A 57,671-nucleotide genomic window follows, 5' to 3' on the forward strand; every position below is an offset into this window, starting at 1 on the left:
TGAATATGATACAGCCTGTCGTCCTTGAGGTGCAGATGGTTCGCTAAAATGTTGGAGAAGCCGAGCTTGTCATCGAATTCCCTGAAAAGGAATTCGCCGGTGTCGGCAGACAGATCGCCGCCGTCATCCGTGAGTTTGATCTGACGATTGAAATCTAGTGTGAAATGCGGTAAAGTAGCCATTAGAAGAACCCTTTCTTTTGGTTGTTGGTTGGTACTTTCAACCTTATCAGAAACGGGTTCTTTTTTCATTTTTTGAGTGAATGGCGCTTTGACAGTGAAACCGATCATATCAGCCTTCACAGTCTATTAGTGATTTTGTATGAATAATTCAGGTGATAAATTAAACTGCGAGAGAAATTTTCGCAGTTTTTTCATATTCCGGACAATTTCAATATGAAAATCGAGTTTACAAAGTCCTATTATTAAGGTATGATATTGCAGTCTTTATTTTAAAATAGGAGAAATTATCAATGAGCAGACACAAAAACATATTGAATAATATCGAATCAATCGGTAATAAACTCCCGCATCCGGTGACGATATTCCTGATTTTCACGTTGCTTGTCATCGGGCTTTCCCACATCTTGTACATGTTGGATGTGAGCGTCAGCTTTACCGGCGTGAACAGTGAAACGGGCAATCGTGAAGAGATGGATGTCAGTGCCGTCAGTCTGTTGACCGGAGACGGCATCGCATATATTTTCACCTCCGTCACAGAAAACTTCACATCATTCGTGGCACTTGGGCCTGTGCTCGTCGCCATGCTTGGTGTCGGGGTGGCTGAGAAAAGCGGCTACATCAGTGCGTTGATGACGAACAGCGTGACGAAGGCGCCGAAAAAATTTGTTACGCCGATTGTCGTTTTCATGGGTGTGATGAGTAACGTTGCGGCGTCTGTCGGCTATGTGGTGCTCGTACCTCTGGGTGCGATCATATTCCTCGGGTTCAGACGCCATCCGCTGGCAGGACTTGCAGCGGCATTTGCGGGTGTCGCCGGCGGATATTCCGCCAATCTGCTGATCGGTACGAACGATCCGTTGCTTGCCGGAATCACGACTGAATCTGCGGCGATACTGGACGCCAACTATATCGTCAACGCGACGGATAACTGGTATTTCATGGTCGCTTCAACATTCCTTGTCGTTGTACTTGGTACGCTGATCACAGATAAGATCGTTGAGCCGCGTCTCGGCAAGTACGAAGGATTCAATGAATTCAGAGATACTGAAAACGGCATTGATGCCACACAGAAGAAGGCGCTGAAGTATGCGAACATTTCAGCACTGCTCACAGTGGTTGGGATTTTAGGACTTGTTGCGTGGCCCGGTGCACCGCTGCTTGGTGAAGATAACAATATCATCGGTTCGCCGTTCATATCTTCCATCATATTCATCATGATGCTGGTCTTTCTGATACCGGGAATCATCTATGGCGCTGTAGTCGGAAAGGTTAAAAATGACAAAGACATCGTCGGATTGATGGACGGCTCCATCGCGACGATGGCGGGGTTCATTGTTTTAATATTTTTCGCTGCGCAGTTTGTCGCATTCTTCAATTATTCAAACTTGGGAACAATCATTGCGGTGAGCGGGGCGGAGATGCTTGAAGCCTTGAATATCAACAGTTACGTGATCCTGGTCCTATTCATTTTCATCGCTGCCTTCATCAACCTGTTCATTGCGGCTGATTCGGCCAAGTGGGCGATTATGGCACCGATTTTTGTGCCCATGTTCATGCAGCTCGGCATTGCGCCGGAAATTTCACAGATTGCATACAGGGTGGGGGATTCATCAACGAATATCATCTCGCCGCTCATGCCGTTTTTCCCACTAGTCGTCGCATTTACACAGCGTTACGGCAAAGAGTACGGCATCGGCACGGTCATTTCACTGATGCTGCCTTATTCGGTCATCTTCCTCATCAGCTGGAGCCTGCTGTTTGTTGTATGGCTGCTGCTCGGCATACCGGTCGGCCCGGGCACATCAATTTCATATTAATGCGTAAGAACCGTGGGAATAAACCTCCGCGGTTCTTTTTATTCTCCCGAATTGCCAATTCAAAAAATATTTAAATTTTAGCGAATAATTAGAAAATTTTATTGGTAATAACCATTTGTTGTGGTAAAGTGTTAAATATAATATGTAAAGGCTTTCTATTATAATTATGGAAAGTTCTGTATATATAAAAATTATATAGGGGGAAAACAAATGAGAAAATATTTAATGCTCTCATTAATGGGTGTACTGATTTTAGTGCTCGCGGCATGTGCAGATGATTCTGATGTCGATGAGCAGGCTGCAGAAGATGGTGGGGACGATGACGCTGCAACTGAAGAATCGGCATCCGGCGACATTATCGTTGCAATGCAGGATGATGCTGTATCATTGGATCCGCACGGCAGTAACGACTCTGCATCTTCACAGGTCCGCCAGAACATTTACGAAAGTCTGGTATCGCAGGATACTGACATGGAACTGGTTCCAGGACTTGCTGATGAGTGGGAAGCAGTTGAGGAAGATGTCTGGAACTTCAAATTAAGAGAAGGAACGACATTCCACAGCGGTGAAGAATTTACTGCAGAAGATGTTAAAGCAACACTTGAAAGAGTAGGCGACGAAGCGGTAGCTTCCGAAGTGGCATTCCTATTCGAAATGATTACAGAAGTTGAAGTCGTAGGGGATTACGAAGTCGACATTCATACTGAGTATCCATTCGCACCGCTGCCAAGCCACCTTGCGCATAACACAGGCGGTATCATGAGTAAGTCTTTAATTGATGAAGACTACCAGAATGCGTTGGATGAAGCAGGCGTCGACATGACAGCTGATGAGTATTATGAACTCCGCGCTGAGGGCGGCGATGAGTACGAAGACGTGATGGACCAGATTTCTGAACACGTCGGAAACGTCATCGCTTCAAATCCGGATGGTACGGACCACGGTATGCTTGAAGAACGTAATCCGGGTCAGGACACTGTTCTTACGAAGTTTGAAGACTTCCAGGGCGGCGAAAGAAACTTTGATTCAATCACATTCCGTGTAGTGCCTGAAACGAGCGCAAGACTTGCTGAGCTTGAAACAGGCGGCATCCAGGTTGCACATAACATTGACGCTTCAAACGCAGACCGTGTTTCAGAAGGTGAAAACACTGAGCTGATCGAGCAGGAATCACTGCGTACAGATTACTTAGGTTTCAACGTTGAAAAAGAACCGTTTGATGATGAGAAAGTAAGACAGGCAATTGCTCATGCAATTGATAGAGAAGCAATTGTTGAAGGTGTGTATGAAGGAATGGGTATTTCTGCAACGCATCCGATTCCGCCGGATGTCTGGGGCTACGATGACAGCCTGGAAGGTCAGCAGTTTGATATGGAAAGAGCAAAAGAACTACTTGCTGAAAGTGATCATCCTGACGGATTTTCAGCTGAACTATGGGTGAGAGACGACCAGATGATTGTTGATACGGCACTGTACATCCAGGAAAGCTTAGGCGAACTGGGTATTGATTTATCAGTTGAACGTATGGAGTGGGGCGCGTTCCTCGACAGAACAGGCCAGGGCGACCAGGAAATGTACCTGCTTGGCTGGACGACTGTAACAGCAGATGCTGACTATGGTCTATATGCACTTCACCATTCAGACAACTTCGGTGCAGTCGGTAACCGTTCATTCTTTGGAAATGATGAATTGGATGAAGCGCTGGATAACGGTAGAACCGAATCTGATGAAGATGCCCGTGCAGAGGCTTATTCAACTGCACAGCAGATCATCACTGAAGAAGCACCAATCGCACCAATCGTACATTCTAACTTCTCAATCGGTGTAGATACTTCACAGGTTGAAGGCGTTGAACTCGATGCACTTGGTGATGTACGTCTTGAAAATGTAACGTTCAAAGAATAATACAGTAAAAAGTTTCATTATAATAGTAACCCGCAGCTTAGGATTTGATAAAAGTCTGACTGCGGGTTTTATTATAAATTAAAAAGTACAGGTGGGGTCGGTGTGAAGAGTGATGCACATTTATATGCAAAAATTACGAATGAGATCAGACATCAAATTGACAGCGGCAAATATCTGAGCGGTGACAAACTGCCTCCGGAAAGAAAGCTCTGTGAAGAATTCGGGGTCAGCCGCATTACAATCAGACAGGCATTGGAAAAATTGGAAGACTTGAATATTATCGCAAGAAAGCAGGGCAAAGGCACCTATATACTGCCTTTTGAATATGGAAAGCTGCCGGAGATTTTCTCCCAGTTTACAAATGAAATCGAAGAAGCAGGGGAACGCCCGGGAACGAAAATGCTCGAGATAGTACGCATGGATGCGGATATATATCTGAACCAGAAGATGGGCTTGGCAGTCGATATACCGATTTATAAACTTTCGAGATTAAGGATGGCGGACGAGAGACCTTTATTATTAGAATATAGTTTTATACCTTATAAAGTCGCGCCTGACCTCGACCGGTTCAATTTCGGCAAACTGTCATTATATCAAGTGTTGGAACAGAACTACTCGGTCAAAATCGACCAGGCATTTGAAACGCTGAACCCAATTTCTCTGAATAAAAAAGACGCATCGCTGCTTGAAAGAAGAGAAGGCGACATTGCGATGAATCTGGAGAGGTTCGCCTACGCAAATGAACAGGTCGTCGAATTCACCAGCAGTCTTGTGGTCGATGATAAATATAAATATACGGTGGACCTGATATGATTATTATAATTTAGTGCAGAAAATTTTAAATTGACAGGAAACAGCGTTGACAATGTCTGTCTATATTGTAATAATTGGCTTTGACTATTAAAATGTAAGAATTTTAAAATTAATATTTTAGGAGGTGTGTTTTATTGACGAATATACATTTGAAACAAGACATGAGCAGTAAAGATCTGGCAATTTTAAACAGTGAAATGGATACAGCTAAGAAAAATAAAGGCGTTGCCTTTGTTTTATGGTTCTTCACAGGAATCTTTGGCGGTCATAGGTTCTATTCTGGTGACATGGGTATAGCTATCGGTATGCTGTCGTTTACAATTCTTAATTTCCTATTCTTAGGCTGGCTCACTTTGGGTGTTACATTTTTCATATTGAGCCTCTGGGTACTAATTGACGCGTTTTTCTTAAGTGGAAGAATTGATCAAGCAAACTTGCAAATAGAAAGAAAAATCATTACAAATTTAGGGTTAGGTTCACCAAGAACTAATAATTAGTCATTAGAATGATTGTTGAGTTTGATACATATTAATATTTCAAAACAGCAAGATACATACTAATAATTATATATGATCAAGATGACAGACGCCTTCAAAAGCCACAGATTAACAGATCTGCTGTTGAAGGCGTCTTTTATTATTAATGAAGTAAATTGATCAGCAGTCTACAAAGAATGTCTTTCACGCAGAATCTATTGTGACTGGGAGTCCTTTTATATTGCCCTGGAAGCACACCAGCTTTCGAGGCTTTTTTTATTGAGGAAATATGAGAGTTACACTTTAGTTTTCATAAGTATTTATAATTTGTGAAATTATTAGTAAACTCTATATGTTACCATCATTTATTGTGTTAAAGTTAGTGTTCAGATTATGAAATGATTCTATTATGCAGGAGGAAACGGAATGAAAAAATACATAATGTCTTTATTCCCGGTGCTGTTTATTTTATTATTGGCCGCATGTTCTGATGATTCGAATGTCGATGAACAGGCTGCAGGCGGAGATAATGATGGTGCATCTGAGGAATCAAATTCAGGAGACCTGGTCATCGCCATGCAGGATGATGTCGTTTCACTGGACCCCCACGGCAGTAATGATACGGCGTCGGCCCAGGTCAGGATGAATATATATGAAACCCTTGTAAATCAGAGCGCTGATATGGAACTGGAATCCGGTCTCGCTGAGGAATGGGAAGCAGTGGACGAGGGTGTCTGGAACTTCAAGTTAAGAGAAGATACAACATTTCACAGCGGTGAGGAGTTTACGGCAGAAGATGTGAAGGCAACGCTTGAAAGAGTGAGAGATGAAGCAGTTGCTTCTGAAGCGGCATTCCTTTTTGAAATGATTGAGAAAGTTGAGATTGTCGGTGACTACGAAGTCAACATCCATACTGAATATCCCTTCGCACCGTTGCCGAGCCATCTGGCACATAATACCGGCGGTATTATAAGTAAGTCGTTGATCGATAAGGATTATCAGTCCGCTTTGGATGAAGCCGGCCTTGATATGACTGCGGAGGAATATTACGAACTGAGAGCGTCTGAAGGTCAGGAATATGAAAGCGTCAAGGAAGATATTTCAGAACATCTCGGTTCTGTTATAGGATCAGAATCCGACGGAACGAACCATCTGGTACTGGAAAACCGCACGCCGGGACAGGAAACTGTACTTAGGAAGTTTGAAAACTTCCAGGGCGGTGAAAGAAATTTCGACGAAGTGACATTCAGAGTCATTCCTGAGTCGGGTGCAAGATTGGCAGAACTTGAAACCGGCGGCGTCCAGGTTGTCCGTGATGTGGACTCTGCGAATGCCGACCGTGTGACAGACGGAGAGAATACCGAGCTGATTGAACAAGAGTCGCTCCGCACAGATTATTTGGGCTTCAATGTTGAAAAAGAGCCGTTCGATGATGTCAAAGTCAGACAGGCAATTTCAATGGCCATCGACAGGGAGGCAATTCTTGAAGGTGTGTATGACGGTATGGGACAGACGGCATCACATCCGATTGCTCCTGACGTCTGGGGTTACGATGAATCTTTGACCGGCCAGGAATATAATCTGGAAAAAGCAAAAGAGCTGATGGCAGAAAGTGATCATCCTGATGGATTCAGCACTGAGTTATGGGTCAGGGACGACCAGATGAATGTGGACACTGCACTTTATATCCAGGAAAGTCTGGCTGAGCTTGATATTGATGTAGAAGTTGAACAGCTTGAGTGGGGGACGTTCCTCGAAAGCACAGCCCAGGGCAATCAGGAAATGTTCCTGATGGGCTGGACGACAGTAACGGCAGATGCCGATAATGGATTATATGCGCTGTATCATTCAGATAATTTTGGTTCAACAGGAAACCGTTCGTTCTACGCCAATGAAGAACTGGACGCGGCATTGGTCAACGGAAGAAACGAAGCAGATGAAATAACACGTGCAGATGCATATTCAAAAGCACAGGAAATCATTATTGAACAAGCGCCGACCGCATCAATTGTACATTCAAACTTCTCAATCGGTGTAGATTCTTCAAAAGTTGAAGGTGTCGAAATGGACCCGATCGGTATCGTGCGTTTAGAGAATGTTTCATTTAAATAATTGATTAATAATAAACGCCTGGCGGAAAATAAAATCCGTCAGGCGTTTATTTGTACAGAATCGTATCAGATGAATATGTAAAGCAGATGATTTATTCTATAATAAAGGCGATTTAAACATCATTAAGGAGATGTCGTATGATCAAAGAAGTCATTGAACAACTGGTTGAACAACAGTCAACAAAAAATATCTCTTACGTAATCGAACATGAAGATGAAGTGATCCAACATCAGGAAAATAAAATCTACCGCTCGGCAAGTGTCATCAAAATTCCGCTCTGTCTGGCAGCATTGAAGAAGGCGCATGAATCCGGAAGAAATGACCTCATTCTGGTCAAGGATAAGGTGGACGGTTCGGGTGTCCTTTATTCGCTGAATGATGTGGAAGTTCTTCCTGTGAAAGACGTCGTCGTGCTTGCGATGATCGTGTCGGATAACACCGCTTCAAACATGCTGATGGATTATGTCGGTTTTGACCAGCTTGCAGAAGCATTCAAGGAGTGGGGCATTGATGATTCGGCGCTGAAACGCCATTTCATGGACATGTCCGGTGACACATCGAAAATGTATAACGTTGCGACCGCCAAGGACATGATGACAGCACTCAATCTTGTATATGAAGAGAATGAATTCATACCGGAAGAAGTCAGGCAGAATATGCAGCAGCATATGAGAGATTCCCAGTTCAACGACCGCATCGGCGGCGCGCTGAATGACGGCGGGGATGAAGAGCATATTACCGTGTCGAACAAAACAGGGACAATCAATAATCTTGAACATGACGTCGGTGTTTTCCAGTCGAAAGATAAGACAGTGAAGTTTTCTGTCCTTACGTCCGAATGGAACAGTAATCTTGAAGCGAGACATTTTCTGAATGACTTCGGGAAAGTGCTCCTCACATATTTTGAATGATAAAAGAGGCTGCCCGAGCAGCCTCTTTTAACTTTTTCACACGTTCCCAACAATAGACTGTAAAATTAGACCGGCAAACTAATTTAAAATACTTCTGATGACGCGACCGACCAGTCTGACCGCTACAAATATGACTTCGATGCCTGCATCAATTACGCCGCCTCTGTTCAAATCATTTCTCTGTTTTCTATCAGGTTCCATAAAACAAAACTCCCATCATCAAAGACATCATATAATTACTCTTATTTAAACTTATCACATTAAAAACCAGTAAAACCACCCAGGCCGGGTGGTTTTACTTTTACTGCTCAACTGGTTCTGCCTCAAATCCGAACGCTGCACCGTTTCTGTTTTCATCGGTGGCACCTGTGTACGTGCCGTCATCCTGGTTGTACATTATGCTGCTCACGTTGCCGATCGGCGCAGGGTCTTCAGTAAATCCGTGACCCATATCATTGAGTTCTGAAATGATATCTTCAGAGATACCTTCCTCATAAGAATAGGTGTCGGGTCCGTTTGTGAAAATTCTCGGTTCGTTCAATGCATCTTCGAGGGACAGGTCATATTCATATGTGTTTAAAATCGTCTGGAGCACGGATGTGATGATCGTCTGGCCGCCCGGTGAGCCGACGGTCAATACCGGCTGTCCATCATTGAAGACGATGGTCGGTGTCATACTGCTGAGTGGACGTTTATTCGGCTGGACTTCGTTCGCACCGCCGGGTTCTGCATCAAAGTCCGTCAGTTCATTGTTCAATAAAAACCCGTATTCCGGAACCATGATACCTGAACCGAATACCTGCTCGATTGTAGTTGTGTAGGAGACGACGTTGCCGTGCTGGTCAATGACCGAGTAGTGAGTCGTCTGCCCGTCGACTTTGTCGCCCGGCTGCTCAATGGCACCTTCTCTTTCAAAACCTTCCTCATAAGGCGTGACGTCTCCCGCTTCCGGCGCTTCGATGACTGAATCCAGACTGATCAGATCGCGTCTTTCATCGAGGTAGTCAGGATGGAGGAGTCCTTCGACCGGTACGTCGACGAATTCAGGGTCGCCTGCGTATTCAGCTCTGTCCGCATAGGCGAGATGCATCGTTTCAGCGTAGAGGTGATATTTCTCTACAGACTGGATATCATATTGTGATAAATCGAAACCATCCAGTATGCCGAGCATCTGAAGGAGGAATATTCCGCCCGAACTCGGAGGCGGCATCGTTGCGATATCGTAATCTTTATACTGGCCCCAAACCGGTTCGTCTACGGTCACATCATAATTCATCATATCTTCTTTCGTCATCGAGCCTTCAAATTCCTGAACGGTATTAGCCAGGGCATCAGCGATTTCACCATTGTAAAAATAGTCCGTGCCGTTTTCACTGATCAGACCCAATGTATTTGCGAGGTCTTCCTGGACGAGCATATCGCCTTCAGCAAGCGGTGCACCGTTGTTTAAAAAGATCTCACCCGCTGCACTTCTTTCGAGTTTTTCTGCATTCTCTTCAATCTGATAGGCCATGAAATCATCGATCGGGAAACCTTCTTCCGCAAGTTCGATTGCCGGAGCAATCAGCTCAGGCATTGCGATCGTCCCCCACATGTCATGGCTGGTCTGAAGGCCTGCCGCAGTCCCAGGCACACCGACCGAGTTGCCGTGGATGACGCGGTCCTGGAATTCCATCGCCTCGCCGTCGTCTTTTAAAAACATCTCCGGGTCGGCGCCTGCAGGTGCACGTTCCCTGCTGTTAATGATTGTCGTCTCTTCTGTGTTTGCATCATATACCATCATAAATCCACCGCCGCCGATACCCGACATCATCGGTTCGGTGACTGTCAGCGCGTACTGCATGGCAATCGCAGCATCCACTGCGTTACCGCCATTGTTCAGTACATCCAGTCCGACTTCCGATGCGAGCGGCTGGGCGGAGACCACCATGCCGTCATTTGCTGTAGCAATATTGTTCTCTGTGCCGTAATCCGGTTCAAACGACGCTGCGTACAACCCTTGTGATAAAGTGACAACGGTCAACAATAAAACACCAAACGTCATGCTGATGCGACTGAGAAAAGATTTCATAGTACATACACCCCTTATAGTAGTTAGATTTGTACTTGAGTCTTAAATGCCGGAAATTTTGTGTAATCGAAGGCTGCTGCGTCGTTATTATGATAAAAGAGGGATAATGGATAGGTCTGACAGACATCTGAATTTTCAGATATCATTAATGTAATAATACCATAATGGGGGAAGGACATAAAGAACTATTACGGAATTCGTAACACCAATATGATCATTACATATGGCAGTTATAATGTTAAAGCAAACTGACGGATGATAGAATATACATACTATTAAAAATTTAGGAGCGTGCATATGAACCAGCAAAGTAAGATGATCGGCGCAGTGGCAAATTTCAAACAGTTGGATAAAGCGGTGAAGTACAAGGATAAACTGGCATGTGTTTTCGTTTTGTTCGGCAATATCAGCAACATCAAAATGATAGTGGACCAGTTGAAGGACGAGGGGATAGAATGCTATATCCATATAGACAAGATAGAAAGTTTGAAAGTGGATGATTATGCCTTTAAATTCATCAGGAACAACGTGGGTGCGGACGGCATCGTCACCACGAAGACCGGTTATATTAAAAAGGCGAAAAATGTCGGGCTGAAAGTGGTCCAGAGATCATTTGTCGTTGATAACAGAATGCTGGCCATGGTGCTTAGTGGGCTTTCAAAGCAGAAGCCGGACTACCTTGAAATCATGCCGGCCATCACATCTTATCTGATTCCGGAAATCAGGAAGGTCCATGATATTGATATCATTGCCGGCGGACTGGTGGATTATCCGGAAGTATTCAATGACGCGCTGTCGGACGGTGCATCCTTCGTCTCCACTTCAAATGTTGAGATGTGGAAACAATACTTTAACAATGATTTATAATAAATTAACAATAGATTTACAAACCGCTGATATAGTTATAATTGAAAAGTGAATAGGAAACGGTGCGCTAGAGAGACCGGTGTTGGTTAATGCTGCCAATACCGGTCTCTTTATTTTGAGAAAAGGAGGTTTATTTTAAAGGGCACTGCACTTTAATATCTTACTGGAGGAACCCCGCGGTGAATAATGTATTGATTTTTGATATGGACGGTACACTTTATCACACTGATAATTTTGTCGACGAATACATAGAGATGTTGACGCATGAAGTCGGTATACAGCAGGAAATGAAAAATGACTATTGTTCAATAATGGAAGAGTTCTCATATGAAGGACTGGAACAATTTCATAAGGATGACATGCCTCTCGGAGATGTCTGGCAAGTGGTCAGGTTCATTTCATCGAAACAGGACATTCCCGTCGACTATCAATTTGATGTTTTTCTGAAAATCAGGGAGAAGATGATAGAAGAAAAAATGATCGAAGTGGACGACAGGCTGATCCATACAATTAAACAGCTGAAAAATCCAATGGTTCTGATGACCAACTCACCGGAAGAGAGTGCAACACCATTCCTCGAGTATCTGGATTTGAACAATATATTTGACCACCATATTTACGATGCTAAGAAACCGTTCAATATGGAAAGTCATATCAGTGAAATCAAGGCGCTGTATCCTGACTACAACATTTACAAAATCGGCGATAATCTGACGAATGATATCCATTCATCGAAAGCGCTCGGATTAAAGACGATTTATATCAACCATTACAATACGAAAGTTCTGAACGATGTGACGGTGTTCAGTCTGGAAGAACTGAATGAATATTTAAATAAAAATTTTGTGGAGGCTTAAATAATGAAGAAGATATATTTGATGATGATGCTGACTCTGATTGCGATAGTGCTTGCAGCGTGCGGCGGCGCTGAAGGCGCAGAAGGAGAAGGTGAAGAAGAAGCTGAAGCTTCAGGCGAAAAAACACAGATAGAGTATTGGCATGTCAATGCCGAGACGCAGGGCGGCGAATCAGTCGAAAAGCTGGTCGAAGATTTCAACGCACAGAGCGATACGGTTGAAGTTGTTGCACGCTACAACCCGGATATGTATGCCGGGCTGATGTCAAACCTTCAGGCGGATGTTGCAGCAGGCAACACACCCGCGGTCGTACAGGTCGGTTGGGCATTTTTGGACTACTTTTCTGAAAACTTCCATTATACGGAGCCTCAGGAAGTGATTGAACAGCATCATGAAGAAGATGCAGATTTCCTTGAAGAGAACTTTTTGCTGAACGTACTTGATCTTGCTGTGAACTCTGACGGCAGCCAGGTCGGCATACCGTATTCACTGAGTACGCCGGTTCTTTATTTGAACGAAGATATGCTTGAAGAAGCGGGTCTTGATCCTGCAGGGCCAAAAACATGGGAAGAAGTGAGAGAGTATGCAAAGACAATCAAAGAAGAGACGGATAATTACGGTATCTACATCCAGGAGCCTGCAGACACTTGGGGCCAGCAGGCGATGGTTGAGAGTAACGGTGCAAACTTCATAGAAGACGGCCAGGCGGCATTTGCTTCAGATGAAGGTGTCGAAGCATTCGAATATTATCAGGATCTTGTCATTGAAGATGAATCAGCTTTACACATCGGATGGGACCAGGGTATCCAGAGTTTCATCGACGGTAATGTCGCTATGCTGTTTACAACGATCGCACAGAGAAACAACGTTCAGAGCAACTCTGAATTCAACATTTCTGCGATAGAATCCCCAAGCTGGGAAGGTGAAGAAAGACGTCTGCCGGCTGGCGGTGCGATGCTTGCAATCACTGCAGAGGAAGAAGAACAGCAGGCTGCAGGATGGGAATTCATGCGTTACCTGTACAGTGTTGAAGGTATATCCGAGTGGACGAAAGGGACCGGATACGTGCCGCCACGTGAAGGTGTAGCGGACAACCCGGACGGTCTTCAGGATTTCCTTGAAGAAAATGAAATGATGCAGCCGGCAATCGATCAGATGGATTCAGTCGTGCCATGGGCTTCATTCCCGGGAGACGCGGGTCTTGAAGCGGAGCAGAAGCTGCTTGATATGAGAGATATCATACTTGGCGGGGACGTGGATGTCGAGGAGACTGTAACGAATACTGAAGACGAGATTAATGAACTGCTCGAGTAATCTTCAAGCATAAGGCCGGAAATTTCGGCCTTTTGTCATTCTTTTGAAAGCGAGTGTGTAAGTTGGGTAAAAAATATACTAACTACTTATTGTTGGCACCGGCATTGATTTTACTGGCGATTTTTACAATCGGCCCGTTGATCTATACTATCTATTTAAGTTTTTTTGACTGGAACATGATTGCCCCGACGAAGACATTCGTAGGTTTCGATAACTATACGGAACTGTTTCAAAGCGAAACATTCAGGAAAATCATCTTTCAGACCTTTCAGTACATCATTTTATTCGTACTGCTGAATACAGTGGTCACCTATATTTTCGCCTATATCATCGCTCATCTGATCGACAGGTGGAAACCGATTTATAAAGCTGCGATTTTCACACCTTCGGTCATATCACTGGTCGTCGGTTCAATGTTATTCCTGTGGATTTTAAATCCTGTGTCCGGCCCTGTTGCGACCGTGCTTGGATGGGTGGGGCTGTCGATACCGAACTGGACAGTGACGGAAGGGACGGTCATCGTCGTCTTAAGCCTCATCGTTGCATGGAAGGTATTCGGATATAACTTTATCGTACTTTACTCTGGTATCGTCGGCATACCGAATGAGATCATCGAAGCGGCAAAGTTGGATAAAATATCAAAGTTCAGGATATTCACCGACATCATCATACCGATGAGCTCGGCGACGGGGTTCTATATACTGATCATGACAATCGTCCAGGGCCTGCAGTATGTGTTCACACCGATCCGGGTCGTGACGCAGGGCGGTCCGAACTATTTGAGCAGCAACTTAATCTATCATTCATATCAGGAAGCTTTCGACTTGTTCAATACGGGTGTATCAGCGGCAAGTTCCGTCATTACACTGGTCATATTTGTAGTATTGCTTGCGCTTCAGTTCCTGTTTGTAGAAAGGAATGTATACTATGAAAATTAACAAGTATATATTTCACCTGATCATCATCGTGTTCATACTGCTTGCGCTGTACCCGATCCTTTTTGCGGTTTCCAACTCGTTCAAACATCTGTCGGATGCATATTCATCGACGATCAGCCTCATACCGGATCCATTTACACTGGAGAACTATGTGGATCTCGAGGATACGATCCCTTTATTCCGCATTACACTGAACACGTTCATCATAGCGAGTGTCATCACTGCATTTAAAATGATCACATCATTTCTGGCCGCATTTGCTTTGACTTATTTCCACTTCAAATTCAAAAAGGCCACATACTTCCTTTTGATCAGTACGATATTCATCCCGTTTACGGTAACGATGATACCGAACTACCTGATCATCTCGGAGTTTGATCTGATCGACAGTGTGTGGGGCGTCATTCTGCCGCAGCTGGCGGACGCGATCGGCATATTCATGCTGACACAGGCGATGCGCAACATACCGAAGCCTCTGATCGAAGCGGCGCAAATTGACGGCATATCGACATTCAACATCATGAAGGACCACGTTCTGCCAATCGTCAGACCGGCAATTACGTCCACAGCCATATGGTTTTTCATCCTGGCATGGAACGACTATGTATGGCCGCTCTTGATGCTGAGGTCGCGAGACAGTTATACACTGCCGCTTGCCCTCCAGCTGTTCGTCAGTTCAGAAGGCGGCACGAATTTCACGATAGCAATGGCCCTGTCAGTAATCACAATGGCCATACCATTGATTTTATATCTGGTTTTCCAGAGATATATCATTAATACTTTCTCTTCAAGTGGTATTAAATAGGGAGCGCTTATATAAATGAAAAACATTACATTGAAAAATATAGAAAAGAGTTACGGTGACACGACGGTCATCAAAGATTTGAACCTGGAAATAAAAGACGGCGAAAGAATCATTTTCCTCGGGCCGTCGGGCTGCGGAAAATCGACGATCTTAAGAATGATTGCCGGTCTTGAACCGATAACTTCTGGAGAAGTCCATCTCGGAGAGAGGGAAGTGACCCATCTGCCGTCCGGCGACCGGGATGTGGCGATGGTTTTCCAAAACTATGCATTGTATCCGCACATGACCGTTGAAAATAACATCACTTATGCTTTGAAACGAAACGGCATCAACAAGTCAGACCGGCAGGACAGGCTGAATAAAGTGCTCGGCATGCTGGAACTGGACCAATACAGGAAAAGGATGCCGAAAGATCTTTCCGGCGGACAGCGTCAGCGGGTCGCGCTCGCAAGGGCGACCGTAAAGAAATCCGATTATTTCCTGCTGGATGAACCGCTGTCCAATCTGGATGCGAAACTGCGTGTGACGGCACGCCGTGAACTGCTCAAGTTACACAAGGCGTTCAAGCAGACGTTCGTCTATGTAACGCATGACCAGGTGGAAGCGATGGCGCTCGGTGACAGAATTGTCGTTTTGAACAAAGGTGCCATCCAGATGGTGGATACACCGGAAAATGTCTATCATCACCCGAGAAACATCTTTGTCGCAAAATTCATCGGTTCGCCGCCGATGAATATTTTAAGCGGCATCATCAAAGATTCGAGATTCCATTATGAAGATCAGAATATTGATATATCAGAAGTGTCGACATTCAGTGATGCTCTGAATGATACAGAAGTGTACCTGGGCATCCGTCCTGAGAACATGGAACTTGCGACTGATGACGATTACGACATTAAAGGCAAAGTGATCTTCACAGAGAATTTCGGGGCGGAAGTCGCTCATACGATAAAAATTGCGGATGAGGAAATTGTCGTCATGGCGCCTGAAGTCATAGACCGTAAAGAGATCGGCATAAAGTTCGACAGAAAACATGTGCATATTTTCAATAAGGAAACAGAACTAAACTATAAATATATGGAGAAATGATTATGAATATTTTACTGAGTACAAACACATTCATCGAATCGGGACTAAAATCTTTGGAAGAGGTAATGAATAAGGAAACAGGCATTAATTTCGGCCTGGAAATCTTTCCGAACTGGGAGAATGAGGCATTCAACAGAGATATCGAAGCACTCAAGCCATTGATAGAAAACAGACATCTTACAGTGCACGGTCCGTACTTCAAAGTGGAACACAGCGCACCGAAAGGCACTGAAAGCTACGATTACTCTATGGAACAGATCGATAAGACGTTGGAACTTTGCCGAACGCTCGGTATCAATCATCTTGTATTCCACCATAACAACAAGAAAATCGATGAGGACAACAAGACCGAATCCATCGAAGAGAGCACTAAAAATCTGCATGAACTGAATGAGATTTGTAAAAAGGCCGAAGTGGAAATTCTGATTGAAAATGCAGGTGTCAAAAGCAAGGACAATATGTTGTTTGATGAAGAGGAATTCATCGCCATGGCTAAAATTGAAAAGAACAACGTGCTGATTGATATCGGCCATGTCCATGCGAACGGATGGGATATGGAAAAAGTCATCGTGTCCCTTGCCGATAAGATTACACATTTCCATCTTCACAACAATGACGGCTTCCATGATGATCATAATAGAATCAACGACGGGTCGCTCGATTTCGATGCATTCATCAGACTGCATCAAAAACATACGCCGGATGCCGACCTGGTATTGGAATATAATTACGACATCGGTTATGATACGGACAAAATTGTAGAAGACATCAATTACTTGAAAGAAAAATTCAATCTGTAGTTCCTCCAATTTAATAATAAAAAGCTCAACGCATACTAAAAAACCTGAACAGCAATTGTTCAGGTTTTTATCATTTCTGCACAACTGTATTTCTGCGCCGTGCTTCTTTCGGGGTCCGTGCCCGGTACCAGTGCAGGCACAGGATAACAATCAGTATCAGGTCGACGACATCGCCGCCGTAGTACATCAGCATGGCACCCGACCGGCCTTCATCCAACGGCACCATTGCGGGCGGGCTCTGGTAGATGAGTTTCGACAGCGCCTTATGGAAACCGAGCGCGATGACGAGCGCAATCGCCCGGTACCAGAAAGCATATCTGTGTGAAGTGACATCCACGTATATCAGACTGATCGTAAACAGATAGCCTGCGAGAAACACATGAAGATGGACGACGATAAATAACAGAATACTTTCATGCATCCACATATACAGCCCGGTTTTATAGATCAGAAACAGGCCGCCGATGTTGAGAATTGACGCAACAAAAGGATTGGTAATCACTTTCGCATAACCCGTGTTCAACAGCCGGCTCACGATTTTTGCATGCGCCGTGGACAAAGTCCGGAGCAGCAGCGTCATCGGCTTACTGTAAACGAAAAATATCGGTGCAAGCATGCCGAGCAGCAAATGTCCCGCCATATGCGCAATGAAATTCTCGTGTGACAAGTTTCCGATCGGTCCGACAAAAGCACTTGCTGCAGTCACCGCTCCAGTTATCCATAAAAATAAACGTCTTAACGGCCACGAATTGAACTTCCTGTTTGAAACCACCATCGCACCGATATAGCCGGCGGTTAAAAGGCCGGCGAATATGACGACGGCAGTTTGTATCAAAGGAAAATAAGTGTGGACTGTATGATGTTCCATCATTTAACTGCCCGTCCTGTTTGCTTCATTTTTTTTTGTTTTGAACCACATGACGAAACCGATGATAAGAAGGAGGACCGCTGAAGCATTCCAGGCGATATCATATGGAAGAATATCCACACCGTAACGGATTTGATGGATGCCGAATAATTTATGGTTAATGGTGCCGTCAATCAGCTGGAAAGTACCGAGACCTATAAATATTCCTGACCACCATCTGAGAATTGAATATGTGTACATCTTTGTCACATGCGCAAAAAGGAAAATACCTGCAACGATGGAGAATAGGGCGAATGCGTTTAAAAGCCCGTCTGAGAAAATGCCGAACTGCATTGTGTTGAAATCGAAGAAGTGATGCCACTGCAGCAGCTGGTGGAATATGATTTCATCTATAAGTGCCATGGCGCCGACACCGATCAATACACCGGATAACAGAATTTTATTTTGAGCAGATTTCGGTCTGTATTTCTGAGTCATTTTAAACATTCCCTTCATTTATAAGTACATATCATTTAATACCCTTTATCCGCGGTTTATAAATAATATTTCATAAAGTTTTGTTTATAAAAGTCATGCGCGGGTACATATTAATTACATGCTGAACGCATACATCATGAAAGAGCTGCCATATGAATTTAATCAACACTAATATTTGAAGAGAAGATTGAAATTAAATGGAGGTTTTAATTATGCGTAAGATAGAAACATTTACGACTGAAGAGGAACTGCTTAGAAGAATAGAGCAATTGAAAGCGGACGGCATCATGGAAAATGCGATGACTGTCGTTGGAGACAAAGAACTCACAGGAGATGCTTTAAACTATACAGAAGTTAATTTTAAAGCTGCCGAAGGCAGTGCCTGGGATAAAATCGCTTCATGGTTTACTGAAGACGAACCTGAAGACCGGGTGATTTCAGACCTTGAACTTAACCGGGAGGAAGAAGACACATATAGAAATGCACTCGACAGAGGCGACTTCCTGCTTTATGTAAGCAACAGAACAGCCGACGAAGGTATTTATGCCGGCAATGACGGTTCAATAGAAAAAGATGAATACGGTGCAGCAGCCCCGGGTGAACGTGATCAGTTCGTACCGGACTCAGACCGTGAGAATGGCCTCGGCAAACGGGAAGGGGCCTACAGTATTGATGAAGAGGTCACAGATGACAACTATGGTCTGACAGAAGATGAATGGAACAATCTTTCTGAAGAAGAAAGACTTCAATTAAGAGAAGAACGTCTGAAAGTCGATAAAGAGAATGTCAGAACCGGTGAAGTCAACGTGGATAAACATGTTGAAACAGACCATCAGGAATTTGATGTGCCTGTTGAACGGGAAGAAGTGACCATTGAAAGAAGACCGGTCGACGGAGAACGAAAAGCTGGCGGCATGGATGATGACCTGACAGAAAATGACTCGATTCACATTCCTGTTTCAGAAGAACGGGTCAATGTGGATAAGGAAAGTGTCGTTGACGAGGAAGTTGTCGTCAGAAAAGATAAAGTGCAGGATACTGAACATGTGTCTGAAGATGTCCGCCGTGAAGAAGTGGACATTGATGAAACAGATAACAGCAAACGTGAAGAGAGAAACAGAAAATCTGATCAGGAGCCGGATTATCCGGGTCAGGACAGGGACAGAATATAATTCAGAAATGATGAAGCGGGACACAAAATTGTGTCCCGCTTTTTTAGTGTTATAAAGTGATGTCTGCATATGTTCCTTCAGTGATCTGGATCAATTCATCCGGAGCGACTGCCATCTGCATGCCTCTTTTACCGGCAGAGACGACGATGGTGTCGAGTGATTCAGCCCCGATGCAACAAAAGTCGGGAACAGCCTTTTCATGCCGACCGGTGAACAGCCGCCGCGTATATAGCCCGTCGTCTTTTCAAGGTCGTTAATGTTCAGCATATCGACTTTTTTGTTGCCGCTCACTGCAGCAAGCTTTTTAAGGTCGAGTTTGGATTCCGCCGGAATGCACGCGACAATCTTGCCGGTCTGGCTGCCTGTTGTCATCATCGTCTTATATATCTTTTCAAAAGGCACGGTGACCTGTGCCGCGGCATGCCCGGCATCCAGGTGATCTTCGTCCCATGCGTATTCATGTATTGTATAATCAATCTTTTTATTTTCAAGCTGACGCATTGCGTTCGTTTTCTGGATTTTCTTTTTCTTCACAGTAAGACCTCCCGAATGTTGTTGTATCAATTATATCAGTATCATAATGAATATCAGTAAAATAAAACCGGTCATAAAAGTTGAGTCACAGCATCACTTTCTATATCATACCCATTAAGAATGATTTTTATATTCTGAAAATTCAAGGAGGCACAAATATGTCACAGGAAAGTTTATATCAAAAATCCAACATCAACCGATTATCCGAATTTGCAGAACTCGCACCGGATGCATTCAAAAGCTTTGCGGCGTTCGATAAAACGGCAGTCGCGGACGGCGTCATCCCAAAGAAGACAAAAGAACTGATCGCAGTTGCGGTCGCACACGTTACAGGCTGTCCGTACTGCATCGACATCCACGTGAATAACGCGAAGAAACTGGATGTTTCAAAAGAAGAACTGGCTGAAGCGATCATGGTTGCGACCGGTCTGAAAGCAGGGTCCGCGATGGCACATGGCGTCAATGCTCTGCAGGCATATGACGGCAATAACAACGGCGACCTGTATGAACCATCCAACATCAGCAGACTGGGTGAGTTCGCAAAGCTGGCACCGGACGCGTTCAAGGCATTCGTCCAGCTGGATAAAGAAGCGGTAAAAGAAGGCAAAGTTTCAGGTAAAGATAAAGAGCTCATTGCCGTTGCGGTGGCGCACGTGACAGGCTGCCCGTACTGCATTGAAATCCATACGAACAACGCGAAGAAGCTCGATGTCTCTAAAGAAGAAATGTCAGAAGCGATCATCGTTGCGACTGCGTTAAAAGCAGGCTCGGCAATGGCGCACGGGGTCAACGCACTGAACGCATATGATGAGAAGTAAAATATAAAAGGACCGGACAGATGATGATTCAAACGTCATTCTGTCCGGTCTTTATTTCCCCGAAAAATAAAAAACTATCCGCTCTTTAAAAGCGGATAGTCCTCATTCTCTCTTATGAATAATGGTTCCTCGTCAGCTGGTCGAGCCTGATTTGCCGCAGCATGTCACTCGGCACAAGGAACGTGACGGTCACAACACCCGGGTTACGGCCGATATCAATCGACCCGGTAATGGTCGCTCTGTTCATCACTTCAGGGACTTCAATGCCAAGCAGTTTGGCAGCGCGTTCCAATCCATTTTCAGTCGCATCATTTAACGTGGCACCAGTGCCGACAAACGATAATGGAAACGATTCTTCAAGCTTTTCAACGCCCCAGTGTTCTGCAAGCTTTTCTGCTTTCTCCATTTCCTCTTTGGAGTAGGGCTTCGCAACAATCGGCAGATCGTCTTCGACCGGCAGTAAAATCGGACCGTCGACTTCAAGGTCTTTAAGCACTCTGACACTCAAGTCAACAATACCGGCAACGTCCGTCGTATGGCCGGCGATTTCACCGTTGCCCTGCATCGCGTGCATATCCCCGAGATAGACACCACCGCCCTCGACTTTGACCGGGCAGATCAAAACTGCGCCCGCGCGGACTCTGTTGATGTCCATATGACCGTCGGTCCGGTCTTCAAGTTCTTCGACCGTTTTCTTATAGTCATGCGGTGCATCGAGCAGAAACTGACCGAAGTCGCCTGCGTTATGTGAATCCGGGAAAGGACTCGCCGGCACTGTACCGAGCTGGCCCAAAAACGGAATGACCCTGGCAATGACACCGACAATATCATGCGGCGCGAACGTCACGACCGGGTTTTGAATCGAATGTTCCGGCGTGCACATATAGTCCTTGGCCTTATGTGCAATCTTTTCAGCAGCTTCCCTGTTCAGCGTAATCCCCATACTTCTTTTTTCATCGAACCCCATCGTATAAGCATTCGTAAAAGTGAACGGCGTCACATCCTCATCACACTCTGCACACCGGACCGCACCCTGGCCGATGCCCTTGACGACAGTCTTCGGATTTTTGGCACCGCAATTCGGACAGACACCCGCAACAAACGGGTCGCCCGTAAACCTGCCTTCCATCGGCTGGTCGTGCCCGGAAGCCGTGGCCACCGAAGTGACCCGGATCGAATTGATCTTGATGGCGATCGCATCGCCGACCTCCGCACCTTCGACAAACACCGGCTGCGTGACTTCATGACCGCCTTTTAATTCAGGCGTGATCATCGGCCCCCAGCACCCCGGCGTCGTATTTGCGATGATATTCCCTTTGTCCTTCACGTGATAGGCCATCTCAACGTTCGGATCCAGCGTGCCATCCGTAAAACGATTGACATAGACAGTCTGTTTGAAATTTTGGTTCCCCATCTTATCATCTCCCTTAACTTTATTATATTCTAAAAATGCTTTCAATACATCAAAGTCGACCGGCAAGTTCAAATGAAATTTGCCGTGAACGTTTATCGCGGCTTTAAACGGATAAAGGAGTTACATGTAGATAACATTCATTTCAATGGCATAAAGATCAGAAATGATGAAAGGAAGTATTAAAATGGCTGTGAAAGAAGAAGTGATTGATAATCATCTGGAACATATCATCAACTTCAGAAGAAGATTGCATAAGGAACCGGAACTGAGTTTCGAGGAATATGAGACGACGAAACTGGTACAGAACGGCCTTGAGGATACAAAGATAAAATTCTATGAACTGCGTGAAAAAACCGGTGTTATAGGCATTCTTGAAAAGGATCCCAAGTTTGAATACATCGGTGTCAGAGGGGATATGGATGCCCTGCCGCTCACAGAAAGGACCGGTCTTGATTATAAATCAGAAAACGACGGTGTGATGCATGCGTGCGGCCATGATATCCACACGAGCATCATGTACGGTTTTGCGAAAGTGATCAATGATATGTATGACGATCTGAAGTACAACATCGTTTTCATATTCCAGCCGGCGGAGGAAACGCTTGAAGGGGCCAAGTATATGAAGGAAGAGCTTCGGCGTCTGGAAGTGCCGGTGGATAAAATCGTCATGTATCACACTTGGCCGAAAATGAATGAAGGGCTGATCGGCTACAGAAAAGAGCAGTTTTGTGCCGGCTCGACCGGATTCAATGCGAAAGTGAAGGCGCAGGGCGGACACGCAGCGCACCCGGATACGACGGCAGACCCGATTTATCTGGCGTCAAACATCATCCAATTCATCCAAGGGATTGCGTCAAGATTCAACAACCCGTCAACACCTGTCGTCATTACCGTCGGCCAGATTCATGCCGGGGACGCAAACAACGTCATCCCGGATGAGTGTGCATTCGGCGGGACAATCAGAAGTTTCTCGGAAGACTCGATAGAGCTTGCGAAGAAAATGATTGAAAACTATATCGGCGGACTGACCGGAATATCCGGGGCGGAATGTAAACTGGAATATACAAACGACTGCCCGCCGGTCATCAATAACCCTGAACTCGTCGATGAATTCGTCAATGCCGGCGATGATCATGATTCGAAATTCCATGAATTGAAAGAACCGTCCATGGGGTCCGAAGACTTCGCATTCTATATGCAGGACTACATCGGTGCCGCATTCCGCATCGGCACAAGAATGGAAGACGTCGAAGCGAGCGGCTATTCACTGCACAGTCCCGAAATCGTCTTTTCGGAAAAAAGTATAAAAACAGGCATAGAAGCCCTGGTCAACTTTGCGACCAAGGCGAGATAGGTAAAGAATTTTACAATCACATTTTCAAATGATATAATAATGGTAACAAGTAAAGTGCTGTACATGAATCACCAATCCCCTGACCTATGCTAGTAGGTCAGGGGATTTTTTGGTGGTAATGGCGGTCATCTAGTTACTTCTTACCATTGTTCAGCCAATAAAAGAACAATGCGATAGTTACACCAACTATGATTGGTGCAACTAATAATTCAAGTAAGTTACCGTACATGATGCCACCTCCTTCCATGCTAACAGCACGGAAGTGCACTAGATGACTTTAATAATTTTACCACAAATTCTAAAATTCGCGATAAGAATTAGATATTAAAACAGGAATAGAAGCCCTGGTTAATTTTGCGACCAAGGCGAGGTAAGATATAGAAATACAAAATCCCGTCACATTAATAATGGTATGGCGGGATTTTTCATTAAGGTGGTTTTATCTTCTATTCTGGGTTAATTTTATATGAAAAGTTTTGTTTGGAGCAATTCTCATAAGTTCCAAAAGCTGTTGACTCATAAACTCTGGTTCATATTTATACCCAGCGCGGACCCACTCTGTGATAAGTCCAACTATAGCGTATGACAGATAACTTGCGATGAAATCACTTCGTATCATACGGTCATTCACTTTAAGTTCTTCAATATTAATTTTCTTGATGGATTCAACCATTTGATTTTCAGCGATAGAAGCAATATCGGAATTTAAAATAGTCGTATAAAAATCTGCATTTTTGAAGATATGATTGAATAATTGTATTTCGGGAGGAGAGAGCCTGTTTATAATGAATGGTCTATTTTTTAAAATCGGTTCCTTATAAGCATGAATCAGTTCCTTATTCTTTTCTGATAACAGTGTACTCAGAAGGTCATCTTTATCGGAATAATGATTATAAAATGAAGCTCTGGTAACATTTGCTGCCTTAACAAGATTTGTCACACTGATTTCGTTAAATCGTTTGTCTTTTAACAGTAGGAGGAGGGCGTGTTTTAAAGAAGATTTTGTCCTAAGTAACCGCCGATCGAGGTATAACTCTTGTCTATTCATCATTTACCACCTTTTATTTTACAGTTTGTTTAGATGTGTCTAAAAATGAATGCGCTTACATTGAGTGGAAGATTAATTTTAATTATACTTGAATGACAAGATGATATACAAGTTTACAATTTAAATAAGGAGGCTTTTAAAAATGGGAAGGTTAGACGGTAAAGTAGCAGTAATTACAGGTGGCGCCGGCGGCATGGGTAAAATACACGCGAAAGTTTTTGCCAGAGAAGGGGCGAAAATTGTTCTTGCAGATTTAAGCTCTTCTGACGGTGAAAAGGTGGCTGAAGAAGTTGGAGACCAAGCGACGTTTATAGAGTTGGATGTGACTGATGAAGAGAATTGGATAAAGCTGGTAGAGAAAACTGAAGAAAGATTCGGACCGATCAATATTTTAGTGAATAACGCCGGAATCGTAGTATCCAAGTCCATTGAAGATACTTCTTTAGAGGACTTCCGGACAACAAGCAGAATCAACCAGGATGGTGTTTTTCTGGGGATGAAACATGTTTTTTCATCCATGAAAAAAGCGGACAGCGGATCGATAGTAAATATTTCATCAATTTCCGGGATGGTAGGAAATACTAATAACAGTGCATATGTCGCATCAAAATTTGCTGTGAGAGGACTGACGAAAGCGGCCGCTGCGGAATTCGCAGAGCATAACATTCGAGTAAACTCTGTTCATCCGGGGACTATCCGTACACCAATGACAGAACAGGAAGATGTGAAAGAACTGGTAAAAGAAATGGAAAAGCAGATTCCCATGAAACGCATCGCCGAGCCGGAAGAAATTTCAAATCTTGTATTGTACCTTGCTTCTGATGAGTCAAGCTATTCCACCGGAACAGAATTTGTTGCGGACGGAGGATTGATACAGCAAGCATAGTGGTAAATATTTAAATAAAAAAACCAAATTAAAAAGCCCGATTCCCTGCTGATCAGAGCAGAGAATCGGGCTTTTAAGTTTTTCTGAAATATAAACTAATGCATCATATTATCCGCCTGTCCTTTAGTTCTGAACACGTTGATGAGCAATCCTGCAAGGAGGACAAAGCCTACATAACCTTGAAGCGGATAGACGAAGTTCACAAGTTCTGTGAATCCGACGAAGCTGAGTGAGAAAGCGGCGATGCTTAACACAACCGCTCCGATTTTAAAGTTGCGCGTATCCGCCTGAATGAAGCGGGCGCCGACAGTATACAGGCAAGGCACTGCCGTACTTAAAATCATGCCGAACAGGGCAAGGCCCATCAGTGCACCGAGGACCGGGTGGAACTGGTCTGCAAGGAGCAGCATCGGCATTTCAGCATACTGCAGTACATCGATGTTTGCATAGACTGCGAGATTGATGATCAAAGCAATCAGTCCAAGAACGACACCGCCTAAAATGGCACCGCGTTTAGCGGACTGTTTATTCTCTTCGCTCGCACCAATCATCATCATGATGCCAAATGCGATAACGATATTAAATGATACATGGAGCAGGGCACTTAAAAACCAGTGCGGTGAAGCGGACAGCTGTTCTGTCGCAATGCCCTCAAGCGTACTCATGTCCGTGCTGCTGATGAACAGGGAATAGATCGCGATAATGATGATCAGCAGGAATGCGAATGGTGTAATCCAACTGATGACCGTAACGATTCTGTTCAGTCCAAGCGTCATCACGAGCATGACTAAAACGGTCAGTGCGATATTTCCGACAATCGCCGAGAGACCAAATTGCTGGGCGACAAGTGAACCTGCCCCGGCAACCATGACCACAGCGACACCGAATAAAAAGAATACAATCAGTATGTCTATGATTGGCCCGACATATCTGCCGGTAATATGATAAAGCGCTCTTCTGTGGGAATTCGCTTTTAGTTTTTCCCCGAGCACGATTAAGTAATATCCGAGTAATGGGTAAAGGATCATTGTAATGATCGCCCCCAATGTTCCGATCCAGCCGGAACTTGTGAAAAATTGAAGTACTTCCTGTCCTGAAGCATAGCCGGCTCCAATGATTGCGCCAATATAGACGCCGGCAACTCTCAAGGTGTCTTTCATCTTAAAACTCACTCTCCATTTGATTGATTAATTCTTAAATTATCGATTAACTGTTTTCAGTCCTGTCACTGGTACCGTTTTCAATTATGCATACGGCAGTGTGCAGAAAAGTTCACTGACTACAGGTCGCGTAAGTATTAATCCAAATCCCCCTTAAAGTTTTTAAATAATTTAGAATTTTTGATACCAAATTAGAGTAACGTAATCATAAAAACTATACAAGGTCAGTTATTAAATTAGGAATTTCTTATGTATCCAGAAGTGTTAATTTACTTATTTATATGAAGAAAGAGGGCTTTCGTGCCGGTTTTGTATTTATTTGAAGAAATTTCAACTGAAAGCCCATATTCGCTTTACAAGCAGTGTATATAATTATAAGATTATTCATAATAATTAAGTAGTGTATATTCATCGTGAATGATGTTTTTATGTGCTATTTAAGTAATGTCAAAGGGGGACTTGTTTTAGCTGGATTGTATTGAAAACAAGTATGGAAAAATAAAATCTGACTCACAATGAGTATAAGGGGATGAATGTTATGAGTGAGTATGAAAAGACTCCTGAAAGTAAAAAGTTAACGCCGAAAAATATTATGAAGTTCCTGATTCCGTCATTATTCGGGATCATAATCTTCCTGGTGCCGATCACAGATGCAGACGGCAACTTCAACATTCTGCTCGGTGTCATTACTGAGTATTTCATTGCTTTATTTGAAGGCTTCCTGCCGGAAGTCATTACCGGGGTAATCATCATTTCCACCGTATTATCCGTCATTACATATTTCTTTAAACCGAAATTCATCACATCTTCAACGACGTTGAATTCATTATTCAACACGAGCCTGTTATGGACGACCATCAGGGTGATCGGTATGATTGCGATCATTATGACTTATTTCCAGGTCGGACTCGAAGTCGTGTTCTCTGATGTCACAGGGGGCACGATGCTCGGACTGTTGACGACATTGATCATGTGGTTTTTAGTCGCCTCATTCCTGATGCCTTATTTAATAAACTTCGGCATCATGGAGTTTACCGGCACACTGCTGAGAAAACTCATCAAGCCTTTATTTACACTGCCGGGCCGTTCCGCCATCGACTTATTGGCATCCTGGATCGGTAACGTAAACGTCGGTGTTGTATTGACACGTGAACAGTATAACCAGGGTTTCTATACCGGCAGGGAGGCAGTCGCCATTGCGACGAATTTCTCGGCGGTATCCCTGCCGTTCTGTCTGGTCATCGCACGTATGCTGGAAGTCGACCATGTCTTTCCGCTGCTTTATTTAACAATCGTGGTGACAGGTATCATCTGTGCCATCATCATTCCGAGAATTCCGCCTATCTCAAGAATTCCGGATACATTTGCGGTTGAGAACCATTACGAAGAAACTGTACCGAAAGATAAAAATGTCTTTAAATGGGCTTTGGAGCAGGCTGTAACAGCTGCTGAAAAATCAGGTTCATTCAAAAAACAGGTCAAACAGGGCATTGAAGTGTTTGTCGATATTTCATTCGTGCTGATTCCGCAAGTGATGGCGATTGGTACAATCGCACTGATCATCGCTGAGTTTACACCGGTGTTCACCATCATTTCACAGCCGATGGTCCTGGTTCTGGAACTCCTGCGTATACCTGAAGCGGAAGCAGCAGCACCGGCAACAATTACAGGGTTTATCGATATGTTCATACCTGCGGTACTCGCCACAGGCATTGAAGCTGAAATGACAAGATTCTTCATCGCAGCATTATCACTCGTCCAGATCATCTATCTGACGGAAATGGCGACGCTGATCATCATTTCAAAAATGCCGGCGAATTTCTGGAGATTGTTGATCATCTTCTTCGAAAGAACGATCATTTCAATACCGATTATTGCGTTGATTGCACATATCATCTATTAAAAATACCTAGGAGGCTGTTCATTGATTAAAGTCGTCCGCACTTATGATTTTCCGGGGGCTTTGGAAATTGAGAAAGAAGTTTTTAAAGGTCGGCTGGAAATTACAGAAGCGCCGTCCGTGACCGAAGATGATCTGATAAAAAACTGCAGCAATGCAGATGCGGTCATCTGTGAATATGAACCAATCACAAAAAGGGTGATTGATGCGCTGCCGAACTTGAAACTGATTGCATTTGGCACCATCGGCTTCAATTATGCAGATGTGGAATATGCGAAATCCAAAGGCATCGCGGTCTCCCATATATCCAAATACTGCATCAGCGAAGTTGCGGATTATACAGCCGGCATGATACTCATGCTGAACCGCGGTATTCTTACTTATCAAAAACAGGTGAAGGATGATAAGAGCTGGCACCTCGATGCCGGATTGAACATGACAAGGCTCGGCACACAGACAGTCGGACTGCTCGGCTTCGGCAACATTCCGAAACTGATTGCAGAAAGACTGAAGCCTTTCGGGGTGAAACTCATCGCATACGATCCGTTTGTCGATAAGAAAGAAGCGAAACAAAAGTACGGCACAGATATCGTCTCCTTTGATGAAGTTCTGGCCGGATCTGATATTTTAAGCATCCATCTGCCGGTCAATAAAGACACTGAACACATCATTAACGACAACAGTATTGAAAAGATGAAAGACGGTGTCACCATCATCAACTCTGCGAGAGGGCAGCTGGTCAGCGAACCGTCGATTGTGAAAGCAATCGAAACCGGAAAAATCGGTTACTACGCAGCAGATGTACTGGAGTACGAAAACCCGGATTTGAGTTCGCATCCATTTATGGATTATGAGAATATCATTTTGACACCGCACATTGCATTTTACTCAGAGGAGTCCGTCAGAGAAGCGACAGTCGAAACCGCGACAAATGTCAAAAACTTCTTTGAAGGTAATTATGAAGAGGCGCAAATTGTTAATGGAGTAAAAGTATAAATCATAATCCAGAAAATTTAATAGTTATAATTTTGTTACTCCCAATTTGAGCAGCCATGCGCAAATTGGGAGTTTTTCATTTTTCTATAATTATAAAGTGACAGACCATCAATGTTAATTTTACAATTATACGAATATTGACAATTTACAATATTAAGTTTTATAATAAAGTCAATGACCTTATAATGACTTTATTATAAAGGAGAGTGAAAAATGAATTTGGGAGAAAAATGCGAAAGCTATTTGTTGGAACTGGCTTCTATCACAGAAGGGGGAGAAGGGTTGACCAGGCTCTATTTGACAAAAGAACATGAGGAAGCTTTAAAAACTATTAAGGGCTGGATGGAGGAAGTCGGACTGACGACAATTGTTGATGATGCTGGTAATTTAATAGGCAGCCATTTTTGTAACGACAAGAATCAACCGACATTAATTATGGGATCACACCAAGATAGTGTAATCAACGGCGGGATATATGATGGGATGTTAGGGGTAGTTGCTCCAATTATTGCGTTACATGAAATAGATTTAAACAGTTTGCCCTATAATTTAAAGATTGTCGCTTTTGGTGATGAGGAAGGGGTTCGATTTAAAACTACGTATTTAGGCAGTAAAGCTCTGACAGGAAATATTTCTGATGAACTAATGAATATAAAAGATGAAAATGACATATCCTTACATGAAGCCCTTAAAATTTTCGGTCTAAATCCGGGTAATATATCAGAATCCAAATTGGTTGAAGAAAATCTTGATTATGTGGAAGTACACATAGAACAGGGACCTGTGCTGGAGAAAGAAAATAAAAGTGTAGGCATAGTTAAAGCTATAAACGCATTTCAACGTTATGAATATATTATAGATGGTAAGGCCGGGCATGCAGGAACGACGCCGATGAATATGAGACAGGATGCCGGTGTAGTGATGGCTGAAACAGTTGTTTTCATTAAAGAAATCGCAGATCAAACAGAGGGACTGGTCGCTACTGTTGGTCAGGCTTCTTTAAAACCGGGGGCCATCAATGTGATACCAGATCAATCCGTATTTTCTTTGGATATAAGAGCCCCTGAAGAGACAATTATTGATAAAGCAATAGGTAAAATCAAAGAAAAATTGAAAGCGGTTTCTTGCGAGCATGGGGTTACTTATCAAATGAAGCGATTGGCAAGGGGAGATGCCTGTGAATGTGATAAAAATATAATAAATCTAATTAAAAGCTCAGTAGAAGAAAACAAAATCAAACCTGTATTTTTGAATAGTGGTGCAGGTCATGACGCACAAGAAATGAGTAATATTGCGAATGTCGGAATGTTATTCGTACGTTGTAAAGAAGGTATCAGCCATCATCCTGATGAATATGTGGGGAAACAAGATTTAGAGTCTGCCGTAAAGGTAATTCAATCTATATTAAAAAACTATAATAAGGGATAGTGAATAGTATGGAAGAAAATAAAAAGAAGAAAAGTTGGCTTGAGAAAATACCGCATCCACTTGCACTATTGTTTTACATCGTTATACTGGCTGCTGTTTTAACATATATAATTCCAGCAGGCGCTTATGACAGAGAAGAAGTTGATGATACTACTCGAACGATACCTGGAACTTTTGAGACGACTGAAAGTAATCCTGCTAATATTATGGATATCTTTACTGCATTCCCTCAAGGTTTTACAGAAATTGCAGAGATCGTTTTTATAGTATTTGCAGCGGCTATGATGTTCGGTATTTTAGATAAAACAGGTATGTTGGAAAATACAGTCGGAACTTTTGTAAAAAAATTAGGTTTAAAACGACAATATATGATTGTTGTCATAATGACATTTGTTTATGGTTTATTAGGTATATTTGTTGGTTATGAAAATAATATTGCGCTTGTACCTATAGCGATTATTTTAAGTCTTGCAATTCGTGGCGACGTTATTCTAGGTGCAGGTATTGCGATTGGCGGTATATCAGTAGGATTTGGTTTGTCTCCATTTAACCCGTATACCATTGGTGTCGGTCATACAATCGCTGAAATGCAGATTTTTTCAGGTTGGTTCTTCAGATCAATCTTAGTAATCAGTGTGCTCTCTCTGCTTGCTGCTTATAACATCAGGTACTTTAAAAAAATACAAAAAGATGAGAGTAAAAGTTTGAGTGATGGAATCTCCACTGAAGGTATGGAATTAACTCAACCATTGGAATCTTACAGTATGAGAAAAAGAGATATTGCAATGTTGATTGTATTTTTATTAGGTATAATTGTGATGCTGATAGGGGTATTTACAGCTGAATGGTACATCAATGAAATTTCTGCAATATTTTTAATGGTCGGTATTGTAAACGGTGTAATTGCCAAGATGAATGGCAGCCAGATTGCTGAGACTTTTTCCAAGGCGTTAGAACCAAGTGCTTTAGCAGCTGTTCTAATCGGGGCGGCCCAGGCCATCCAAATTGTCATGACACACGGGAATATCACGGATACGATTGCTTTTGCATTTGTGAGTGTGCTTGAAGAGCTGCCAATTATGCTGGCTGCTATTTTCATGTCGATTGCTCAAGGGATAATTAATGTGTTTATTCCCGGAGGCAGTGGACAGGCATTGGTTACTTTGCCAATCATGATACCAGTCGGGGATATGATAGGTCTTACACGTCAGACAACTATATTGGCATTCCAGGTCGGTGATGGTGTAGCCAATATCATAACGCCTACTTTAGGCGGCTTAATGGCGATGTTGGGGTTATGTAAAGTACCATATGGCAGATGGTTAAGATATATTTTCCCATTCACTATATTAGTATTTGTAGTAAGTTGGATTGCTTTGGTCATCAGTGTGCTAATTGAGTGGGGACCAATCTAAAATAGGAGAAGTGAGCTACCGATGGAGAACCTAACAAAAAAATTATATGATGATTTTGAAGAAAGTAATTTGAAAAATGAGGATGTCGCACTGCTTTGTATCGATATGCAGTATTATGACTGCGAACCCGGGTATGGTTTTTTTGAAGATGTGAAAAGAAACGATCCAAAATTCTCATATTATTTTGATCAACTTGAAAGCACAGTATTTCCTACAGTTAAAAAAATTCAGAACTTATTTAGAAAAGAAGGTCAAGAAGTAATTCATGTAAAAATTGAATCCTTAACTGAAGATGGAAGAGACCGAAGCACCAGTCATAAAAGAATCGGCTGTCACGTACGAAAGGGTACAAAAGAAGCTGAATTTATGAAGGGAGTCGCACCGGTCGGCGATGAAATAGTAATTACAAAAACTGCTTCAGGGGCCTTTAACAGTACAAATATCGATTTTGTGTTGAAGAATTTAGGGATTAAGCATATTGTTGTGGTTGGAGTTTTGACGAATGAATGCATTGATACAACGGTCAGGGATGGAGCAGATCGTGGGTATGATATGACTATTATAAAAGAAGGCGTAGCAACTACCAACGAAGTTGTTAATGAATTTACATTAAATATACTTGCTGGTGTATATGCTAAAGTTCTATCTTATGCTGATATCGAGAAGCATTTCTAAAATAAAAGGATTAACAAATTCACATAATTTGTTAATCCTTTTATTTATAATGTTATTTTAATGACATTTACCGGGCGTCCTGATTTACCTTCGTGAATAGAATCAATAATTTCAGCATAACCAGCATTTATAAACATCCTCAAAATTCTATTTGCACTACGATGACTGATATTTAAATAATGTGCAAATTCTTTAGCAGTTACAGATTGTACATCCTTTAACGTGAGTGTTCTATAAATTTTGTAAATATAATCTTCGCTTAAACCAATTTTATGTGATGCGTCCTCAATTATTTCGCTATCTAAAATTGGTTCTACCAGAGAAAAAGGTGATTCTGTAAATGGACCTCTTAACTGAAGGCTAGCATCCAAGATGTATAAATTTCCGAAATCCTCTAGCAGTGCAGCATTTAAAGCCGTCTCAGTGTTTATCTCTGCCCGATATACGGAACATCCATAAGAGATACCGGAATATATCTTATTATCCGACGCAGCCGCCAATTCAAAAAAGTCGGAGTGGATAAGAGGGTTATTCAAATGTTTTTTGGTTGAATATATTGTGTATACATCTTCATGCAATATTAAAGTGCCGTCACAATTTTTAGTGTAAGCATTGAGTTGACTTTCCAAATCCAATTTCCGTTGAAAATTTTCATACTTACTGAAAGAATCAGGTAAACTGACTTTTATTTTTTGTACAGCAATACTTTGCATAGATAATTCTACTTTTTCTATTTCATGAATTAATGACCCCAATGTATATCGGATATCAAAATCTGTCGTATGCAAACGATATACTGGAATATTTTTCTGATTGAAATAGGTATATATAGATGCAAACGTAGTAACGATTGCATCAGAACCATTTTTAAAATTTTCCTCATGAAATGCTATATAGTCATTTTCTGAATGATAAATTTCATAAGGCAATATATCGAAGTGATAGTCATCTAATTCAATAAGCATTTCTTTCGGTGCATCCGATGCAACCACATCGATGGAAAAACTCGTGTATTTTGAATCTATTTGAGTATAAAAAAGTGAGAGTAATCCAAAGCCGCTGTGAGGGATAAATGAATTCGGCTTATGAACATTAAGCTTGGATATCACTGACCCATGAACTGATGGACCTGAAAATAAAATCCCATCCATTTCGCTATTGTATTTTTCAGCAACATCTACTGCATCTTTAAGTGTCAGTGCCTCATAAGCTTTTAATACTACGTTTTGAGGCATCTCGCTTTGAAATTTCATAATTCTTTCAAGAGAATCTGATGGTCCAACGACGCCTATAATCATTAAATACACCTCACTTCAATTTCCTTTTAATATTATTCTTCAAATATATTATATATGTTTTTTAAGTAATTTTTTGCTTTTTGTATCCGGATTCAGAGAAGTCACAATTAAATCTGTGTTTTTCAAGTTATAAAAACAGATGGATATCTTACTGGAAATCCATCTTAAACCAAGTTGTTATACAGTCAATAATAATCAAGATTAACAGATATCACAATAAACTTTACTATTAAATATTATATCCACAATAAAAACCATGAGTTATATAGAGAAAAAATAAAGGACTGGAGTATTATTGACTCCGGTCTTGGTATCTTGTGAAAAATCTAATCGTCCTTTTCTTTTTTCGTAATTCTTACTGTATTTATCTTTCTTTCCTCTGCATCGACGATTTCGAATGTCAGGTTGTCATGTGTCATCGTATCTCCGACTTCTGGAATGTCTTCAAATTCACTCAGTATGAATCCTGCAAGGTTGTCTTCTTCTTCCGGGATATGTGTGTTGAATGTATTGTTCAGGAAGTGAAGCGGGATTTTACTGTCACAGACGATTTCATTCCGTGTCTGTCTCTTTATAAGGATACCGTCGACATCCGTTTCATCTTGAATATCCTGACCAATGAGTGTTTCAATCAACTCTTCGTTAGTGACAATCCCTTCAGTACCGCCAAACTCATCAAGTACGATTGCCATGTGTTTGTTCTCTTTAAGCATCCTTTGGAAGACAGTTTTGATCGGCTGGAATTCATAGACGGTCATCGGCTCCAAGTCAGAGAATTCCTTGATGGATTTTTCAGGATGATCTGACCATGCGACGAAAAATTTGGCATGAAAGACACCGATAATATTATCCAGATCGCCTTCGTATACAGGATAGCGGCTGTATCTGGAATTGAGCAGTGTTTCTTTCGCTTCCTCAAAAGTGGTATCCGCACTCAGACCGTCCAGTTCCGTACGCGGGGTCTGTAGCACATCGGCAACATTGAGGTGGGAGAAATCAAGCACACCTTTCAGGCTGTAAACTTCTTCATTTTCAAAAGTCCCTTCGGTATGTCCGATATCCACCATTGCACGCATATCTGACCGGGTGATGGTCGTATTTCTGTCAGCATCTTTGCCGAGCAGTCTGATGGTTGTTCGTGTCAGCAGGTTCAACAGCCAAATAAAAGGTCTTAAAACAAATAAAATCGCCACAGTCGGATAGTAGACAATGTGGGAAAATCTTTCCGGGAAAGCCGCTGCCACAGATTTTGGCAAGACTTCAGCAAAAATGATGATCAGAACTGTAAGTATCGCTGTCACAATACCAACACTCCAACCGAATTCGAGAGCCACAATCGTCACGAGTGACGGCAGTATGATATTCGGCAGGTTGTTGGCAATCAAGATCCCCGGGATGAAAATGGTTGGGTTATCTACCAGCTTCAACAGCCGCGCTGCCTTCTTATCCCCGGCGCTTGCTTTCATGCGCAGCTTCATCTCGTTCGTCGCAGTAAGTGCAGTTTCACTGCCCGAGAAATAACCTGAGGCCATGAAAAGTAAAATGATTGCTATAAATAATCCAGTCAAATGTATTCACCTTCTTGGTTAGTATTTAAATGTAATCTGAATTTAGTTAGTTAAATTATAACAAAGTAGGGGAGGGATGCTAAAAAGCTGTTTTTAGAAAGTGTCCTTTATAAGGTTTGTGCCCTTATTCGTATACCAGTAAACTACTCAAAATGAACAAACTAAAAGGCTGCAGAAGGTTATTCTACAGCCGATAGTAGTGTATTATCTTACATTAAATAGATTTTTGCGTTGTACAGAAGTATCTTTATGGTTTAAGTGGCTGTTGATATGCTGTGCAGCTGTAAATCCAGTCTGGATTGCAGTTTCTGTATAAAGCGTGCCTAAATAGTCACCGGCCAGGAACAATCTTTTATCCGGCTGTGTGAGTGCAGATTGAATATCAGCCCGTCCCGGATAAATATATGCTGAACCGTACGGGAATTTTTCAACATGTGCTTCAACAACATACTTGCTGAAATTAGGGAATATGGAATCCAAGTCTTTAAGGTAGATATCAATAATTTCTTCTTCAGTTTTATCGAGCAATGCTTTGCCACGTCCAGCAGGAGAGAATGTCATAAATGAACTTCCAGGTTTTCTTCTTTTGTTTTGTGCATGAATCAGGTTTGAACAATGTATCAGTATATCAAAAGATTTTTTAGGTGTTGCAAAAGAATATACTTCGTCCCATGGTTGCGGAGTAGTCTCATCAGTCAGGAAAGCAGCACTGACATGTGGTCCGTATTTCACTTGATCGAGTGCAGCTGAGATCTTTTCATCCAAGTTAACAGCAATTTCTTTAGTAATTGGCGCAGGTGTGGTCAAGACTGCATATTTGGCCTTTTCCTGATATTCGACACCATCCTGTACATATGTGACCTCGACGTGATCCTCATACTGCAGCACTTCTTTCACTTCACAACTCAGCTGTACACTTTTTTCCAGTATTGACGCTATAGTGTCCGTCAGAGTGGAAGGTCCGCCTAAAACATTTCTGGATAAACCAGAGCCCTTATCCCAGATTGTATGGAAATATCCGACTCCAGCACCTGCTGATATTTGTTCAGGATCTCCAGTTGAACGGCTAACTGTCGGTCTAAAGATGGCATCAGCATCTTCCGGTAATTCACCTGTAAAATCTGAAAAAGTTTTATGATTCATGAAGTCAAGAATGCGCTGCTGCCAAGTATTATAATCTTCATGGGGTTTCTTTTTCGCCGCTTTGCCGTATCTTAGAACACTGGCTTTCACTTTTGCACCTGCTTTTACAAGTGCAAGTCTTGCCTCCCATGACATGGGTACGCGGAATGGATATGATTCAACAGGGCCGCTTTTCAGTAATTTACCATTGAGAGACATTGCTGTCAGTATACCTGGTACAGGGAGTGAGGAGATACCCACGGATTTGAACAGCTCATTTGTTGCAGATCCTTCACCTGCATAAACATGACCGCCCCAATTCAACCAGTAGTCTCCTCTTCGTTCTGATTTTACTCTTCCACCAATGCGATTCTCAGACTCCAACAATAAAATATCGTGATGCTTCAGGCGCCATGCTGCTGATAAACCGGCAAGACCGCCACCAACTATAATTACATCTTTCATTAATACACCTCATTTTCAAAATTAATTTCAATTAAAACGTTTACAAATCAACTAGTACTGACTGCGTGAAGGTATAATGCCATTGGATAGCTCTTTATGTCAGAGTGAATTTATACGATTTATTATATTGGATGCGTTTTCATCCCTTGATAAAAAAATAAATCGTTACTAATACAAAATTATTAAATAATTGAAAATATCTCTAACTTACGAATACATTATCACTAAAATGAATATATGTAAACCATAATAATTTAAAGGGATTATTTATGTTCAAAATATACTATCAGATTTTGTCACAAACTATGTTAAGTTATTACTAAGATATTTATCATCTGAAGGGACGAATTGTATGAATAAAGATTCTAAGAAACCTTTGAAGAAAAGAATTATTGAAGTTAAAGATGAACTGCCAAAAAAGCAAAAGGAATTGTGTGATTTCATACTTAAGAATTTTTCCAGTCTCGGTTTGGCTACGATAAAAGATCTTTCGGAGCAGGCGGGAGTTGGAATATCTACCGTAATGAGAACAATCAAAGCTCTGGACTATGATAACTTTAATGATTTCAGAAGAGCTATTTATGAAGATGCAATACCTGGAGAATCAAAATGGACATTGAAGAATTCCATAGACACTTTCTCTGGAGATAAGAACAGTGTAGTAAAAGTGTGGGGAGAGAGCGTAAAGCTGCTTGAAAGCTCCTTGAATGAAGAGTTCTTGATAAGTTTTGATAATGCAATGGAGTACATCAATAATGCCGAATCTATCAATATTTTTGGATCAAGACCTTATAAATCTGCCGCAACTTATATGAATCAGGTGTTGGGTGAGTTTAACAGTCATGTCAGATTATTAGATAATGATGCTGAGACATTATTTGATAAAATACTTCATATTGAAAAAGGAGAGCTATTAATAATATTTGCTTTTGAGCCATACACTAACTTGGTCGTCAATGCCGTTAAAGAAGCATACGAACAAGGGGCCGATATTATATTAATTACAGATTTTGATTCAAACCCAATCATTAAAGAGGCGGTTGTTGTCATTAAACTTTTAATTAATCAAAAACATTTTACGATTTTACCCATCATTGCACTTATTGACGCGATGATTTTGTCCGCCGGCCAACATTCAAGTGAAGAATCACTTGAGCAGATGAAATTACTTGAGGAGACATTGATAAAAAATAATATACTCTATCATTCTTGATAATCAGCGTTTCCAATGCAAACACAGCATTGGAACTTTTTTATCTGAATTTACCTAAACTATTTTGAATATAAATAATCCCTTTTTTAATATTGTGGTTTACAATATTCCCTTATGATGCTAATCTGTTTATGAAAGCGAATACAGAGAAGGGGAAGTGATATTGAAATTGAGCAAAGTTAACAGAACATCCATCACTTTTGCATTTGCGTACATCAGTTTCATAGTAGGAGCAGGTTTTTCAACAGGTCAGGAAATTTTGCAGTTTTTTGCCAACCACGGAATATGGGGGTATGCAACAGCAGCTACAGCTGGGCTGTTAATTACACTGGTTGGGATGCAGATTTCAAAACTCGGTTTCATATTGGGATCGGAAGATTATGCTTTATCTTTAAACCAGTTGTTTGGTACAAGAATTGGAAAGGTTTTTGATTACTTACTGACCTTCTTTTTCTACGGACTGTCGGTAATTATGATTGCCGGAACAGGTTCGGCATTTTATGACGGTTTTGGTCTACCTCCATGGGTAGGAGTATTATTTACAGTCATTCTTTTATTCATAGTACTGCAGTTTGATTTTACTTCTGTCGCAAAGATACTTGGAATCATCACACCGTTTTTGATTGTTGCAGTGTTCATCATTGCAGGTTTGAGTATTTTGTCCCCTAATGTACCTTTAAGTGAAGTCGATCAGCATACTGACATTAATAGAACTCCAAGTGGCTTATGGGTGTGGGATGCCATCACTTATGCCGGACTTGTCATAGCAAACAGCTTTGGATATCTGGTCATCATGGGCGCAGCAAGTAAAAATCAGATGATATCGAAAAGAGGAATCATGTTTGGTGGTCTGATTTTCACGGTATTACTTCTTCTGATGACTGCGGGCTTGATAGCAAACCTGCAAATTGCGAATCAGGCGGACATGCCAACGTTACTGATGGCGAATGAAGTACATCCAAGTTTAAGAGTATTAATGACAGTAATTATGGTAGGTGTCATGTTCAATAGTGTCATCGGCGTACTGTATCCGTTTCTGACGCGCTTTACAAAATCCTATTCGATGAAATATCGTGTAATGCTTGGGGTGTCATTGTTATTGGCATTTGTTCTAAGTTTCATAGGATTTGTTGATTTGGTCAACTTCTTCTATCCAATATTTGGATATATCGGTATTTTTATCTCTCTTGCATTTTTAGTTTTATGGATTAGAGCGAAATATTATGGAAAAAGAATACAATAACAATCTGCTGTAAGATTTGTTGAGAATTAATATCTTAAATATAAAAGTATTCGCTTGGGAGAGTTCAGTTTTTGATATCAGAATATTCTTTAAAGGAGGAATAGGAATGAGTATTGAGGTTTTGAATTTAAAACCTAAAGTTGAAGAATTTTTGAAAGGGACAATAGGACTTTATGTAGATGGTGAGTATAAAAGCGCCATTGACGGTGAAACATTTGACGTGATCAACCCGGCAACAGAAGAAAAATTCGCAGAAGTTTATAAAGGAAAAGCAAATGATGTGGAAGTTGCTGTCAAGGCAGCGAGAGAAGCTTTTGATAATGGTGAGTGGACAGATATGGAAGCTCACACAAGAATGCAGCTGATCAATAATTTTGCATCTCTTTTGAAAGAGAACCGAGAAGAGCTTGCACAGCTGGAAACCATAGACAATGGCAAGCCTTATGAAGCGGCGCTCACGGATGATGTCGACGGCACAATCCAGCAATTTGAATACTATGCGGGGTTTGCCACGAAAATCACGGGTAAAACGACTGAAGTTTCATCGGATTATTTAAACTACACTTTACATGAGCCTGTAGGAGTAGTCGGACAGATCATCCCTTGGAACTTCCCGCTGCTCATGGCTTCATGGAAACTTGGTTCAGCACTTGCAGTCGGCTGTACGGTCGTCATCAAGCCGGCATCGGAAACACCGTTATCATTATTATATATAGGGAAATTGTTCAAAGAAGCCGGTTTTCCGGACGGGGTCGTAAATATTGTTCCCGGTTCAGGCAGTGATGCCGGTGAGGCAATCATCAAGCATCAGAATGTCGATAAAGTTTCGTTCACAGGTTCCACAGAAGTTGGGAAAAATGTAATGAGACAGGCGGCGGAACAGGTGAAAAGTATCACTTTGGAACTCGGCGGAAAATCTCCGGGTATCATTTTGAAGGATGCGGATCTCGAAGAGACGATTGACGGCACACTGTCAGGAACGATGTACAATCATGGCCAGAACTGCAGTGCTGTCACAAGAATCTATGTCCAGAGAGAGATTTACGAAGAAGTGATCCAGGGTCTCAAGGAAAGGGCGGAAAAGATCAAGCTCGGCCCGGGCATGGATAAGGATACAGATATGGGGCCACTGGTTTCCAAAAAACAGCAGCAGACCGTACTGGATTACATTGAGAAGGGCAAAGAAGAAGGTGCCAGACTCATCACGGGCGGAACCGCACCGTTTGACAAAGGCTACTTTGTAGAACCGACAATTTTTGCTGATGTGGAAGATGATATGACGATCGCAAGAGAAGAGATTTTCGGTCCGGTCATGGCAGTGATGCCTTTTGACGATGTGGAAGAAGCCATCACCAGGGCGAATGACAGTGATTATGGTCTGGCAGCAAGCGTATGGACACAAAATATAAAGTTGGGCCATTATATTACGAAAAAACTGGAAGCAGGCACCGTCTGGATCAACGACGTGGGGCTGGAGTTGGAAACAATGCCGTTCGGCGGCTATAAACAATCCGGCATCGGCCGTGAAATGGGCGGAGAATACGGATTGGAAAATTACACGGAAGTCAAAAGTGTCTACGTCAATATAAAACAATAAAATGCTGAGGAGAATGAATATGTTTAAACCTTATGGTATGATTCCGGCTTTACCTACACCGATGAAAAACGGTGGAGTGATAGACTACGATGGTTTGGAAAAAGTGATTAACCATGTCATAGACCACGGTGTCCACGGCGTATTGGTCGGCGGCAGCAACGGTGAGTATTCATTGATGACTCTGGAAGAGAGAAAAGAAGTCATTAAATTTGTCACAGATAAAACAGACGACCGGGTGCCTGTTATGGCAGGTACAGGATGTCATAGGGAAGAGGATACCATCGAACTGACGCAATATGCGGCGGAAGTCGGTGTAAAGAGTGCCCTCGTCATCAATCCTTATTATATGGTCATCCGTGATGAAGATATTTACAATTACTACAAAAGAGTCGCAGAAAGTACCGATATCAGCATCATCATCTACAATTATCCGGATGCGACAGGTGTCATGCTCGAGCCTGAACTGATTGACAGAATCGGCAGGATTGAAAATGTGACTGGCATCAAGAACACCACTGACGGTGTTCATACTTCGAAACTGCTTCAACTGACTGAAGACAACCCGGATTTCAACGTATTGACAGGGTTTGAAGATCTCATCGTTCCGACGCTGGCACTCGGCGGCGAGGGCGCGATCGGTGTGGTACACAACCTGGCACCGGACAAAGTCGTTAAACTGTATGATCTGATTGTCAACGACAACAATATCAAAGAGGCGACCGAACTCAATAAAAAACTGCAGCCCCTTTATAACCTTGTTGAAGAAGAAGTCATCCCGGGCACTGTGAAAGCAGGACTGGAAGGACTCGGGCTGCCGGGCGGGCCGAGCAGAGCACCGCTGCCTGAGGCGTCGGACGAGTTCAAGAAGAAAATTAAAGACTATCTCGGAAAACTTAACAGTTAGTTTCATAAAGAAATGCCTGCATCGGCTTAAATAAGCGATGCAGGCATTTTTTCGGTGCGCCCGGCATGGGTGACAACTTGGTGGTGAAAGTCCACTACAGTCTTGGCAGTAGGAACTGTTAGCTGACGGCAAGGGTGTCCATCGTGAGGTGGAATCTGAAGGAAGCCTGAGGCAAACACTCGCACTGACGGACAGAAACTTCATAACAAGGCTGACTTGGCGCGGACGAGCTAACCGAACATAGTAAAGTCCAATACTGCCCAGACGCCATACAGTAAATGAAGCAGTGACATGAGTGGAAGGTTGTCAGTCTTACCCGGGGAGGTCTCACAGGCGGCAGATGCCGTAGTAACAACGAACTGTGAGAAGTCAGCCGAGGTCGTAGTAGGTTGAATACCGAAGGACCGAACAATATTCATACAAAGTATAGAATGGAGGTTAACGATTCACGATGATTACAGAAAACAACATGGGTTGGCAGACTGCGGAGAGATAGGGCAGCACCCGAAGGGTATGCAGATGCGTATAGTGAATCGGTAGGTGAAATGAAAGAAATGTATCGTGAGTCCGCATCACTGATGCGGCAAGTTGTCAGTCATGACAATTTAATCAAAGCCATTCAAGCCGTCCGGCGCAACAAAGGGGCGCCGGGTATCGACGGCATGGGTGTGGACGAAGTGGAAAGCCATATGGTCGCCCACTACGGCCCTTTGAAAGAAAAACTGCTCAACGGGACGTATCAGCCACAACCCGTCAAGCGGGTGGAAATACCGAAAGCCAATGGCGGTGTGCGCAAACTCGGCATCCCAGTGGTCCGGGACCGTGTCATCCAACAAGCGATCCGACAGGTCATCGAACCCATCATCGATCCGCAGTTTATGCCGAACAGCCACGGTTTCCGACCCAAACGGAGTACCCACACGGCACTCAAACAGTGTGCCGCGCACTATGCGGCCGGGTATCGTGTCGTCGTGGACTGTGACTTGAAACAATGCTTTGATACATTGAACCATGACAAGCTCATGCATCACTTTGAGCAATTCATTCAAGACAAAGCCATCTCATCCTTTATCCGTAAATGCCTGCGGAGTGATGTGATTGAACTATCCGGCGACTTCGTAGACAGTCATACCGGTGCCCCACAAGGGGGCGTGATATCGCCGCTGCTCAGTAACATTTATCTTCACGAATTGGATAAGGAACTGATAAAGCGCGGGCACCGGTTCGTCCGGTACGCTGATGATTTCGTGATATTCGTGAAATCCAGACGGGCGGGCGACCGTGTGCTGAAGAGTGTGACCCACTTCATTGAGAAGGATTTAAAACTGACAGTCAATGCCGACAAGAGTCAAGTGGGGTCACCGGCGCGTTTAAAGTTTTTGAGTTGTCTGATGATGAAAGTGGGTGGGGTCTATCGTTTCAGACCCGCCAACACAGCCAAGCGCAAATTCAAAGCGACACTGAAGCGCTTGACCAAACGCAGTCGTCCGGGGACTTTCCGACAGATTGTCAAAGAGATTAACCAAGTGACACGGGGTTGGATTAATTATTTCGGACAGGGGTTCATCAAAGGTTTCATAGAAGATATTGAACCCTGGCTGCGCCGCCGTATCAGGCAACTCATTCTCAAACGGTGGAAACAACCGAAAACGAAAATCAGAATGCTCGAACGGTATGGCTTGGACGCTGACGGTGCCAGACGCATTGCGTATTCGCGCAAAAAGTACTGGCACCTATCCAAAACAGAAGAAGTCCATCATGTGTTGACAACAAAGAGACTCCGCCAATGGGGTTTAGCGCCGCTAAACCAATTGGCAGAGTCTGCTTACGCAAGGTATTGAACCGCCCAGTACGGAGCCGTACGCTGGGTGGTGTGAGAGGACGGGAGTCACTCACTCCCTCCTACTCGATTACTGCGTCTCCGGCAGAATTTTTCTATTCATCAGAAGTCCCAAGCGTCATTCCGCCGTCAACGACAATTTCCGCACCTGTACAGTAATCACTGTCATCGGAAGCAAGAAATGCAACAGTCTTCGCGATATCCACCGGTTTGCCGATACGGCCGAGCGGGACTGAATCGTAGTAGGAAAGAAGTTCTTCATTGTCGGGCATCATCCCTGTGTCGATTGCACCCGGATGGACCATATTTACACGGATACCATGCGGCCCCAATTCGACAGCAGCAGCTTTCGACATTGCAACCACGGCTGATTTGGTGGCAGCATACGCAGAAGATCTGCTGATCGGTGCAAATGATGAAATGGAAACGTTGTTGATGATGGAACCTTTCCGCTGTTTTTCCATGTAGGGGATGACAGCCTGCATGCCCATGAATACCCCGAGTTGATTCACATTGATCAATTGCTGATAGTCCTCAAGCGACACCTCTTTGAACGACTGCCTTTTGAAAGCGCCGGCATTATTGACCAATACATCGATTCTTCCGAACTGATCGATGATTTTACCGGCAGCGGACTGCCAATCACTTTCTTTCGTGACATCCAATTGAACAGGAAAAGCGTGATCTTTTCCAATGATGTCAGCTGTTTCTTCTGCATCATCATAATTGCGCGCACCGATACCGACGATGGCGCCGGAGGACGCAAGATGTTCAGCGATTGCCCTGCCCTGGCCGCGGTTCGCCCCGGTCACAAGCACAATCTGGTTGTTTAAGTCTGGCATATGTACACCTCTTGTAAGTTATTGTTTATCCAGTTATTACTTCCTTTTTTAATGTATCATATAATCAGGCAGATAAGAATTGTCTGATATTTTCTGAGACGGAGAAATAGACCGCTTAAAAATATATAATGTGAATCATTAATCATTGCAGTATATTGCCGGTCATAATTTCATAATTGATAAATTTAGATTGGCGGTGTTCTTTTTGAGTAGATTAATTGATAGGAAAAGCTTTTCAATAAAAGATTCAGGTTCGATACTGGCATTTGAAACAGCAGGCAGCGGCCATTGGGCTGAATGGGATCGATATCTTACCATAGATGATCAAAGAGCGTTTCTTATAGGAAATATATGTGGAACATGTGAATTTTTCTTTGAGCGGTTGGATGGTGTGAGTCAAGGTGTTTCACCGAGAGAAGTCAGTACGGCATTATAAAATAGCGTTTCAAAACTGGATGTTGATCTGGTTTCGAAGGCGTCATCCATATTGCCGGAAGGTGATTATGAAGTGTCACTGTTAGAACTGAAAACGAAGTTGATTGAACCCGGCACAGATGAAGATTACTTCACTAATGAACAAGTTCATGTATGGGGAATAGATTCATTTGTGGGATTGCCGCATCATCCTAAAGTCAAATATTACCGCTGTTTGGAAAAGGAACTGAACAGCAAATCGAAACTGTTTGAGTTCGTTGTACCGACCTTCCCGGTGAGTTGACTGGATGATGACACCATAGATAAGTATAGATCACCAATATCAGATGACAGAAAACCTACCGCACTGTGCTTATCTGTCCTCGATATAAAAGAACCTTCTGACTATGGGAATCATGTAGACCATCCCGAACATTGGTGTCTGAAGCATTATATCGTGGACGGGCATCACAAAGTTTTCTCTGCTTCTTTGTTGGAGCAATCGATCACTATGCTGTCTTTTCTTGCAAAAGGAGAGGGTATTTCCAATGATGAAGATATAGAGGCGCTGTTCAGAAATTTGTAGGTGGAAAGCTGCCAGGCCATAGTAAAATAAAGTCATCATCTTCAGTTTGCATATAAACGTCTGAATGATGGTGTGCAAAGTATGATCGAAGTTATGGTACATAAACATTAGAATATAAAGGGAGTATATTTAGTATGAAAGAGAAAATGAACAGACTCGACTGCCGTGAGGACATTCTGGATATTACGAAAAAGCTCGTCGGCATCAAAAGCGAAGTCAATACGAACGGGGAAATAGCGGCTGCAGAAGCGATATACAATATGCTTGAAGCTCATCCTTATTTTAAAGAAAATCCATCTCAGCTTGTGATGCCCCGGACAATCAATGATGAGCGTGAACGGTACAATGTCATGGCCTATGTCAAAGGAACAAAAGGTGAGAGCAAACGAACGGTAGTGCTGATGGGCCACATGGATACGGTCGGTGTGGATGATTTCGGGGCGAACCAGGCGCTGGCATTCAAGCCGGATGAATGGAAGGCCCATTTGACTGGTGAAAAGCTGACGGAAGCGGTTCAGGCCCAGGTCGACTCTGATGACTGGATGTTCGGCCGTGGTGTATTGGATATGAAGAGCGGGACAGCAAGTAACATTTACCTGCTGACACATTATGCATCCAATCCGGAACTGCTCGATGGTAACATTGTTTTCATAGCGGAGTGTGATGAAGAAGACGGTTCACATGGAATTTTATCCGCTCTGAAGACATTGAAGCGTTGGCGGGAGGAAGAAGACTTTGAATATGTCGGAGCCGTCAATGCGGATTTCGTCGCACCGGCATACGCGGGGGATGACAACCGTTACATATATAAAGGCACGGTAGGCAAACTTTTACCTTCATTCTTTATCACAGGTGAGGAAACGCATGTCGGCTCAGCTTTCGACGGACTTGATCCGAACTTCATCGCAGCGGAACTGACACGTCAGATCAGCTATAATCCGGACCTGTCGGATATGGCACTTGGGGAGGCGACGCTGCCGCCGGTTTCACTTAAGCAGACGGACCTGAAACCGAACTATACTGTACAGACAGCGTTATCTGCGTATGTCTACTACAACTTTTTCGTTCATTCCTGGTCGCCTGAGAAGGTGCTGGAGCTGTTGAAGGCGCAGGCACATATTGCTTTCAGTAATGCATTGGACACTTTCCGCACACGTTACGGGAAGTACAGTGAGTTGAGTGGCGGGGAAGTGCGAGAGAAAGACTGGCAACCGAGGGTCTTCACATATGATGAGATGAATGACTTGCTTGAACAGACTCACGGGGAAAGTTACACAGATCATATGAATGCATTCAAAGCAGAACTTGAGCAGGATGAAAGCCTTGATTCGCGTATGCTCGCAGCACGAGTGGTGGAAGAGGCCTGGGACTTCATGCCGGACAAACATCCGGCAATCATCGTCTTTTATTCTTCATTGTATTCACCGCGGGTTGCACTGGCAGGTGAGGATGTGAATGAACGCAGACTGATGGATGCATTGGACAGTGCGATAGAAGCGGTGCAGCCGGAGTATGACTATCCCATTGTTGCGAAAAATTTCTTCCCGCATATATCAGATATGAGCTTTGTGGCGATGAGTGATGATATGTCGGAAATCGATGATATGATTCGCAATACACCTTCATGGGGGAAGAAACTGTTTGTTGAGTACCAGGATGTCGCAGATCTGAATATTCCGGTTATCAATATTGGTCCATACGGAATGGACGGTCATAAGAGACTGGAGCGGATGGAGATGACCTACTCGCTCGAAATGGTGCCGAATCTGACGAATATCGTTTTGAATAAAGTGCTTGAAGCGGAAGAAGAATGAAAATAAAGATCACATGCTCAGCGTGGGGTCTTTATTTATTAAAACTCATGCGATTGAAGAATGAACTATAAAGGATGCTTCCGCATGAGACACATGTTTTTTATTTTTAGCCTCTGTTAAATGTTTATGGATGTGTTTCAACAGCACCGAATAGGGAACTTACAAAATAAACGGAGCAGGGGGAGGAAAAATATGAAAGTATTTGTTTATGGTGGCAGCGAGATACTGGGCGAGCATATTTTAAAGCGGCTGGATAAAAAAGGACATGAAGCAGTGACGGTTGTTCAGACTGACAACAGGGCGGAAGCGCTGGAGCAACTGGGTAATGTTGAAGTGATCATTGACGGAGATGACAGTTTTACGAGGGCGCTCGAGGATGCCGATGCCATCATCTATATCGCGAGTGCGAGCCCCGGGACTGGAGAAGATCAGGATGCCCTGGTCGATGCCGATGCGGTGATGGAATCACTCGAAGAAGCACAGCAGCAGAGAATAGAACGCATCGTCTATTTGAGTCCGGTCCGTCTGGATGAATCCGATGAATCAAAGAAAACCGGCGGAAAGGATAAACCGGAAGAATGGATCAAGGCGAGCGATTTTGTCTATACGGTCATCCGGACGGTGAAACGGGTCAGCATGCCGGGACACGGAAAGGTCAAAGTGACGGATGCGCCGGGTGAAGACGAGGATGAGATATCTTTTGAAGATGTGGCTGCGGTTCTGGTGGAAGTACTGGACAGTGAAAATACATTCAGAAAAGCTTTTGGGGTGACAACAGGAAAGAACGATATAAAAGAAGTGTTGGATGCTTTGTAAATATCAGTAAAGACTTAAAATGGAAGGAAGGGATTTTATGGGTAAATTTTCGGATTATCTACCATCGGCGATGATTGGCACTGCACTGGCTACACCGCTTGTTTATCTTGGATATATATATCAAAAAGACAATCGTCAGAACCAACATGCGATTTTGCGGAATTTCCCGCTGCTCGGACGGGTCAGATATATTTCCGAGCATGTCGGACCGGAACTCAGGCAGTATCTGTTTTCGGAGGATGATGAAGGCGAACCGTTTTCAAGATTGGAGTTCCAGAGTGTGGTCAAGGCGGGGAAGTATAACCAGCGGCTGGTCGGCTTCGGCTCCGACAAGGATTTTGAAGAAGAAGGGTATTTCATCCGGAACAACATGTTTCCTAAGCTTTTGACCGAAATGCGGGTCGACAATATAGATAAGACCGATACTTACAAATACGTCATCGATAATGACGGACTGTTCTCCCGGAAGGAGCATCGCGAAGAAGACCAGGCGGATCCGTATTATTTGCTGGATGATGATGCCATCGTTCTCGGGAAGGATACATGCCGGGAACCATTTCACCTTAAAGGTCAGGTCGGCATGTCCGGCATGAGTTACGGTGCACTCGGGGAGCGAGCAATCACGGCACTCTCAAGAGGTCTCGAGCTTGCCGGCGCCACATGGATGAACACCGGAGAAGGCGGCATATCCGATCATCATCTGGCTGGTGATGCGGATTTAATGATGCAGATCGGGCCGGGACTATTCGGGGTCCGTACGCCTGCTGGTGAGTTCTCCTGGGAAGCATTCAGGGAAAAAGCGGCAATAGATCAGGTGAAGGCTTTTGAAGTCAAACTGGCCCAGGGTGCAAAGACCCGCGGGGGCCATCTTGAAGGAAAGAAAGTCACAGAGGAGATTGCGAAGATACGGCTGATTGAGCCCGGCAAGACGGTGAACAGTCCGAACCGTTTCGTCGAGTACGACTCCTTCCCGAAACTCTTTGATTTCATCGAAGAACTCCGTGAAGTCGGCGGCTAGCCCGTGGGGATGAAAATCGTGGTCGGTGATATCGATGGTGTGGAAGAGATGGCGCAGGTCATGAAGGATTCAGGCAAAGCCCCGGACTTCATCACAATCGACGGCGGTGAAGGCGGAACGGGCGCAACGTATCAGGAACTTGCAGATTCCGTCGGCCTCCCGATCTTGACCGCTCTGCCGATCGTCGATGAAGTGCTCCGAGAGTACGGCGTCCGGGATCGGGTCAAACTGATCGCATCCGGCAAACTCATCACACCGGACAAGGCATCGATTGCGCTCGCAATGGGGGCTGACCTCATCAATATCGCACGCGGTTTCATGATCAGCGTCGGCTGCATCATGGCGGAAGTGTGCCATACGAATACGTGCCCGGTCGGTGTTGCGACGACGGATGAGAAACTGCAGGAGGGTCTCATCATTGATGAAAAGCTCTTCCGAGTCTCCAACTACGTGATATCCCTCCGCGAAGGGCTCTTCAATGTTGCAGCCGCTGCCGGTGTGGATTCGCCGACGAAACTGGAACGGAAGCACATCCTTTATAAAGACGGTAAAGGGCGCATTGAAGCGGTGGAAAACATGCTTGAGAAGCTTCAGAGGAATAAGGGTGATGAATAAAGAAATATGAATGAATAAAGAGGTGTCCTGTCAAGGGCACCTCTTTCAGCATTCCAAAAAATATTGAGTTTTAAGCTTCATACTCCTTTGGATGAAGCTTCCGCCGGGGTTCTCCTTCGTCGGCATCACTGAGAGCATTGGGAAGAGCTACTCTTTCGCCACCTCATATACACACCCAAGTTCCACGATAGGATTTTCGTGGCCGCCCACCCTCAGGTCGACTAAGGGGTATTCTTCCCTGTCATATACTTGGAGTGCTGCCGACTGCTTCCCACGCTTGTCTCCTTCCGCTTTCTCTCAGGCACCGAGTGCGCGTTGCAGCCGTTCCGAAAATTCCAGGTCGCTATTGGTTTCGAAAGCGTCTTTCATATCCGGGAGGGTCTCCTCATTGACCTGCATGTTGCAGGCCACGAAAAATCCGGCCCCTTCGAAGTGGTTGTAGTAGCCATCGCATTGATTCCCGGAGAATGGAGCGGTGCCGCCGTCTTTATCGACGATTGCAAACTGCCTGCGCTCGAGGTTGACTTCTTCAGCTATGATTTTCTCTTTCGCTTCCTGTCCCGTCGTGCCTACAGACATATATTCCAGGCCGCGGTTGCCAATATACGGATTGACGAATGATTGGGTGGCAACCGCGCCCACGACCGATTTGACGAACGGGCAGAGCATGACGATCGCCGTCAGTTTCGTGGAGACTGCCACGCCGAGCTTTCCTCTCCGAGTACAACGTGCAGTGATTGAAAATGTATTGAATTTAATCATATTGATCATATTCCCTTTATTTATGATGTGGTACTTTCATAACTCATTTTTACTATATCAATGATGTGTTGACATATATGAGTTGAATAATAATCGGATATGCATGTCTAATAGATGAAATGCTTTAAAAATCTTGATTTCTATTGACAGAATCCTCAGATAATGGTTAAATTTATTTTGTAAGCGCTTTTATATTTTATGAGGTGAACTATGATATCTTCAAATGATGTTGCGAGAAAGGCTGGGGTCTCCCAGTCAACTGTATCAAGAGTGATAAATAATCCCGAGACTGTTTCCAAGCTGAAGAGAGAAAAAGTGGAAAAAGTCATGAGGGAATTGAACTACAGGCCCAACTCGGTTGCGAGGTCCTTGATCAGTAACAAGACCAACCAGATTTCCTTGATTTCCGGAACATTGAATAATCCATTCTTTGTCGAATCCACCAGAAATATCATCAGTGCTGCATATAAAAAAGGCTTTACCGTAAATGTCTTTTTTGAAGAGGACTTCAGCAAAGCCAATTTATATGAGACCGTATTCAGCCAAAAAACGGAAGGTATCATCCTTTCATCGATGTTTTTTGAAAGTGAGTATTTTAATGAATTAGTGAAATTGAATATTCCATATGTAATGTTCAATAGAAAGCATGTCAAAGGGGGAAATTACGTAGAGATTGACAACTGGCAGGCAGGTTATCTGGGTGCAGAACATTTGATAAACAAAGGGCACAAAAATATACATTTCTTCTCGGGAGAACTGGAAAAGTCAACATTCCAAGGCAGGTACCAGGGTTTTTCAAAAGCGATGGAGGATTTCGGTATTCCATGCACTGATGAGACCATGTCCATTACAAAGCAGACCCCTGAAGCAATAGTGGTGGAGCTGGAAAGAGTATTAGCATCAAGAAATCCAAGTGCCATCTTTGCATCAACCGATATGATCGCATTAATTTTAATGGATGAACTGCAAAAAAGGGGTTATCGTATTCCGGAAGATATATCTTTAATTGGAGTCGATAATACAGAGGCTTTAAGACACAGCTCTTTGAACCTGACCTCCATCGGGCCGGATGAGGAGAATCATTTGAGTACAATTGCAGTGGAGCAATTATTCAAACTAATTGATGAAAAAAAGGGACAGACTTTCCAGAAAACATTGCCTTGTAAGTTGTATGAGCGCCGCACTGTCATTTAGATTTTTTTGAATACGTATTCAAATCAGCTTTTAAAATTAGAGGTGACAAAAATCACGGGAAGGATGAAGTGAAGGAATCTGACTGTCATCTTCGTTTATTGAATACGTACCTAAAAATATTATTGAATCGCTCCAGCTGACGTCAGACAGAGGTTTTACGAATAAAGAGGATAGGACTATAAAATGACAAACACTAAATTCAATTTACCCGTAATGATTTCTGAATGGCAGGTCAGATTCAGGCCGCTACCATTCATGAAAAAGAGAGGAACAAGGCATTATTTGGCAACAAATTTGATGGAAACTTCCACGTCGTTCACCAATGAAAATATGTATCAATATAAAAAACAGAGATACGATTATACACTTCCGATCTGTACAGAATATGATATTGATGAATATGGGACAGATATGCTAAGAAATTATTATATCCATAAGAAGAAAAGCTGGAGTTTTCCGGAGATAGAAAAAGTGGATGAATATATCGTCTATTTACCTTATCAAATTGAAGAACACGAAGATAAAATATTTCTTTTGGAAGAGATGACGGGCTTGAGAAGGAAAATAAAAAGAAGTGATAAAATTTATGAAACTTTAAGAGGGGATGGATGCAGATGACTTTCCTATATATCATCGCAGCAGTCAATATTGTAACCTGGGTCACCATGTATTTGATTATATTTAAAACACCACTTTTAAATGACAAGGGGGATAAATGATGGGAGATATTGTTTTTTGGTCATGGGTACTTTTAGGTGTATTTGTCGTCATGATGCTGGTCTTCGGGGTCGTGGGGATGAGAAGGACGCACGATAATGAAGATTTCGCCACAGCGAGATCAAGCTATGGTCCAGTCACCATCGCATTGGTCATCAGTGCCGGAATCGCAAGTGGATCGACTTTTATGGGGATGCCAGGTCTTGCGTTTGACTTGGGAGCACCTTCATTATGGTATCCGTTGCTATATCCTGTAGCTACAGTATTCGGGATGTTGTTTTTCGCGAAAGCAATCAAGGAATACGGGGATACACTCGGTACAAGGACTATTCCTGAATTCATAGGGAACCGTTATAACAGCAACTTTTTAAGATTGATCTTAGCAATTATATCCATATTATTGATATTCTACGTCATTTCGCAACTTGTGGCGGCGGCTACCATGTTCCAGATTATGATGGGTGTGGATTATAGGGTCGGTATCATCATAACGATTGTAGTCATAGGTACATATGTATTTATGGGTGGATCGCATTCTGACATCATGACTGATGCTGTGCAAGGCATGTTGATGGTCATGATTGCACTCATCGTGGTCATTTGCTTTGCGTTAGGAGTCGGCGTACAGGGCGGTTTCAGCGGTATGATAGAAACCATTACAGAAAGAAGACCGGAAGGGCACTTTGGCCAGTTATTCATTCCGGGGGATGAAACATACGGTTCGATTTGGCTAGTGCTCCTTCTGCTGATTGCACATATACCTTTTGCGATTCAACCCCATCTGGGGAACAAATTCATGGCAGTTAAATCAGGCAAGGATATGAAGAAACTACTGATGTGGACAACAATGTTTGCCACGATACTTCCACTGATGGGTCTCGGGGGCATGCTTGCGATAGCTGTGCTGCCTGGTGATATTGATATAAGACCGGATGCAGTCATCCCGACATTATTCAGTGAGTTATTCCCGCCATTCATAGCAGCTTTTCTTGCAATAGCTGTACTATCGGCTGTAATGTCCACTTCCGACGGCCTGGTTGTATCATTAACACAAATCCTTGCCAATGATATCTTCCGACTTTCCATAGTACCAAGATTGAACATGGCAAAGGAAAAAGCGGAAAGGATTGAACTCAATATCAGCAGGATTGCTACACCGGTCGTCCTGATTGTTGCAGGCATCGTTGCGTGGAATCCGCCTCAATATTTATCCATATTCATGTGGATTGGTATAGGCGGCATTGTCTCATCCACAGCTGGGGCACTCGTCATCGGTTCTTTATGGAAGCGCGCGAATAAACTTTCAGCCACGATTTCATTGTTGGTGGGGACTCTCGCTTACTGGATCCTCTATTTGCCTTTCGGTTTCGATGTGTCCAATCCATTCGCAGCAGCAGGTATGGGGGTCATCATTTCTATGGTTACAATGGTCATCTCAGTATTGATCACCACCCGTAAAGGTGAAGATAATCTGGCAGAAGTTAAGTGAATTAAAAAAGGGAGTGATTAAATGCAATTCGTTTCACCGAAATTTATAAACTACGGTTCCGGCTCGACGGACGAGATAGATAAAATTTTAAAGAAGCTTAAAATCAAGAAAGTTTACCTGCTTTGTGATCCTATTCTGAAAGAAATCAAAGCGGTGGAAAGAGTGACGAAAATTCTTGAGGATAACAATGTTGAATATACGATATCAACAAACGTGATGGCTGAGCCTTCGGTTGAAAAGGGGGATGAAATAGTCGAAGAAGTGAGGGATGATCAGCCCAATCTGATTATTGGCTTGGGCGGGGGTAGCACATTGGACCTCGCCAAGGCAGCCTCATTGATTGCGCCTCAGAAAGGGTCGATCGGAAATTATTTGAACCTCACAGGCGACATGACACTGAGTGAAGTGAAAATACCTAATATTTTAATGCCTTCCACCTCAGGTACGGGGGCGGAAGTGACGGACATTGCCGTCTTCTCGACAGGGGACAGCAAGGATGCGATCACTGACCCGCTGATGATCGCCGATTACGCAGTCGTCGATCCGTTCTACTCTTACTCGGTACCGCCTAAAGTCGCCGCAGCAAGCGGAGTAGATGCTTTTACACATGCCATAGAGTCATATACTTCAACGGATGCAACTCCTGTAACCGAAATGATGGCAGTTGAAGCCATGGAGAAGATTTACCATAACATCAGGGAGGCTGTCTGGGATAAGAATAACTTTGCCGCCAAAGATGAACTTTCACTAGGCAGCATGCTTGCAGGCATGAGCTTCTACAACGCCGGAGTCGGCGGTGTCCATGCACTGGCTTATCCGCTCGGTGGGAACTTCAAGATTCCGCATGGTGAATCCAATGCCGTCTTGCTCCCATATGTGTATGAAGAGATATTGAAGTCATGCAGCAATAAACTGGCTAAGTTGGCACCGATTTTCAGTATTGACACAGTGGGTAAAAACAACGTTGAAATCTCTGAAGAAATCACTGACAAACTATTCGACATGGTGAAAGAAGTGGGGTTACCTGAAAACCTGCAGCATTACCGCATCACTTCTGGGGATATAGGGCTTCTCACTGAAAATGCCTTGAAGCAGACGCGCCTGCTGGCGAAAAGTCCTCTGGAACTGAAAGAAGCTGAGATTAAAAGAATATATACCAATGCCATGAATGGAAGATAATCAAATTTAGGGGTGTGGAAATGAAAATACTAAAAAAAAGCAAAGCAGTCGATGACATAAAGAGTGACGATGAGAAGACTTCACAAATAGTGAGCGACACGATTAAGAACATCGAGGCTAATGGTGATGCGGCAATCCGTGAATTATCTACAAAGTTTGATGATTGGGGTCCTGATTCTTTCCGTCTTACCGCTGAACAGATTGAGGAGATTGTGAGTAATATCCCGGAACAGACGAAAAAAGATATAGAGTTTGCACAAAAAAACATCAGGAAATTTGCCGAAGCTCAAAAGGATTCCATGAATGATATTGAAGTGGAGATGGAGACGGGAGTCATTCTTGGGCATAAAAACATCCCGGTCAACAGTGTGGGCTGCTATGTGCCGGGCGGCCGTTATCCAATGGTTGCGAGTGCGCACATGAGTGTATTGACGGCAAAAGTGGCTGGTGTCAGCAGGGTGATTGCCTGTACGCCGCCAATTAAAGGGAAGATACCTAAAGAGACGGTGTATGCAATGCACAAAGCGGGTGCGGATGAGATTTATATCCTCGGCGGCATCCAGGCGATGGCAGGCATGGCCATCGGGACTGAGACGATTGATAAAGTGGATATGATTGTTGGACCGGGTAATGCATTCGTCGCAGAAGCGAAAAGACAACTGTTTGGGAAAGTTGGAATTGATCTACTGGCAGGACCTACAGAAGTTCTGATAGTCGCTGATGAAACAAGCGATCCGGAAATGATTGCCACGGATTTATTAGGACAGTTGGAACATGGACCGACATCACCAGGTGCGTTAATCACTACATCCAAATATATTGCTGACAAAACTGTGGATGAAATTGAAAGGCAGTTAGAAACTTTAGAGACTGCCGAAGTTGCGAGAGAATCTTGGGAAGAGTACGGACAGATCATTTTAGTTGAAGACAATAAAGAAGCTTTAAAAGTTGCTGATGACTTGGCCTACGAGCATGTGGAGATATTGACGGAAGATGAAGACTACTTCCTCGAAAATATGACCAACTATGGTGCGTTGTTCGTTGGCCCGAGAACTAATGTAGCGTATGGTGACAAAGTGATTGGAACCAACCATACACTTCCGACAAAAGAAGCGGCAAAATATACAGGCGGACTGTGGGTCGGAAAGTTTATAAAAACAGTCACGTATCAAAGAATTACATCTGACGAGCAGAGTGCTCATATTGGTGAGTATGCTGAAAGACTATGTGAACTGGAGAATTTTTCTGGTCATGCAGAACAGGCAAAGTTGCGTGTCAGAAAATACGGAAAAAAATAACTTTTATAAATTAGTTACCATGTAAAAAATGTCGCTGAGAAGGAATTCTTGGTGACATTTTAATATATGAACTGATACTCGAAGTATCATATTTTTAATAGAGACTATTATAGTATTAATGTGAAAATGTAAATTATTAGATAAGTGATTAAATTTAAAATGAAGAGGGGATTTGATGAGCAGTTATAGAATTGGGAAGATATTCTCGATTGAAAATAAGAATGCAGTAATTACTGGAGCGAGTAAAGGGATAGGTAGAGAGTTTGCATTTTTACTAGCGAGTAATGGTGTGAATCTTGCTTTGGTTGCAAGAAGTTCAAAAGAACTGATTGATGTAAAAAGAGACTTGTCAAAGTTCAATGTTCAAGTTAAAGTATATTCTTTTGATTTGACAAGTTATGAAGATATACCAAAACTAGTTGATGAAATTTCGACTCATTTCAAATCAATAGATATATTAATCAATAATGCAGGCATCAATATAGCTAAACCAATCGAGGAAGTATCATTAAATGATTGGGATCGACAAATCGATATCAACCTGAAGACTATATTCTTTCTAACAAAGTATATAG

At 43.2% G+C, this 57,671-nt stretch carries 50 protein-coding genes and 3 pseudogenes (1 of these 53 running past the window's edge); 38 read left to right on the top strand and 15 right to left on the bottom strand.

Going from position 1 to position 57,671, the window contains the following annotated elements:
* On the bottom strand, positions 1-302 hold a 302-nt coding region (locus BO48_RS13625; RefSeq protein WP_496368177.1), incomplete at its 3' end, for a transposase.
* A 170-nt stretch (positions 303-472) separates the two neighbouring features.
* Between BO48_RS13625 and BO48_RS13630 the strand changes: the two genes are divergently transcribed.
* The 6 genes from BO48_RS13630 to BO48_RS13655 all read left to right on the top strand — a co-directional run bounded on the left by BO48_RS13630 (position 473) and on the right by BO48_RS13655 (position 8,216).
* Entirely contained in the window at positions 473-1,999 is a 1,527-nt protein-coding gene (locus BO48_RS13630; protein WP_496368179.1) for an AbgT family transporter, read from the top strand.
* Between the two features lie 210 nt (positions 2,000-2,209).
* On the top strand, positions 2,210-3,904 hold the full coding sequence (locus BO48_RS13635; protein WP_496368181.1) for a glutathione ABC transporter substrate-binding protein: 1,695 nt from the start codon (positions 2,210-2,212) through the stop codon (positions 3,902-3,904).
* Between the two features lie 102 nt (positions 3,905-4,006).
* A complete protein-coding gene (locus tag BO48_RS13640; RefSeq protein ID WP_496368183.1) occupies positions 4,007-4,717 on the top strand; it encodes a GntR family transcriptional regulator in 711 nt (236 codons plus the stop codon).
* Between the two features lie 134 nt (positions 4,718-4,851).
* Positions 4,852-5,214, top strand: coding sequence for a TM2 domain-containing protein (locus tag BO48_RS13645; RefSeq protein ID WP_496368185.1), 363 nt, complete (start codon positions 4,852-4,854; stop codon positions 5,212-5,214).
* Between the two features lie 405 nt (positions 5,215-5,619).
* Entirely contained in the window at positions 5,620-7,305 is a 1,686-nt protein-coding gene (locus BO48_RS13650) for a glutathione ABC transporter substrate-binding protein (protein ID WP_496368187.1), read from the top strand.
* Between the two features lie 137 nt (positions 7,306-7,442).
* Positions 7,443-8,216 (top strand): serine hydrolase, encoded by a 774-nt coding sequence (locus tag BO48_RS13655; RefSeq protein ID WP_496368189.1) that lies wholly within the window; start codon positions 7,443-7,445, stop codon positions 8,214-8,216.
* Between the two features lie 78 nt (positions 8,217-8,294).
* On the opposite strand, the gene BO48_RS13660 is transcribed toward BO48_RS13655, so the two are convergent.
* Positions 8,295-8,417 (bottom strand): hypothetical protein, encoded by a 123-nt coding sequence (locus BO48_RS13660; RefSeq protein WP_496368191.1) that lies wholly within the window; start codon positions 8,415-8,417, stop codon positions 8,295-8,297.
* A 100-nt stretch (positions 8,418-8,517) separates the two neighbouring features.
* The gene (gene ggt, locus BO48_RS13665) at positions 8,518-10,287 is read right to left on the bottom strand and encodes a gamma-glutamyltransferase (protein ID WP_496368193.1); all 1,770 of its coding nucleotides are present in this window, start codon (positions 10,285-10,287) and stop codon (positions 8,518-8,520) included.
* Positions 10,288-10,584: 297 nt separating this feature from the next.
* Here ggt and BO48_RS13670 point away from each other — a divergent pair, with 297 nt between their 5' ends.
* The 7 genes from BO48_RS13670 to BO48_RS13700 all read left to right on the top strand — a co-directional run bounded on the left by BO48_RS13670 (position 10,585) and on the right by BO48_RS13700 (position 16,957).
* The gene (locus BO48_RS13670) at positions 10,585-11,154 is read left to right on the top strand and encodes a glycerol-3-phosphate responsive antiterminator (RefSeq protein WP_496368195.1); all 570 of its coding nucleotides are present in this window, start codon (positions 10,585-10,587) and stop codon (positions 11,152-11,154) included.
* Between the two features lie 179 nt (positions 11,155-11,333).
* On the top strand, positions 11,334-12,011 hold the full coding sequence (locus BO48_RS13675) for an HAD family hydrolase (RefSeq protein WP_496368197.1): 678 nt from the start codon (positions 11,334-11,336) through the stop codon (positions 12,009-12,011).
* A 3-nt stretch (positions 12,012-12,014) separates the two neighbouring features.
* Positions 12,015-13,325 (top strand): ABC transporter substrate-binding protein, encoded by a 1,311-nt coding sequence (locus BO48_RS13680; protein WP_496368199.1) that lies wholly within the window; start codon positions 12,015-12,017, stop codon positions 13,323-13,325.
* 53 nt (positions 13,326-13,378) lie between these two features.
* Positions 13,379-14,263 (top strand): carbohydrate ABC transporter permease, encoded by an 885-nt coding sequence (locus BO48_RS13685; protein WP_496368201.1) that lies wholly within the window; start codon positions 13,379-13,381, stop codon positions 14,261-14,263.
* On the top strand, positions 14,253-15,068 hold the full coding sequence (locus BO48_RS13690) for a carbohydrate ABC transporter permease (RefSeq protein WP_496368203.1): 816 nt from the start codon (positions 14,253-14,255) through the stop codon (positions 15,066-15,068). The genes BO48_RS13685 and BO48_RS13690 overlap by 11 nt, the downstream gene beginning before the upstream one ends.
* 15 nt (positions 15,069-15,083) lie before the next feature.
* Entirely contained in the window at positions 15,084-16,157 is a 1,074-nt protein-coding gene (locus BO48_RS13695; RefSeq protein WP_496368205.1) for an ABC transporter ATP-binding protein, read from the top strand.
* 2 nt (positions 16,158-16,159) lie between these two features.
* Complete coding sequence (locus tag BO48_RS13700; RefSeq protein WP_496368207.1) at positions 16,160-16,957, top strand: sugar phosphate isomerase/epimerase family protein; 798 nt, start codon at positions 16,160-16,162, stop codon at positions 16,955-16,957.
* Between the two features lie 70 nt (positions 16,958-17,027).
* Here the strand turns inward: BO48_RS13700 and BO48_RS13705 are convergent, their stop codons facing one another.
* Together BO48_RS13705 and BO48_RS13710 are read right to left on the bottom strand one after the other, a co-directional pair.
* Positions 17,028-17,828, bottom strand: coding sequence for a cytochrome c oxidase assembly protein (locus BO48_RS13705; protein ID WP_496368209.1), 801 nt, complete (start codon positions 17,826-17,828; stop codon positions 17,028-17,030).
* Positions 17,829-18,302, bottom strand: a complete 474-nt coding sequence (locus BO48_RS13710; RefSeq protein ID WP_496368211.1) for a DUF2243 domain-containing protein — start codon at positions 18,300-18,302, stop codon at positions 17,829-17,831. It abuts the gene before it with no gap.
* Positions 18,303-18,514: 212 nt separating this feature from the next.
* Between BO48_RS13710 and BO48_RS13715 the strand changes: the two genes are divergently transcribed.
* Positions 18,515-19,474, top strand: a complete 960-nt coding sequence (locus tag BO48_RS13715; RefSeq protein WP_496368213.1) for a DUF2382 domain-containing protein — start codon at positions 18,515-18,517, stop codon at positions 19,472-19,474.
* Positions 19,475-19,523: 49 nt separating this feature from the next.
* Here BO48_RS13715 and ybaK read toward each other — a convergent pair.
* Positions 19,524-19,975, bottom strand: a pseudogene (gene ybaK, locus BO48_RS13720) (Cys-tRNA(Pro) deacylase).
* A gap of 191 nt (positions 19,976-20,166) precedes the next feature.
* Here ybaK and BO48_RS13725 point away from each other — a divergent pair.
* A complete protein-coding gene (locus BO48_RS13725) occupies positions 20,167-20,826 on the top strand; it encodes a carboxymuconolactone decarboxylase family protein (protein WP_496368215.1) in 660 nt (219 codons plus the stop codon).
* A gap of 112 nt (positions 20,827-20,938) precedes the next feature.
* On the opposite strand, the gene BO48_RS13730 is transcribed toward BO48_RS13725, so the two are convergent.
* Complete coding sequence (locus BO48_RS13730) at positions 20,939-22,240, bottom strand: acetamidase/formamidase family protein (RefSeq protein WP_496368217.1); 1,302 nt, start codon at positions 22,238-22,240, stop codon at positions 20,939-20,941.
* 184 nt (positions 22,241-22,424) lie between these two features.
* On the opposite strand from BO48_RS13730, the gene BO48_RS13735 reads away from it, so the two are divergent.
* Positions 22,425-23,594, top strand: a complete 1,170-nt coding sequence (locus tag BO48_RS13735) for a M20 metallopeptidase family protein (RefSeq protein WP_496368219.1) — start codon at positions 22,425-22,427, stop codon at positions 23,592-23,594.
* A gap of 133 nt (positions 23,595-23,727) precedes the next feature.
* Here the strand turns inward: BO48_RS13735 and BO48_RS13740 are convergent, their stop codons facing one another.
* Both BO48_RS13740 and BO48_RS13745 read right to left on the bottom strand, forming a co-directional pair.
* Positions 23,728-23,823 carry a type I toxin-antitoxin system Fst family toxin gene (locus BO48_RS13740; RefSeq protein WP_496368221.1) on the bottom strand — a complete coding sequence of 32 codons (96 nt, stop codon included), beginning with the start codon at positions 23,821-23,823 and terminating at the stop codon, positions 23,728-23,730.
* Positions 23,824-24,033: 210 nt separating this feature from the next.
* Positions 24,034-24,642, bottom strand: coding sequence for a TetR/AcrR family transcriptional regulator (locus BO48_RS13745; protein WP_496368223.1), 609 nt, complete (start codon positions 24,640-24,642; stop codon positions 24,034-24,036).
* A 142-nt stretch (positions 24,643-24,784) separates the two neighbouring features.
* Here BO48_RS13745 and BO48_RS13750 point away from each other — a divergent pair, with 142 nt between their 5' ends.
* Entirely contained in the window at positions 24,785-25,528 is a 744-nt protein-coding gene (locus BO48_RS13750) for a glucose 1-dehydrogenase (RefSeq protein ID WP_496368225.1), read from the top strand.
* Positions 25,529-25,623: 95 nt separating this feature from the next.
* Here BO48_RS13750 and BO48_RS13755 read toward each other — a convergent pair whose 3' ends face one another.
* Positions 25,624-26,688: a YkvI family membrane protein gene (locus tag BO48_RS13755; RefSeq protein WP_496368227.1), complete on the bottom strand. Its 1,065-nt coding sequence runs from the start codon at positions 26,686-26,688 to the stop codon at positions 25,624-25,626.
* Positions 26,689-27,226: 538 nt separating this feature from the next.
* Between BO48_RS13755 and BO48_RS13760 the strand changes: the two genes are divergently transcribed.
* From BO48_RS13760 to BO48_RS13780, 5 genes are all read left to right on the top strand, one after another.
* Positions 27,227-28,591, top strand: coding sequence for a YjiH family protein (locus BO48_RS13760; RefSeq protein WP_496368229.1), 1,365 nt, complete (start codon positions 27,227-27,229; stop codon positions 28,589-28,591).
* Between the two features lie 21 nt (positions 28,592-28,612).
* Positions 28,613-29,584, top strand: a complete 972-nt coding sequence (locus BO48_RS13765; RefSeq protein WP_496368231.1) for a C-terminal binding protein — start codon at positions 28,613-28,615, stop codon at positions 29,582-29,584.
* Between the two features lie 213 nt (positions 29,585-29,797).
* Complete coding sequence (locus BO48_RS13770) at positions 29,798-31,012, top strand: M20 family metallo-hydrolase (RefSeq protein WP_496368233.1); 1,215 nt, start codon at positions 29,798-29,800, stop codon at positions 31,010-31,012.
* An 8-nt stretch (positions 31,013-31,020) separates the two neighbouring features.
* Positions 31,021-32,427, top strand: coding sequence for a YfcC family protein (locus tag BO48_RS13775; RefSeq protein ID WP_496368235.1), 1,407 nt, complete (start codon positions 31,021-31,023; stop codon positions 32,425-32,427).
* A 21-nt stretch (positions 32,428-32,448) separates the two neighbouring features.
* The gene (locus tag BO48_RS13780; protein WP_496368237.1) at positions 32,449-33,102 is read left to right on the top strand and encodes a cysteine hydrolase family protein; all 654 of its coding nucleotides are present in this window, start codon (positions 32,449-32,451) and stop codon (positions 33,100-33,102) included.
* Positions 33,103-33,146: 44 nt separating this feature from the next.
* Here the strand turns inward: BO48_RS13780 and BO48_RS13785 are convergent, their stop codons facing one another.
* From BO48_RS13785 to BO48_RS13795, 3 genes are all read right to left on the bottom strand, one after another.
* Complete coding sequence (locus BO48_RS13785; protein WP_496368239.1) at positions 33,147-34,400, bottom strand: hypothetical protein; 1,254 nt, start codon at positions 34,398-34,400, stop codon at positions 33,147-33,149.
* Positions 34,401-34,726: 326 nt separating this feature from the next.
* Positions 34,727-35,968 (bottom strand): hemolysin family protein, encoded by a 1,242-nt coding sequence (locus tag BO48_RS13790; RefSeq protein WP_496368241.1) that lies wholly within the window; start codon positions 35,966-35,968, stop codon positions 34,727-34,729.
* Between the two features lie 204 nt (positions 35,969-36,172).
* Positions 36,173-37,555 (bottom strand): flavin monoamine oxidase family protein, encoded by a 1,383-nt coding sequence (locus BO48_RS13795; protein WP_496368243.1) that lies wholly within the window; start codon positions 37,553-37,555, stop codon positions 36,173-36,175.
* 352 nt (positions 37,556-37,907) lie between these two features.
* Here BO48_RS13795 and BO48_RS13800 point away from each other — a divergent pair, with 352 nt between their 5' ends.
* The 5 genes from BO48_RS13800 (at position 37,908) to ltrA (ending at position 44,353) form a co-directional block, all read left to right on the top strand.
* The gene (locus BO48_RS13800) at positions 37,908-38,768 is read left to right on the top strand and encodes a MurR/RpiR family transcriptional regulator (protein ID WP_496368245.1); all 861 of its coding nucleotides are present in this window, start codon (positions 37,908-37,910) and stop codon (positions 38,766-38,768) included.
* Between the two features lie 163 nt (positions 38,769-38,931).
* Positions 38,932-40,011, top strand: coding sequence for a YkvI family membrane protein (locus tag BO48_RS13805; RefSeq protein ID WP_496368247.1), 1,080 nt, complete (start codon positions 38,932-38,934; stop codon positions 40,009-40,011).
* A gap of 106 nt (positions 40,012-40,117) precedes the next feature.
* Positions 40,118-41,608, top strand: coding sequence for an aldehyde dehydrogenase family protein (locus BO48_RS13810; protein WP_496368249.1), 1,491 nt, complete (start codon positions 40,118-40,120; stop codon positions 41,606-41,608).
* A 19-nt stretch (positions 41,609-41,627) separates the two neighbouring features.
* On the top strand, positions 41,628-42,512 hold the full coding sequence (dapA, locus tag BO48_RS13815) for a 4-hydroxy-tetrahydrodipicolinate synthase (RefSeq protein ID WP_496368251.1): 885 nt from the start codon (positions 41,628-41,630) through the stop codon (positions 42,510-42,512).
* A gap of 554 nt (positions 42,513-43,066) precedes the next feature.
* Positions 43,067-44,353: a group II intron reverse transcriptase/maturase gene (gene ltrA / locus BO48_RS13820; protein WP_496368278.1), complete on the top strand. Its 1,287-nt coding sequence runs from the start codon at positions 43,067-43,069 to the stop codon at positions 44,351-44,353.
* Positions 44,354-44,447: 94 nt separating this feature from the next.
* On the opposite strand, the gene BO48_RS13825 is transcribed toward ltrA, so the two are convergent.
* Positions 44,448-45,194: an SDR family NAD(P)-dependent oxidoreductase gene (locus tag BO48_RS13825; protein ID WP_496368253.1), complete on the bottom strand. Its 747-nt coding sequence runs from the start codon at positions 45,192-45,194 to the stop codon at positions 44,448-44,450.
* Positions 45,195-45,399: 205 nt separating this feature from the next.
* Here BO48_RS13825 and BO48_RS13830 point away from each other — a divergent pair, with 205 nt between their 5' ends.
* The 5 genes and pseudogenes from BO48_RS13830 to BO48_RS13850 all read left to right on the top strand — a co-directional run bounded on the left by BO48_RS13830 (position 45,400) and on the right by BO48_RS13850 (position 50,457).
* The gene (locus tag BO48_RS13830) at positions 45,400-45,630 is read left to right on the top strand and encodes a hypothetical protein (protein ID WP_496368255.1); all 231 of its coding nucleotides are present in this window, start codon (positions 45,400-45,402) and stop codon (positions 45,628-45,630) included.
* 51 nt (positions 45,631-45,681) lie between these two features.
* On the top strand, positions 45,682-45,912 hold the full coding sequence (locus tag BO48_RS13835) for a hypothetical protein (RefSeq protein ID WP_496368257.1): 231 nt from the start codon (positions 45,682-45,684) through the stop codon (positions 45,910-45,912).
* Positions 45,913-46,328: 416 nt separating this feature from the next.
* Positions 46,329-48,008 carry a M20/M25/M40 family metallo-hydrolase gene (locus tag BO48_RS13840; protein ID WP_496368259.1) on the top strand — a complete coding sequence of 560 codons (1,680 nt, stop codon included), beginning with the start codon at positions 46,329-46,331 and terminating at the stop codon, positions 48,006-48,008.
* A 192-nt stretch (positions 48,009-48,200) separates the two neighbouring features.
* Positions 48,201-48,824, top strand: a complete 624-nt coding sequence (locus BO48_RS13845) for an NAD(P)H-binding protein (RefSeq protein WP_496368261.1) — start codon at positions 48,201-48,203, stop codon at positions 48,822-48,824.
* 37 nt (positions 48,825-48,861) lie between these two features.
* Positions 48,862-50,457, top strand: a pseudogene (locus BO48_RS13850) (FMN-binding glutamate synthase family protein).
* Between the two features lie 147 nt (positions 50,458-50,604).
* On the opposite strand, the pseudogene BO48_RS13855 reads toward BO48_RS13850, so the two are convergent.
* Positions 50,605-51,228: pseudogene (locus BO48_RS13855) on the bottom strand (DUF1028 domain-containing protein).
* A 201-nt stretch (positions 51,229-51,429) separates the two neighbouring features.
* Between BO48_RS13855 and BO48_RS13860 the strand changes: the two are divergent.
* From BO48_RS13860 to BO48_RS13885, 6 genes are all read left to right on the top strand, one after another.
* On the top strand, positions 51,430-52,413 hold the full coding sequence (locus tag BO48_RS13860; RefSeq protein ID WP_496368263.1) for a LacI family DNA-binding transcriptional regulator: 984 nt from the start codon (positions 51,430-51,432) through the stop codon (positions 52,411-52,413).
* 183 nt (positions 52,414-52,596) lie between these two features.
* Entirely contained in the window at positions 52,597-53,031 is a 435-nt protein-coding gene (locus tag BO48_RS13865; RefSeq protein WP_496368265.1) for a hypothetical protein, read from the top strand.
* 100 nt (positions 53,032-53,131) lie between these two features.
* A complete protein-coding gene (locus BO48_RS13870) occupies positions 53,132-54,619 on the top strand; it encodes a sodium:solute symporter family protein (RefSeq protein WP_496368267.1) in 1,488 nt (495 codons plus the stop codon).
* Positions 54,620-54,640: 21 nt separating this feature from the next.
* Entirely contained in the window at positions 54,641-55,798 is a 1,158-nt protein-coding gene (locus BO48_RS13875) for an iron-containing alcohol dehydrogenase (protein ID WP_496368270.1), read from the top strand.
* A 20-nt stretch (positions 55,799-55,818) separates the two neighbouring features.
* Entirely contained in the window at positions 55,819-57,096 is a 1,278-nt protein-coding gene (gene hisD, locus BO48_RS13880) for a histidinol dehydrogenase (RefSeq protein WP_496368272.1), read from the top strand.
* A gap of 175 nt (positions 57,097-57,271) precedes the next feature.
* Positions 57,272-57,671, top strand: partial view of an SDR family NAD(P)-dependent oxidoreductase gene (locus tag BO48_RS13885; RefSeq protein ID WP_496368274.1) — the 5' portion only. Its footprint extends 377 nt past the window's final position; 400 of the gene's 777 nt are visible here — the first part of the coding sequence; it begins with the start codon at positions 57,272-57,274; the stop codon falls past the right edge of the window.

The organism is Lacicoccus kunmingensis DSM 17847 (assembly GCF_059568765.1).

Excerpts from the sequence above, each read along its gene's own strand:
- BO48_RS13630 (WP_496368179.1), top strand. The coding sequence starts at position 473 with ATGAGCAGACACAAAAACATATTGAATAATATCGAATCAATCGGTAAT.
- BO48_RS13635 (WP_496368181.1), top strand. The coding sequence starts at position 2,210 with ATGAGAAAATATTTAATGCTCTCATTAATGGGTGTACTGATTTTAGTG.
- BO48_RS13650 (WP_496368187.1), top strand. The coding sequence starts at position 5,620 with ATGAAAAAATACATAATGTCTTTATTCCCGGTGCTGTTTATTTTATTA.
- BO48_RS13655 (WP_496368189.1), top strand. The coding sequence starts at position 7,443 with ATGATCAAAGAAGTCATTGAACAACTGGTTGAACAACAGTCAACAAAA.
- BO48_RS13660 (WP_496368191.1), bottom strand. The coding sequence starts at position 8,417 with ATGGAACCTGATAGAAAACAGAGAAATGATTTGAACAGAGGCGGCGTA.
- ggt (WP_496368193.1), bottom strand. The coding sequence starts at position 10,287 with ATGAAATCTTTTCTCAGTCGCATCAGCATGACGTTTGGTGTTTTATTG.
- BO48_RS13670 (WP_496368195.1), top strand. The coding sequence starts at position 10,585 with ATGAACCAGCAAAGTAAGATGATCGGCGCAGTGGCAAATTTCAAACAG.
- BO48_RS13680 (WP_496368199.1), top strand. The coding sequence starts at position 12,015 with ATGAAGAAGATATATTTGATGATGATGCTGACTCTGATTGCGATAGTG.
- BO48_RS13690 (WP_496368203.1), top strand. The coding sequence starts at position 14,253 with ATGAAAATTAACAAGTATATATTTCACCTGATCATCATCGTGTTCATA.
- BO48_RS13695 (WP_496368205.1), top strand. The coding sequence starts at position 15,084 with ATGAAAAACATTACATTGAAAAATATAGAAAAGAGTTACGGTGACACG.
- BO48_RS13700 (WP_496368207.1), top strand. The coding sequence starts at position 16,160 with ATGAATATTTTACTGAGTACAAACACATTCATCGAATCGGGACTAAAA.
- BO48_RS13705 (WP_496368209.1), bottom strand. The coding sequence starts at position 17,828 with ATGATGGAACATCATACAGTCCACACTTATTTTCCTTTGATACAAACT.
- BO48_RS13710 (WP_496368211.1), bottom strand. The coding sequence starts at position 18,302 with ATGACTCAGAAATACAGACCGAAATCTGCTCAAAATAAAATTCTGTTA.
- BO48_RS13715 (WP_496368213.1), top strand. The coding sequence starts at position 18,515 with ATGCGTAAGATAGAAACATTTACGACTGAAGAGGAACTGCTTAGAAGA.
- BO48_RS13725 (WP_496368215.1), top strand. The coding sequence starts at position 20,167 with ATGTCACAGGAAAGTTTATATCAAAAATCCAACATCAACCGATTATCC.
- BO48_RS13730 (WP_496368217.1), bottom strand. The coding sequence starts at position 22,240 with ATGGGGAACCAAAATTTCAAACAGACTGTCTATGTCAATCGTTTTACG.
- BO48_RS13735 (WP_496368219.1), top strand. The coding sequence starts at position 22,425 with ATGGCTGTGAAAGAAGAAGTGATTGATAATCATCTGGAACATATCATC.
- BO48_RS13740 (WP_496368221.1), bottom strand. The coding sequence starts at position 23,823 with ATGTACGGTAACTTACTTGAATTATTAGTTGCACCAATCATAGTTGGT.
- BO48_RS13745 (WP_496368223.1), bottom strand. The coding sequence starts at position 24,642 with ATGAATAGACAAGAGTTATACCTCGATCGGCGGTTACTTAGGACAAAA.
- BO48_RS13750 (WP_496368225.1), top strand. The coding sequence starts at position 24,785 with ATGGGAAGGTTAGACGGTAAAGTAGCAGTAATTACAGGTGGCGCCGGC.
- BO48_RS13755 (WP_496368227.1), bottom strand. The coding sequence starts at position 26,688 with ATGAAAGACACCTTGAGAGTTGCCGGCGTCTATATTGGCGCAATCATT.
- BO48_RS13760 (WP_496368229.1), top strand. The coding sequence starts at position 27,227 with ATGAGTGAGTATGAAAAGACTCCTGAAAGTAAAAAGTTAACGCCGAAA.
- BO48_RS13770 (WP_496368233.1), top strand. The coding sequence starts at position 29,798 with ATGAATTTGGGAGAAAAATGCGAAAGCTATTTGTTGGAACTGGCTTCT.
- BO48_RS13775 (WP_496368235.1), top strand. The coding sequence starts at position 31,021 with ATGGAAGAAAATAAAAAGAAGAAAAGTTGGCTTGAGAAAATACCGCAT.
- BO48_RS13780 (WP_496368237.1), top strand. The coding sequence starts at position 32,449 with ATGGAGAACCTAACAAAAAAATTATATGATGATTTTGAAGAAAGTAAT.
- BO48_RS13785 (WP_496368239.1), bottom strand. The coding sequence starts at position 34,400 with ATGATTATAGGCGTCGTTGGACCATCAGATTCTCTTGAAAGAATTATG.
- BO48_RS13795 (WP_496368243.1), bottom strand. The coding sequence starts at position 37,555 with ATGAAAGATGTAATTATAGTTGGTGGCGGTCTTGCCGGTTTATCAGCA.
- BO48_RS13800 (WP_496368245.1), top strand. The coding sequence starts at position 37,908 with ATGAATAAAGATTCTAAGAAACCTTTGAAGAAAAGAATTATTGAAGTT.
- BO48_RS13810 (WP_496368249.1), top strand. The coding sequence starts at position 40,118 with ATGAGTATTGAGGTTTTGAATTTAAAACCTAAAGTTGAAGAATTTTTG.
- dapA (WP_496368251.1), top strand. The coding sequence starts at position 41,628 with ATGTTTAAACCTTATGGTATGATTCCGGCTTTACCTACACCGATGAAA.
- ltrA (WP_496368278.1), top strand. The coding sequence starts at position 43,067 with ATGTATCGTGAGTCCGCATCACTGATGCGGCAAGTTGTCAGTCATGAC.
- BO48_RS13825 (WP_496368253.1), bottom strand. The coding sequence starts at position 45,194 with ATGCCAGACTTAAACAACCAGATTGTGCTTGTGACCGGGGCGAACCGC.
- BO48_RS13840 (WP_496368259.1), top strand. The coding sequence starts at position 46,329 with ATGAAAGAGAAAATGAACAGACTCGACTGCCGTGAGGACATTCTGGAT.
- BO48_RS13845 (WP_496368261.1), top strand. The coding sequence starts at position 48,201 with ATGAAAGTATTTGTTTATGGTGGCAGCGAGATACTGGGCGAGCATATT.
- BO48_RS13860 (WP_496368263.1), top strand. The coding sequence starts at position 51,430 with ATGATATCTTCAAATGATGTTGCGAGAAAGGCTGGGGTCTCCCAGTCA.
- BO48_RS13865 (WP_496368265.1), top strand. The coding sequence starts at position 52,597 with ATGACAAACACTAAATTCAATTTACCCGTAATGATTTCTGAATGGCAG.
- BO48_RS13870 (WP_496368267.1), top strand. The coding sequence starts at position 53,132 with ATGGGAGATATTGTTTTTTGGTCATGGGTACTTTTAGGTGTATTTGTC.
- BO48_RS13875 (WP_496368270.1), top strand. The coding sequence starts at position 54,641 with ATGCAATTCGTTTCACCGAAATTTATAAACTACGGTTCCGGCTCGACG.
- hisD (WP_496368272.1), top strand. The coding sequence starts at position 55,819 with ATGAAAATACTAAAAAAAAGCAAAGCAGTCGATGACATAAAGAGTGAC.